Consider the following 56,110-nt stretch of genomic DNA (forward strand, 5'->3'; position numbering starts at 1 on the left):
ATAAGGTACTGCGTGACAGTGTAGCCAGCGAGGCGGGTATCTCAGCCAAAGATGTGCTAGTAGCAATTGATGGTGTGAAGGCAACCAAAAAACAGCTACAAAGTGTGGCTGAATCTAATCTTGAGTCGGTAACCTGTCATGTGTTCCGCCGTGATGAGCTAATGACTTTTGAGGTGGCAAATACAACCCAATCTGGTGTTACTGCCAATCCTAGCTTAGAAAAAGTGAGTTTGAGTTTAAATGAGTCAGGTTATGAGGCTTGGCTTAAGCCCAAGTTTCGTTAATTAGTTTTGTTTATTCTAAACGATGCGTGTACTAAGGTTTGGCAAGTTTGTCTTACTTACAGTAACCTTGTCAAACCTACATCTCGCTAGACATTAAACTTTAAAGTATATTAATCCAAGTTGGGCTAAATCGCTCAACAATATAATTAATATGAGTATAGAAAAATTTTTATCCAAAATATACAGGGAGTGGTTTCGCTTTTTTAATTGGTTCATCTATAGTTTCTGAAAACTTACTTACCTTATCAGAATACCCTTCCTCAAAGTTTAGTTTATATATGTTTGGCATTTTTATAAATTCTAGCCAGTCATTCTTCATCCACGTTTCAACAATTTCTCTACCTAAGATATAAATCAAATTAGCTAATTGCTGATGAGGACTATTATAGAAATAAATAACCACTCTTATTGAAGTATCTTTACCTTGATTAAATGAGAAAATCTCTTCAATGTAATCTCTATCCGATGAATCTAATGAATGACCCCAGATATAAATTTCAATTGGGTGCCAAAAACTCCTATCCTTTGTGCCATTTACTTTTCGAGATTCAATTTCTGTTATTATTGATTTTGGTTTTAAAAATAGATAGTCAGTATTATTTACTAGTTTTTGGTAATACTTAACGAACCCATAAGCTTTTTCATCTTCTAATAACGAATGTTGTAAATCCGATATGCCTAATACAATTTTATTTTGCTCTTTTTCCCCTGCTTTTCCATGTAAATAATGAATGTTTTTCTGATTATATAAACGTCCGACTGTATTTGAATAGTTAAAGCTGTATATTGCTTCTAAATCAGTTTGTAAGATTTTAGGAGCTTCGAAAGTTTTTTTAGGTTTAAATCTTTCAATGAACTCAATGTAAGTTGAGAAAATTTCAATAAAATCTTTAAGCTGTTTTTCTAAATACTTAAGTATTTTTGAAGGACTAACAGATATTGGGTGCTGGTAATGGCTCTTAATAAATTCTGGTTTGACTATTAAAGCATTAACACCTGAAGATTTATAGTGTTCAACTATGGAGAAATTATTAAGTATACTTTGCAGTAATGGATAAGTGCGAAAGTGATTATCTTGAAATAACTCATCACTTATATAAGAGTGTGATAAATCAGTTCTATTTGACGATGTAAAAAAGAGTTTAGGATTAACTTCTAATTCATCTATCAAAAAACATAGTGACTTTAGCACAGTAGCCATTTCATTTTCAAAATCAATCCAAGTCTCAATACCACTATTAGAGTAATATTTGAAGTATTGGAACCATCCATTAGAACTAAGCTTATTTTTTAAATAATTAACCTCGTTTACATCTAGAACAAATTCATTAGTCTTATAAAGCTTTTCTGTACAGTGTAAGAAATAGTTTTCAATTAGTTGGTCAATTTCTTTTTTCTTGAGTCCCTTTTCAATATCACTATCTTCTATTTCCTTAGTTCTCTGTTCTAAAAGTTGCTTTTCTTCCTCTATTAAACTTTCAAACAGCTGATTAAATGACAGCTCTATATTCTCCTCGCTATCTTCTATGACTCTCATAGCATGAATAAAATGCTCATACTTGGTGGGTAAAAAATGGGCTAAATCAAAACCATTACCTAATATCAGTATTTTACGTGTGCTCATATAACTCACTTTTTTATATTTGATAGTCTTATTTATTAATATACTTGAGTAGTTAATGGCTCACAACTCTTAAAACTAATCAAACTCACTAAAACGACTATTTATAGCCCAACTTATAGCCCAACTTATAGCCCAACTTATAGCCCAACTTATAGCCCAACTTATAGCCCAACGATATTTTGTCCCTTTAGCCACTTGTAGGGAAGTTTCAACCCCGTACCTATCATATATAAAACCTAATGCCATATTTATACTCGCACTAAAGCCTTACATACAATATTCGTTATCATCCGACTAATATATTCTTACCAGATGAAAGCATCCTTAAAATCCAATTAGTTTGTAGTTATAACTTTTGGTGATAGACTTGACTTTCTCCGGTATCAAAAACTAAATCTTTGCTTTATTTGTACAATTTAACTTAAAATACATACTTTATTATAAAGTTTTACTATTATTTTTTTAGCTATCATACTCGGTCTTAGATAGTTTAATTTCATGTTCTGCATTGAACACAATATACCTAGTTGTTAGAAGTACACTATGTCAAATCATCAGCCCTTGCAGGGCGCATTCTGGATGGTTGCAGCCGGCCTTATGTTTGCAATCATCAATACCACTTTACAGTATCTCGGAATCAACTATGGCATAGGTTCTGGGGCTGCAGTGCTGTTTCAATATGGTATTGCTTTGCTATTATTTTTGCCATTAATGGGCACCGGTTCTATTCGTTCAGCGATGAAGTCCGATTTTCGCTTATTGCATGTGATACGGGTAGGGTTCTCAGTAATAGGTATCCAGCTTTGGACCTGGGCCCTGGCTTATCCGGTCCCCATTTGGCAGGGCATTGCGCTGCTGATGGTCTCTCCGCTATTTGCTACTGTGGGGTCCGGCCTTCTGCTACGTGAATCAGTTAGCCCAGTACGTTGGTTGGCTACTTTAGTAGGGTTCTTAGGGGCTATGTTGGTATTACAACCTTGGTCTGATGAATTTATGTGGGCCAGTTTAATCCCTGTGGCTGCAGCCTTCTTTTGGGCCAGTGCCTCGTTGATGACCAAGTTCACCGTCAGTCGAGATGAGCCAAGCACCATTGTCTTCTACTTACTGGTGCTGATGTTGCCATTCAATATGCTGTTTGGGTTACCGAAGCTGACATTAACTAATGATTGGCAAATGTGGGGCTTGCTGATAATGATTGGGGCGCTAACGGCGTTTGCGCAGTGGGCTATTGCCAAAGCTTATTCAGTAGCTGATGCATCTTTTGTTCAGCCGTTTGATCATATCAAATTACCGCTAAATGTGTTGGCAGGGTTTATTGTATTTGGTACTGTACCACCAGGCATGCTATGGGTAGGCTCAGCGCTAATTATAGCGTCCGTAATATTTGTCACTCACTATGAGCGTCGTCAAAACCCAGTTAAGGTGCTTTGGGAAGAGGCGCATAGCAAGTCTGAGTAAATATGGCTAGCGACTAACTAGTGAAGAGCTGTTATAGAAGCTCGGGATAAGCTTGGCAAGTGGATATAAGATTCGCTAGGTGAAAAATTACAAATTATAGGATAGCTATTTCATCTAGCCGCTACTTTATAAACTAGCTGTCTAATCACAGCCACTATCTGATGTCCAGCGATACTCAGTATGCTTAACTACCTGAGCAGCTGTTTCCTTGCCGTGTCTATCCGAAATAAAGGCTAATGCCATGTCCATACCGGCGCTGACTCCAGCTGAGGTGTAATACTTACCATCAACTACCCAGCGTGCTTTTTTGATCCAATTAACCTTGTCGGATTGTGAAGTCGCCCACTCCCAAGCGATTTTATTTGAAGTCGCTTGTCTGCCGTCTAATAAGCCCGCTTTTGCTAATAGAGCACTACCTGTGCAAACCGATAGGACCCAATCAGCTTCATTAGCCAAGTTTCTTAGAGTTTCTAAAAACTGACTATCCTCAACTAATTGACGAGTACCGAACCCGCCCACTACTAGTAAAATATCAGTTGGATTAGGCAAGTCTGCTATAGCTGTCGTCGCTAATGGCACACCATGAACACTATTAATGAGTCCGCCGTCGATAGAGCAAAACTGAAACGAGTAGTTATCCTTCAGGCTGCCAAGCATTTCGACAGGTCCAAATAGATCTAACGTCTCGAAGTCATTAAATACTAGAGCGGTGATATGTTGCATAGAGTCCTTCCTTTTTAATAAAAATATTAAATCCCTAACTGCTGTAAACGCTTAGCATTTAGGTGTACTCGAACAAATTCACCCACACCCAAATCCCCTAGCTCAAACCCAGCCACTGACCAACGAATTAAACGTAGGCAAGGTAGACCAACATGGGCGGTCATGCGTCTTACCTGCCGGTTTTTGCCCTCATAGATAGTCATCATGAGCCATGAGTCCGGTACGCTTTTTCGCTCGCGAATAGGGGGATCACGCTGCCAAAGAGGCATGGGTAGCTCATCTTCGCTCACATGTTGAACTTCGGCGGGCAGGGTTTTGCCATCTTTGAGCACCACACCTTGGCGCAGTTGCTCTAATTGTTCAGTTGTGGGGACACCTTCAACCTGTACCAAATAAGTTTTGCCTTGTTTACGACCAGCATTAGCTTTGGGCGGATGAGTAATGGCTTTGTTAACTCGGCCATCTGATGTTAAAAGTAATAATCCCTCACTGGTGGCATCGAGACGCCCAGCGACCCGCAGTGATTTGTCGCTAAAAAACTGTGATAACGGGGCAAATTTATTATTGGCATCATCGCTAAATTGACTTTGCACCCCATAAGGTTTGTTAAATAGAATAACTGAAGGCATAAGAGGACTAATATTTAAAGAGTTGAGTGTTAGAAGCTAATGGTACCATTCTACCATGAGCCAAAGCTTATAAAATAAAAGACACCCTAAGGCTGATAGCCTTAGGGTGTTTAGTATTTAGATGTTACTAAAAGATTAAGCAGAAGCTAGCTCCTTATAAAGAGGCTAATTATAAAGAGGCTAGGACTTCATTGAAGGTTTTGCTGGGTCGCATCACTTGCTTAACGATATCATCATTGGCGAAATAGTAGCCTTGTAAATCAACAGGTTTACCTTGAACCGCATTTAGCTCATTAACGATGGTCTCTTCATTTTCAGTTAGCGCTTTGGCAAAAGGAGTAAACCTTTGTTTAAGATCTTGGTCTTTATCCTGACTGGCCAACGCCTGCGCCCAGTATAGGGCCAAGTAAAAATGGCTACCTCGGTTGTCAAGCTCACCCACATTGCGTGAAGGCGATTTATTATTAAGCAGTAGTTTCTCAGTAGCATCGCTCAAAGTATCAGCCAAGATTTGTGCCTTTGGGTTGCGATCATCGCCATGCTTTGCTTCGTGCTCTAAAGAGACCGCCAATGCCAAAAACTCACCGAGTGAGTCCCAGCGCAGATGGTTTTCATCTAATAACTGCTGTACAAGCTTTGGTGCAGAGCCGCCGGCACCGGTTTCAAACAATCCGCCACCATTCATAAGCGGAACGATAGACAGCATTTTGGCACTGGTGCCCAGCTCAAGAATGGGGAATAGGTCAGTGAGATAGTCGCGTAGAACGTTGCCTGTTACCGACAGTGTATCCTTACCGGCAATTAGGCGCTTCAGGGTAAAGCGAGTGGCTTCACGAATAGACATTATGTGGATCTCTAAGCCTTCCGTATCGTGAACTTTTAGATAATGCTTAACTTTTTCAATTAAGGCAGCATGGTGAGCTCGGTCTTTGTCTAACCAAAAAACAGCCGGCATACCACTTTCTCGGGCCCGGGTTACCGCCAATTTTACCCAGTCTTGGATGGGAGCATCTTTGACGCGGTTCATACGCCAGATGTCATTTTTCCTGACAGCGTGCTCGGTAAGTACCTTACCGTCTTCATCGATTACTTGAATCTTACCTTTTCCAGGCATTTGGAAGGTGGTGTCATGCGAGCCATACTCTTCGGCTTTTTGTGCCATAAGGCCAATATTGGGTACTGTACCCATAGTGGTGGGGTCAAAAGCACCATGCTCTTTACAGAAGCGGATGGTTTCGTCATAAAGGGCAGCATAACTGCTGTCTGGAATGACTGCATTGACGTCGTGGAGCTTACCATCAGGACCCCACATTTGTCCTCCATTACGGATCATTGCTGGCATGGAGGCATCAACAATCACATCGCTTGGCACATGCAAGTTGGTAATGCCTTTGTCTGAGTCTACCATAGCCAGAGGAGGGTTGGTCTGATATACCTTTTGAATATCCGCCTCGATTTCTTTACGCTGCTTTTCTGGTAGCTCTTGAATTTTCGATAGCAGTTGCGCAAAGCCGTTGTTGACGTTTACCCCAATCTTGTCAAAGGTTTCTCCGTGTTTGGCAAATAAGTCTTTAAAATAAACACGCACTGCTTCCCCAAAAATAATCGGGTCAGACACCTTCATCATCGTCGCTTTTAGATGAATCGAGAATAGTAGATCGTTATCTTTGGCGTCTTGCACCTGCTCTTGTAAGAAGTTGCTTAGCACATCAAAGCATAATATAGAGGTATCCATCAGCTCACCTTGAAGCAGAGGTGCTGCGGATTTGAGTTCAGTTTTTGTGCCATTTTCATCGGTGTATACCACGCGATATTGGGTGGGTTTGTCAATAATGACCGACTTCTCATCATCAACGAAGTCGCAATGGGCCATAGTAGAGACGTGGGTCTTAGAGTCAGGGCTCCAAGGTTTCATAGAATGTGGGTTGGCACGGGCGTAAGCTTTGACCGCTTTTGGGGCACGTCGATCTGAGTTGCCCTCACGTAGCACTGGGTTCACCGCACTGCCTTTGACCTTATCGAAGCGCGTCCGAATCTCTTTTTCCGCATCGGTCTGTGGGTTATCTGGGAAGTCTGGTACCGCATAGCCTTTATCTTGCAGCTCTTTGATGGCAGCTTTTAACTGATGGATAGAGGCGCTGATATTGGGTAATTTAATGATGTTGGCTTCAGGTTTTAACACCAGCTCACCCAGTTCAGCAAGCGCATCAGCTACTTGCTGTTCTGGGCTTAAGTAGTCTGGAAAAACAGCTAGGATACGAGCTGCTAGTGAGATATCACTGACTTCAACTTCAATCCCAGCGGTGTTAGTAAAGGCCTCTACGATAGGCAAAAAAGACTGGGTAGCTAGGGCAGGGGATTCATCTGTTTTGGTGTATATAATTTTTGACATAGTTATCTTAAGTCCTTTTTATTGTTTTTTAGAATTAACTGGGGTTATTATTAGGGATAAATGAATTATTAGGGATAAATGAATTTGTATTTGTGGTAACCCGCAATATTGTTGCCAAGCTTAAGTTTAATCATACTAAAGAAGCGTCTTAACAGTCAGTTTACAAATCGTATCTTGTTCTGAAAGTTTGTGAGTGTATTACTGAATTTAAGCCAAAAAAATACCCCAAGAGAGTACTCTTAGGGTATTTATTTATGGCTACATTTAAATCAAGCAGTCAAGTTTTAGCTTAACTGGCCCCTCATTAGATTGAGGCAATGACTTCGTTGAAGGTCTTACTTGGACGCATGACGCTCTTAGCAACCTCTTCATCAGCGTAGTAGTAGCCTTTGATATCTACTGGCTTGCCTTGAACTTCATTCATCTCTTTAACGATGGTCTCTTCTTTGCTTGCTAGAGTCTCAGCCACTGGTGCAAATTGTGCTTTTAGCTCAGCGTCTTCGTCTTGAGCGGCCAATTCTTGTGCCCAGTACATAGCTAGGTAGAAGTGGCTACCACGGTTGTCAAGCTCACCGGTAGAGCGTGATGGAGACTTGTCATTAAGTAGCAACGTCTCAATTGCTCTATCAAGAGTGTCTGCCAATACTTTTGCTTTGGCATTGTCTTGAGTAGAAGCTAAGTGCTCTAAAGATACTGTCAACGCTAAGAATTCACCCAGTGAGTCCCAACGTAAGTGGTTTTCTTCTAACAGCTGCTGCACATGCTTAGGCGCTGAACCACCGGCACCTGTTTCAAATAAACCGCCACCTTTCATTAACGGAACTACTGAAAGCATCTTCGCACTGGTACCTAATTCTAAGATTGGGAATAAATCTGTTAGGTAGTCACGTAGGATATTACCTGTAGCTGAAATAGTATCTAGACCACGAGCCACACGCTCTAGGGTATAGCGCATTGCACGAACCTGAGACATGATTTCGATGCGTAGGCCTTCTGTATCATGGTCTTTTAAGTAGGTTTTAACTTTTTTGATAAGCTCGTTTTCATGCGGACGGTATGGGTCTAGCCAGAATACTACCGGTGTATCTGATTCACGGGCACGGCGAACGGCAAGTTTAACCCAGTCTTGGATAGGCTCATCTTTCACCTGACACATACGCCAGATATCACCTTTTTCAACTGCTTGTTCCATTAGAACTTCGCCAGTATCCACATCTACAATGCGAGCAATACCTGAGTCGCTTGATTCAAAGGTCTTGTCGTGAGAGCCGTATTCTTCTGCTTTTTGAGCCATTAAACCTACGTTTGGTACGGTACCCATAGTGGTTGGATCAAAGTTACCATGCCACTTACAGAAGTTGATCATTTCTTGATAGATACGAGCAAAAGTAGACTCTGGCATTACTGCTTTACAATCGTATAGTTTGCCATCAGCACCCCACATCTTACCGCCGTTACGGATCATAGCTGGCATAGAAGCATCTACAATAACGTCACTTGGTGAGTGGAAGTTGGTGATCCCTTTTGAAGAGTCAACCATAGCTAGACGAGGACGGTCCTCTTGACAAGCATGTAGGTCTTGTTCAATCTCTTCACGTTTTGAGGCAGGTAAGGTTTTGATTTTGTCGTACAGATCAGCCATACCGTTATTTACGTTGATACCAAGCTCGTCAAACAGCTTGCCATGTTTCTCAAACGCGTCTTTGTAATAAATACGAACAGCGTGACCGAATACGATAGGGTGAGATACCTTCATCATCGTCGCTTTTACGTGCAATGAGAATAAGATACCGGCATCACGGCAGTCTTCCATTTCACGCTCATAGAACTCAAGCAATGCTTTTTTGCTCATGAACATAAGGTCGATGACTTCTTTGTCTTGTAAAGGAATCTCAGGCTTTAATACTTTGGTTGAGCCGTCTTCTAACAAAAGCTCCATACGCACGGTACGGGCTTTATCTAGTGTCATTGACTGCTCGCCACTGTAGAAGTCGCCGCCATGCATGTGAGACACGTGAGTGCTTGACCACTGTTTCCATTCGCCCATTGAGTGTGGGTGTTTGCGCGCATAGTTTTTGACTGCTTTTGGTGCGCGGCGGTCTGAGTTACCCTCACGTAATACCGGGTTAACCGCACTACCTAAAGCTTTACCGTAGCGCTTACGAAGCTTGTGCTCTTCTTCAGTTTGTGGGTCTTCTGGGAAATCAGGAAGGGCGTAGCCTTTGCTTTGTAATTCTTTGATAGCTGCTTTTAGCTGCTGTACAGAAGCACTGATGTTAGGTAGCTTAATGATGTTAGTATTAGGATCTTGAGTCAAACGACCTAGCTCGGCTAAGTTGTCTGGAACACGTTGCTCTTCTGTTAAGTAGTCAGGAAATTCTGCCAAAATACGAGCAGCAACAGAGATGTCACTGGTCTCGACCTCAATGTCTGCTGTCTTAGTAAAAGCTTCAACAATAGGCAAAAATGATAGGGTTGCTAGTGCTGGGGCTTCGTCGGTTTTTGTATAAATGATTTTTGACATTATAGTAATCGGTCCCTTTAGTTCGTAGATAATAAAAAAACTTAAACTTGGATAAAACTAATCTATATATGCAATAAAGAACTGGAAAAAGCTTATAAACTTTTGTATAAGTATATAAGCTTATAAACACTGAGATGGCCCAAGAGTAGTAAAATTTTGATATTAGGCCTGACTCATGAACCTAGTTAATACAACTAAGTTAATCTATCTCTGTGAATGTTTAATGAACAATCGTGGCGATATTATAGCGAATCCACTATAAAATCGAAACAATGTCAATCTCGTATAATGAACTAAGTATACAATTTTTATGCATACGCTATGTATACGAATTATATTAAGCTAGTAAACTTGTATTTTACCAGTCCTCAGCCTCGATATCATCTATTACCTAGAATAGTTATTTTTTAAAAAACAAAATAAGCAATAAAAGCCATCTATATTAATGTAGATGGCTTTTTTTATCCCTATTATATCGAGCACTGTCTGCATTTTACCGAACACCCTGATAGGTGCAGGGTCAGTTATGGGGATGAAAACTATTTTTTCAAATAATAAACTGCAAAAAAAAGGACGGGGTTAAAATAGGGTCAGCAAAACGCTGATAATTTGCTACCCTAGGGCAATAATAATCAATTAGATAAAGAGCGATGATTTATTCCTACAGTATTACCCAAGACTTACAGTGGCAAAATGAGGCTAATTGGCAGGTACCTGACACCCCATTTATGTCTTTTGCTTATTGGCAAGCGCTTATTGACAGTGAAGCGATTGGTCAGGCTTCTGGTTGGATACCTTTATATCTACAGATCTATAAGCAGTCTGCACAATCCGAGGTAGATGGTGAGCACTCTTTAATCTTAGTCGCAGTCATGCCGTTATTTATCAAAGGTCATCACCAAGGTGAGTATGTGTTTGATCATGCTTGGGCTGAAGCCTATGCTCGCTATGGTGAGGACTATTATCCTAGGCTAGTGACCAGTGTGCCTTATACTCCAGTTATGGGCCAGCGTTTGTGGTTGGTAGAAGGCGCAACTATAAATCCTGCTATTTGGCAGACTGCCATTGCAGCTGTGGACGATGTGGCGCAGCAAGTGGGCGCGTCAAGTTGGCATGGGTTGTTTATTGCAACGGAGCAGCTCACAGCCGCGAAGCAATTACCTAACCCCTTATCTGATCATCGATTGCTTGAGCGTCAAGGTTGTCAATTTTTATGGCAAAATCAAAAGCTGACCGATATAGATCAACAAGGCAACCCCAAAGCGTTTGTTGGCTTCGATGATTTTTTAAGTACTCTCACAGCCAAAAAGCGAAAAAATATCCGAGCTGAGCGCAAAAAGATAGCCAAGCAAAACTTAAGCTGCCGTATAAAGACCGGTCAGGATATCACGGCTGAAGATTGGCAGGTATTTTACCAATGCTACGCCATGACTTATGCAGTGCGGGGTCGTCGCCCTTATTTAGCCCCAGAGTTTTTTGAGCAAATTGCCCAGAGTATGTCTGAGCATATTATGTTGGCTCAAGCTGTTGATGAGCGCGAACAGGTGGTGGCAAGTAGCTTGTTCTTTTATGATGATCCAGCCCAAGCCAATGCGACATTATATGGGCGTTACTGGGGGGCTCTTGATGACTATGATAGTTTGCATTTTGAGCTGTGTTATTATCAAGGCATCGAATTTGCTATCGATAAGGGGCTGCATTATTTTGACCCAGGCACTCAAGGCGAGCACAAACTAATTCGCGGCTTTATACCGCAAAAGACTCACTCGTTACACCGAGTTTATGATCCTCGTTTTGAGCCAGCAATTGCTAACTTCTGTCAGCAAGACCGGGATTATATGCAGCAATATCGTCAGCAGGCCCATGACGCCTTACCGTTTAATATTGAAAATATGCCTCGCTTTCAGGGCTAGGCCTAAGAATCAGAATCAGTTAAAGGATACAGCATGTCTATATCAGCAGAGGCGCTATCTTGGCTGACCTCAGATGGCTCACTAACTGCTTTATTGGAAGCTAAAGCAGGACAGCCGTTAAAAGTAGAGCCTACCTTTGAGGGATATCGGGCTTTAACTTTGGCACAAAAAAAACAAATAGGCTATCAAGGCGCCCAGTTAAATAGACCGGTCATGGCGTGGGTGCGAGAGTCTTTATTGTATGGAAATAGCAAAGAACCTTGGGTGGCAGCGCAAAGCATTTTTCCTTTGACTAGTTTAAAGGGGGAAGCTAAGCGGCTACAGTACTTGCAGGGCACACCCATTGGCTATGTGTTATTTAAGCGTCAAACTACCTTGCCTCATCAGCGAACCATTGACTGGACAGAGCAGGGCTGGCGGCGCAATACCCTTTATAATTGGTACAACAGAGAGTTATTAATTAGTGAAACTTTTTTGCCAGCTTTTAGTGAATAAATAACTCTTAACTCTGATTTTTGGTATTAAGCATTATTGAAGTTGCTTGTTATTAAAATTGCTTAAAGTTACTGGTCCAATAAGGTGAAAATCCATAGAAAAAAAGCTTGCACTGAAGTAAATATATAGTATAAATTATGTTAAGTAATACGACAGTAACCCTACCCATTACCTTCGCTATTAAGTGCTACTTTGGACCTCCTATGACCATATTTAACAATAATAACCTATCAAAATCGAGCAAAAATATAGCCTCAAAGGCGTTAACTTCTATAGCATTTGTGAGTCTGTTGACAGGCTTGCCGCTAAGTGCCAATGCTGGATTTTTGGACAGTATCCGCAGTGTCCAGAGCACTATTGGCTCTATTGGGCAAACAGCCAATACTATTCGGGGTAGCAAACAAGCGGTAGAGGACTTGACTGAAGAGGTTGGACTTAAAGGTCAATCATCTGAGCAGTCTAATGTCATGGGAGGTAAGCTGGCTGCTGGCGCCGTACTACAAGGCAAACTTAATAGTACTACCCTCTATTCTCAGCCTAATAAATCATCAGCATCAGTCGCTACTTTAACTAGACAAGACATTATGATTTATATGGGTTCTGAAAAGAATGATTTTTATTATGTACAAAGTGATAAAGGCGAAGGATGGGTATCTAAGCCGCTAGTCGCCTTCCAATATTAGTCTTTCTTTTAACAGAAATTAACCCGTCTAAATTATGTTATAAAATCATTAAAAAGAGTCAGCTTAGCATGACTCTTTTTTGTCATATAGAGGGTCGTTTTCATGGTACACTTAGGCATTACAGCGAGGCCTGTGTATTCAAATACGGCTCAAACCTCTACTGTTATCTCTGTAACCCTTTAATACCTTATTAACTCTAACTGGAATAAATAGGACCATAATATGTTTAAAGACATATCCATTAAAGACTATGACCCTGATTTATATCAAGCCATGGTGTCAGAAACCAAGCGTCAAGAGAGTCATATCGAGCTAATCGCTTCTGAGAACTATTGCTCGCCAGCGGTAATGGAAGCGCAAGGTTCTGACCTAACTAATAAATACGCTGAAGGTTATCCTGGCAAACGTTACTACGGCGGTTGTGAGTACGTTGATATCGTTGAGCAGTTAGCGATTGATCGTGCCAAAGAACTATTTGGCGCTGAATACGCAAACGTACAGCCACACGCAGGTAGTCAGGCAAACTCAGCAGTATTCTTAGCTCTACTTGAAGCTGGCGATACTGTACTAGGCATGAGCTTAGACGCTGGTGGTCACTTGACTCACGGTGCACACGTAAACTTCTCAGGCATCAACTACAATGCGGTTCAGTACGGTCTAGTAGAAGAAACTGGTCTAATCGACTATGACGAAGTTGAGCGTTTGGCTAAAGAGCACAAACCAAAAATGATCATTGCTGGTTTCTCAGCTTACTCACAAGTAGTAGATTGGCAGCGTTTCCGTGACATCGCAGATAGCGTTGGCGCATATTTCTTTGTAGATATGGCACACGTTGCAGGTCTAGTAGCTGCTGGTGTTTACCCAAGCCCTGTACCTTATGCAGATGTGGTAACCACTACGACTCACAAAACCTTACGCGGTCCACGTTCTGGTCTAATCCTATCTCGTGATGACAAGCTGGCTAAGAAACTAAACTCAGCGGTATTCCCAGGTAACCAAGGTGGCCCATTGATGCATGCTATCGCTGCCAAAGCGGTATGTTTCAAAGAAGCGCTACAAGATGACTTCAAAACTTACCAGAAGCAAGTAGTGAAAAACGCTCAAGCAATGGCCAAAGTTATCCAAGAGCGTGGCTATGAAATCATCTCTGGCGGTACTGAAAACCACCTAATGCTAATCAGCCTTGTTAAGCAGGAAATGACGGGTAAAGAAGCAGATAAATGGTTAGGCGATGCCGGTATCACAGTGAACAAAAACGCGGTACCAAATGACCCTAAATCTCCATTCGTAACTTCTGGTATCCGTATCGGTACTCCAGCGATTACTACTCGTGGTTTCAACGAAGCACAAGCTTCTGATTTAGCGGGCTGGATTTGTGATGTGTTAGACAGCCGTGGTGACGAAAAAGTACTAGCAGACACTCGCGCTAAAGTAGAGAAAATCTGTGCTGAACTTCCTGTTTATGAGCGTAACCAGTAATTAGCTTTATTGACGCTTGTTTTTAGGGGTTGATAAAAAACCGCTTAGCTTTTGGCTAGGCGGTTTTTTTATGCATGTTAGATAATTTTTTATTTTAAGTTTGATAGCAGGAGAACCAAACCTAATCCTGCCAAAATCAAACCAATCACACGATTAATAGCCACTTGTTTACTCAGCATTTTTGTTCTTAAGTAAGATTGAGAGAATACAACTGCTACTAAAGCAAACCAGGTAAAGTGAGCAAGTGACATAAAAGCACCATAACCAACTAAAACTCCTTGCGGAGTTGTCACGCTTACGATTTGAGTATAGGTGCTGATAACAAACAAAGTGGTTTTAGGATTTAAGGCATTGGTGAAAAAACCATTTCTAAAAGCATTCCAGCCGTGAATAATCGTTGTGGTTTGGTTCTCTTTTACGGGTATCTGAATGAACGTTTTATAGCCAAGATAGATAAGATAAAACGCCCCTATATATTTTATTATGTCTAGAAAGTTTGGCGCCACGGTCATAATAAGGTTTATGGCAATTAATGTATAAGCAACATGTATTAAGACACCCAGTGCGATACCTATTGAAGTGAGAACGCCAATCGAGCGGCCATATAAATAACTATTTTTTGTCACAATTGCAAAATCTGCTCCTGGACTAATGACGGCAAGAATAGTAATAGCAATAACGGCATAGAATTCTGTCATGGTTTGCTCAAGTAGATGAATGTAGTGGCATGTTGACACATCCTTCGGTACACTAAAATTGACTTATTTCACTCATCTTCCATGAGATTTTGGCATGATAGAAAGATTGTCTTTAAATTCGCTAAAGTATTTCTATTATGTGGCAACGTATGGTAGCGTGACTATGGCTGCTCAAAAGCTGTTTGTGACCCAAAGCGCAGTCAGTAAACAACTCAAAAATTTAGAAAATGATCTGGGTATAGACCTATTTGATAGAGTTAATAAGACTTTAGTGCTCACGTCTAAGGGAGAGCACTTATTCTCATGTTGTCAGCAAGTATTTCCTCAGTTAGATCGTTGCTTATTGTCTTTGAGTAAATCGCAAACTCTAAGACAGCAATTGGTACTGTCTTGTGAGCCGACAATCGCGATGAAATGGCTGATACCACGTTTAGTAAACTTTAATCAGTTGGAGACAGGGTTTGAAATAGTATTGCTCACCGGTGGAGGCCCTGTTGATTTTCAGAGTAGCGCTGTTGATCTTGCATTAAGGCGTAATGACTTTGATTGGGGTAAAGGGATTTATCAAGAAAAAATAGCCGATGAGCATGTGGTGGCTGTTCGTAACGCCAATCTTAAGCAGCATCGTACCCTATTGTTGTCGTCATCAAGGCCTCAACTATGGAACCAATTAACACACTCGAAGTTACTAAACGATGAATTATTGACCTATAGTCAGCTAGTTCTTGATCACTTTTACTTATGTATTGAAGCTTGTCTAACCGGGCTAGGTACTGCTGTTGTATCAAGTTATATGGTCGAGCAAGAGCTTGCCAATCAATCATTACAGCTAGTTCAGCCTCCGGTAGCAGACAGTTCTTCCTATCATCTATTATCAGCTACTCCTTTTTATGAGGATAGTCGAAAAGTGCAGTTTAAAATGTGGCTGCAACAACAAATGTTAGACAGCGAAGCTACCTTTTCGGCTATATAACTTCAACTTTTAGCAGTTTCTCAAGGAAACCGCTCATGTCGCTTAAAATACATGCCTTATACCACGTCGATTTTGAAAAACTAGGTTATATAGAGCAGTGGGCTGGCAGTGTCATTTTGAAGTCACACCCAAAAGCATGATAGATATGGTGGCAGAGGGACAGGAGTACATAAGAGACTCACTAACTCAACATCCTGATTCAGTGCAGACTGCTAAACAAATACTGGCACTGGGTGAGCAGTATATTGAAGACAATAATGCTTGGATAAGCTTAATGTTAGATAATATGGCCAATCTCGATAGTTAAGTTACAATGAGTGGTTTACGGCCTGCTTAGTCTTTCTTTAAAACAGATAAATCTTCTAAGATGCCCGTAAATCTATCGTATAGCCAAGGTTCAGTATCACTAATCGCCTGATCGTAAATCTTGGGTCCTATCAGCTCCACCATAAAATCTAACAGAAACTTAGCGGGCAGGTTGCCGATATCCATATCCAGTTCATCACTCATGTAAGCCCGCAGTTCATCGAGCAAGACTTCTTCCTGTTCTTTGTCCAGTTGCAATAGCTTTTTAGGTTTCATGATTTACTCAGTTTATATCTAGAATTATTGATTTAATCCATTTCAGGTTCTCTACTTTGCTTTCATTAAACGCCCAATAAGCTATAGTACTATTTTATAAGCCAAAAGTTATAAGCCATAAGTTATAACCCATAAGTTATAACCCATAAGTAGCGTAATGAATAGCAATCGAAACTATTAGAATAAAATTATCAAAGTAAAGGGATCAGAATAAAAGCATTAAAGTAAAGCGATCGGAATCAAAGCGTCAAAATAAAGGCATTGAAAATAAAGGACGAAATATGACTCTACGCATCCACGCCTTATTGCACAATCATATCAATATTCTAGGGTCTATTGAGTATTGGATAAAGCGCAACGGTCATGAGCTAACCCTTACTCAGTTTGCAGAGGACTTGGTGGCGGACAATGCTCTGCCAGGCCAAGATAGCTTTGACTGGTTGATTATTATGGGCGGGCCTATGGGGGTTTACGATGTTGACAAATTTCCTTGGCTAAAGGTAGAAAAGGAGTTTATCACTGAGGCCATCAAAGCGGGTAAGACGGTCATTGGCATGTGTCTGGGTGCCCAGCTACTTGCTGAAGGTTTGGGTGCCAATGTGGGTAAAATCGATATCAAAGAAATAGGTTGGACACAGCTGACACTGACTGAACTAGGTGTCCATCATCCGCTATTGAATGGAGTGCCTCATCAATTTACCACCTTTCATTGGCATGGCGATGGTTTTGATTTACCAGACGGTGCTACGTCTCTAGCTACCTCTGAACATTGGCCAAACCAAGGTTTTATTTATCAAACCGACAACCATAAACAGCTAGGCTCTTGGCTCATAGGTTGGCAATGTCATTTTGAGGTGACGCCTGTTAGCTTACAGACTATGATCAATGAGGGTAAAGGTATCTCTGAACAGGATATGAGGCAGTATCCGAAAACCGTGCAATCTCCAGCTTATATTTTAGAAAACACTGCCCAATTTGCTACTGACAATAATGCCTACTTTGATACGATATTGGATAACCTAGCTTCAAGCTATAAGAAGGTGAAAAATGAAAGTTAGTCAAGATTTTAGCGGTGCCTTGAGTACTTTTGCTTATTTTATAGCAAGTGGTACTCATTATATGCTTCAAGACATTGAATATATTGACTTATTTGGAACTGAGCCCAGTGCTATCGAAATGGTCTTTGCCATATTTGCCAATGTATTAGAAATGGATGAAGAGGGTAAAGTTTTGAACTTTACTTATGCACAAAAAAGAGCAACGGACTATCTTAAATCTTACTGTTCAGAGTATATTGTTGATCCCCCTTTCGAGGAATGGGAAACCACGCTATATGGCCCACCAAAGCGAGATAGGTAAATCTGTTTAACCTATATTAGGGTCATCTAGCAATCCCGAATCTATAAGATAAAAAGATAATATTAATTCAAAATAGTGTTTTTAAAAGTTAAAGGACCCTTATGACTACTCAAGCTCTACCCAAACGAAGCGATGTCCCGGCGCATTTAACCTGGGACATGACCGCGCTATACGCTACGCCAGATGACTTCTACGCAGATTTAGAGCAAGCCGCTCAGCTTGCCAACGAGCTTATTAGCGAGCCGATGCTCAATCTAACCGATGGTGCTAGTATCGTGCGTTTGCTACAGACTTATGAAGCTTACTTAACTATTTTATCCAAAGCTGATACTTATGCTGGCGCGCAAAGTGCGGTAGATATGAGCGATAGCGAGCTACAAGTCAGAGCTAGAGATTTTGAGTCAAAAGTCGCCAAACTAAATAGCCAAACTGCGATAGTTGAGCAGACCCTAAAGCAGGCCGATGAGGCTCTGATTAAGCAAGCGATGACTGAAAACGATAAATACCGTCCGTTTTTATCAGACTTATTGGCGCAAAAGCCCTATACCTTGAGTCTAGAGTTAGAGACGGCACTTATCTCGTTATCACCTGTACTGGATTTGCCGTATCAAAACTATGAACAGTGCAAATTGGCAGATATGACTTTCCCAGACTTTGAGGTCAATGGGCAGACTTATCCTTTGAGTTTTTCGACTTTTGAAAATGAATATGAAACGGCGGTCGATACCGAGTTTCGTCGTCAAGCATTCAAAGCATTTTCAGCACGCTTACGTCAGTCACAGCACACTATTGCCAGCAATTATTTGGCACAAGTAAAAAAAGAGAAAATCATCGCCGATATGCGAGGTTATGACTCAGTATTTGATTATCTTTTACAGGATCAGAAAGTATCGCGCGAGATGTATGATGAGCATATTGACACCATTATGACTCATTTAGCACCACCGATGCGCCGTTATGCCAAGCTATTACAACAGGTTAATGGCATTGAAAAGATGGGCTTTGCTGATTTAAAAGCACCACTCGATGCCAACTTTGTGACCCAAGTGAGTATTGAGCAAGCCAAACAGTATTGTTTAGACGCTTTGTCTTTATTAGGCACAGATTATACCGATATGGTGCAGCGCTCTTTTGAGGAGCGTTGGTATGACTTCGCCCAAAATAAAGGTAAAAGCACTGGCGGATTTTGTGCGTCACCCTATGGCGAACACTCCTATGTGTTGATGTCTTGGACACAGAATCTAGGCGATGTATTTACCTTGATTCATGAGATTGGTCACGCCGGACATTTTTATAACGCCGGGCAATATCAGAACTACTTAAGCTATGAGCCTTCACTATATTTTATTGAAGCGCCTTCAACGTGTAATGAGCTGTTACTCGGTTATCATCTGCTACAGCAAAACACAGAGGATAAAGCCTTTCAGCGTTATGTGGTTTCCTCCTTATTATCCAATACCTACTATCACAATTTCGTTACCCATTATCTTGAAGCCCACTTCCAACGTGAAGTTTATCGTGCGGTAGATGCTGGGAAGAACCTGAGTACCGATGATTTGCATGACATGATGCAAGCGACGTTGCAACAGTTCTGGGGTGAGGCGGTGGAGATTGATGAGGATGCGGCCTTAACTTGGATGCGCCAGCCCCATTATTACTTAGGGCTATACTCTTATACTTATAGCGCTGGCTTGAGCATCGCCACTCAGTTGTTCAAAAAGCTGCGTCAAGGTGAAGAAGTTATCGATGATTGGTTGGCGGTATTGCGGGCAGGTGGCAGCAAAACTCCAGCACAATTAGCTGAAATGGTAGGGGTGGATATCATGGATAAAGCAACCCTGATAGACACGATTGGTTTTATTGACGAGCTGATTAATCAGGCTGTGAGCTTAACTGAGCAGTTGTAATCCTCTGTTTTGGTTGCAGTAAGATTTAATCTAAGAGTTACTAATTTCAAGTCAAAGCACTAGATTATTAGCCCAGTATTGCCAAAGTTATGGCATTAAAAAACCCCCTCGCTATTAAATAGCGAGGGGGTTTTCGGTTATAAGTCTGATATTTTTATTAAAGCAATGGTCTAAATCAATACTAGGATTGGTTAGAGATCACTGACCACTCTTCAACAATCTCAGTACCTGCTTGTACAAATAAGCTATGCAGTGGGCAGTACTGACGAACCTGCTGTTGCATTTCAGCCAATTGAGAGGGCGAGATATCAGCGTCTAAAATGATAGACAGGCGAATCTCCTTAAAAGGGTTGCCGGTTTCTGCCACAAACATAACGCCGCGCATATCAAGGTCAAAGTCTGCATTAATATCAACTCCATTAACGGTGATACCTTGGCGCTTGGCAATTAGGCTAATCATGATAGAGACACACCCTGATAAAGCAGCAACAGCAGCCTCCACAGGCGTTGCACCTTGGTTAGTTCCACCAAACTCGCTAGGTTCATCTAAGATCATGGTCAGATCACGCATATCAAGGTCAACGCGCATCTTGCCTTCGGAATGACTCTTAACATTAAACTGAGTTAATTTTGTGCTCATCTTTATCATCCTTTGATATATCAAGTTGGCTTATGCAATTGATTTGCAAAGTTATTTTATACAAACCTATTATATCAGACAATATTTAACGGCTTGCTACATAAATGGCAGCTTAGTGAAAATCTGCAACACTGTGGCGTTAACAATATCAACGAAGAAAGCACCGACCATAGGCACGATTAAGAATGCTTTTGGCGAGGGCTGATAACGGTCAGTGACTGCTTGCATATTGGCAATAGCAGTCGGGGTGGCACCCATACCAAAGCCACAGTGACCAGCAGCCAGTACTGCAGCATCATAGTCTTTACCCATAATTCTAAAGGTTATGAAATAAGCATAAGCAATCATGACCACGGTTTGTACCGCTAGAATTACTAAGACAGGACCCGCTAAGTCAGCTAATTGCCATAGTTTTAGTGACAGTAGTGCCATTGCTAAGAACAAGCTTAATGAGGCGTTACCAATCACGTCGATGGCACGGTCAAACATATTAAAGTCAAATACGATGGTTAATACGTTACGGATAATGACACCGCCTGCCAATGCCCATACGAAAGTAGGTAGCTCAAACCAAGTGTCGTTACCAACAATGGTCATAATATCAGCAAAGGCTAAGGCTGCTGCAAATAAAGCCAATGACTCAATGGTAGAGGACGCTGTTATCAAGCGGATATTATCTGGTTTTTCAAAGATTTCTTTATTGCGATATGCTTCTTCTTCTTTGTGCTTGGTGCTATATAGTGATTGCTTGCCTGCAAGTCTCTCAACCTCAGTAGGATTAGGGTTGTGAGCAGAAGGCTTTACGCCAAGCTTATTGATTAAGCGGCGTGCAACAGGACCCCCGATAATACCACCAGCAACCAAGCCGTAAGTGGCAACAGCAATCCCTAAGGTTGTTGCACCAACGACACCGTATTGCTCTTCTAAAGTCAGTCCCCAAGCACCTGCAGTGCCATGACCACCAGTAAGAGCGATTGACCCTGTGACTAGTCCTAATAAAGGATCAAGTCCTAAGGTACTGGCAATAGCGACACCTGCGATGTCTTGTACGATAATAAAGCAAGATACAACTAGGGTAAAGACGATTAACGGGGTACCACCTGCTTTTAGGCGTCCAAAGTCGGCACTAAGTCCGATAGAGGCGAAGAACATCAGCATACAGGCAGTCTGTAGCTCTTGTTGGAAGTTAAAGCTGTAGCCCAAAGATAAGTTGATGATATAAATAACGAGGGCTGCCACTAAACCACCAGCGACAGGTTCTGGGATATTAAAGTCTTCTAAAAACTTAACTCTTTTGACCAAGAAGCGGCCAAGTAGTAAAACAAGTGTGGCTAAAATCAAGGTGTAATAGCCATTTAAGGTGATTTCCATAAACTACTCCTTTTACAACGATACGGTTATCTATAAGTCAGCCATCTTTAAAGTGAAGGTATATAGTCGGTGAGCTTATAAATCGTCTTGGCATCTGCCATAGCCTACAGCTGTGATACTTTTACTAGGTTGTTTTGTATCGATTTTTAAAGGTCGTTGACTATAGAAAAGCGAGTACTACACTGGCTTCATTTATAGAGGTTTGACTATAATTTGAAATAAAAAAGCCCATGCTAATAGGTGATTAGCTGAGTTTGAAGTCCCTATTATTGAGTTTTAATAACTGAGTAGCGCTGTCGTTAATTAAAAGTCGTCATTAATTAGAAAATAGTGTATCAGCGCAAAGAAAGCTGAAATTAATAACTTAGATTAAGTTGTTGTTAGCGAGGTGTTGCATACTAATGCTAACTTTTTGATTTTATGTAATAAGTAGATAATCAACAGAGATTGAAAACGCTCTAGAATCATGTTTATCTGGACTCAAAACCGGCTATTCTACAATATAAAGTGACAATTCAGTAGGGGTATTAAGGTAACTATAAGATTTTTAACTAAATAATGGCTTTCTTATGGCTGTGCAATAAAAAAACGCCAGCATAGTGCTGACGTTTAATTATGTTGTAGGACTTTATGTTAGGTGAAATGATTCATACCTTATCTCAAACCTAGCCTTAGTCTGGCCTTAATTTAAAAAGCCTGTGATAAATAACGGTTTAGCCTCGGACTTCTCCATGACCATAGACAATCCATTTCTGAGAGGTCAGTCCATTTAGACCTACTGGACCACGGGCATGAATTTTGTCCGTTGAAATACCGATTTCAGCGCCTAGGCCATATTCAAAACCATCTGCAAAGCGGCTAGAGGCATTGATCATGACGCTTGATGAGTCAACTTCACGGATAAAGCGCTGTGATTTGCTGTAATTGTCAGTGATAATCACATCAGTGTGATGGCTACCGTGGGTGTTGATGTGCGAGATTGCCTCATCAATTCCCTCGACAATTTTAATCGCTAAGATGGGTGCCAAATATTCTGTGTCCCAATCTTCCTCATTGGCATCGCTTAGATGACCTGACAGCTTAGCATTGTCTTGTAAGATGGCTTTTGATTCAGCATCTAAGCGTAATTGCATAGCGTTGTCCGCTTCGATAATGGCTTCGGCAATCTTGGGTAGCAAGGTGTCAGCAATAGCCTTATCTACCAATAAAGTCTCCATCGTATTACAAGTGCCATAGCGATGGGTCTTGGCATTCACGCTGACGGTAACAGCAATTTCAGGGTCTGCATCACGGTCAATGAAAGTATGACAATTGCCATCTAAGTGCTTAATGACCGGCACTCGAGCATCATTACTGATACGCTCAATTAAGCCTTTACCGCCACGAGGCACAATCACATCGACAAATTCAGTCATAGTGATTAGCTCACCGACAGCAGCACGGTCAATAGTTTGTAGCACTTGTACACCATGCTCAGGGAGGCCGGCTTGTTTTAGACCTGCCAAGATACACTTAGCAATGGCTTGGTTTGATTCAAAAGCTTCAGAGCCACCACGCAATATAATGGCGTTTCCTGATTTTAGGGCTAATGAAGCCGCCTCTAAAGTGACGTTTGGACGAGATTCATAAATCATACCCACCACACCTAAAGGCACCCGCATTTTACCTAGCTGTATCCCTGAAGGGCGGTAAGTCATATCGGTCACTTCACCAATAGGGTCGGGCAAAGCAGCCACATCTTTTAAACCTTGCAACATACCTTCAAAGCGCTCATCCGTTAGCTCTAAGCGGTCTAATAGGGCTGCATCTAAGTCATTATCATGACCTTTTTGCATGTCAATTTTATTAGCGGCCAAGATATCAGATTTTGCTTTTTTTAATTGCTCATAGATAGTCAAAAGTGCATTGTTTTTATCGCCAGTATTGGCAGCAGCCAGTAATCTTGAAGCTTGTCTGGCTTGTTGACCCACTTGCTGCATATAATTTTTGACGTCCGTGATGTCTTGTGCCATTTATCATTCTCCTAGCTGGTAAATATTAAAAATAAGATTTATTTACTTATAACATAAAGCAGATATAGCCAATAGTAAAGCCAGATATGAGCTTTATAATTATGAGCTTTATAATAAAGGGGTAGGGGATAACAATTTAAGAAATAGCTTATATTTTTTAGCCAACAATTTTGAAACTAAGAAATTTAAACTTAAGGAGCCTAATACGAGCAAGTAAACATTGATAAGCCTTTGTAAAAGCTAGAGTCGATATATGAAATTACTATTAATGCTAATAAAACAACTATTTAGCTAAATAAACTCATAATTAATTACCCCGGGTTACGACTCAGATTACTTATTCTACATAAATGCTTATAAATCACTACGAAACTTGGCTGAAATAAAAAAAGGAAAGAGTAATATAGGCAATAACAAGCTTTAAACCGAGCTTAGTTTATAAAAGCTAAGATTCGCTTATAAAATTAAGCTAGCCTTTTATAAACAAGAGTTGTTAAAAATTTACTCTAAAAAAACTAAATGCAGGTAATTATATGAAAAATCTAAAAAAATCAATTTTGGCGCCAGTTTTTGCAGTAGGTTTATTAAGTATGGGTGTTACTGCTTGTGACAACGCAGCTAATGCTCCTGAAGTCGAAGAACCGGCAGAATCAAATTCAATTGAGACCCAAGATAATGCTGGTACTATGGCCACTGATAGCAATATGGGTACAGTATCAGAAGAGCATGACATGAATAATATGGAAGATCATGGCATGGGAGAAAACGCTATGAAGGAAGATAATGTACCAAAACCTGAAGGTGATTTGACCCAGCTTGACCCTAATGCTCCTGAGACTAAAAAAGGTGAGGTGGACACCGGCATGCTAGACCAAGATCAAGTTATCGATGGTACAGAAACACAAGAGCATGTTTCTACTAATTAATTGAGTACTAACTAATTGATTATAGGCTTCTAAATAAGCCTAGCCCTTTAATTAAGTAACTTTTAATCAAGTAAATAGCAGCCCTCTTTATTGCATTGTTAAAATAATATGCGATAGAGAGGGTTTTTATTTTAACAATCATTTATTGCTGTCTGAGCACAATTGGTTGAGCATTGTATTTGGTAAAAGCTAAAAAATTAGCAAATTAGTAAAAGTTATCCTGACTATTAACTTAAAAATACGATAAGTCATAATGTTAATAGGTAAAAAATTTGCTTATCAACTGGGTTTTAAGAGACAATACACCCTTAAAATTTATCGCTTAGGGTAGCCTGCTTATTTTTTTGTTATACCCTTTATTCTATTGATTACTACTTATTTCGGACACTAGCCACTGTTATGCCACACTCTACTTCAGATCGACCTATTGCCCTTGATTTGCAAAACATTCATAAAAGCTACGGCTCGCTTGAGGTATTAAAAGGGGTCTCACTCACAGCCTACGATGGCGATGTGATTTCTATTTTGGGCTCATCAGGCTCAGGGAAGTCCACTTTATTGCGCTGTATTAATCTTCTAGAGAAGCCCAATCAAGGCACTATTACCCTCGGCGGTGAGTCATTGGATTTGGTCCCTGGTAAATCAGGTGAGTTGGAAGCTGCTAACAGAAGACAGCTAGAAAGATTCCGTGCTCGTGTTGGCTTTGTTTTTCAAAACTTTAACTTATGGCCGCATAAGACTATTTTACAAAATATCATTGAAGGACCGACTCAGGTTCTAAAAATAGGTAAAGATCAAGCCATAAGAGAAGCTGAACAACTGTTAAAAAAAGTGGGTCTGCTCGATAAAAAAGATGCTTATCCTGACAACCTATCAGGGGGTCAGCGTCAACGTGTGGCAATTGCTCGGGCTTTGGCGATGAACCCACAAGTATTGTTGTTTGATGAGCCGACTTCTGCCCTAGACCCAGAGCTGGTAAATGAAGTATTAGCGGTTATGCGTGATTTAGCCGCAGAAGGCCGCACCATGCTTATCGTTACTCATGAGATGCGCTTTGCTCGCGATGTATCCTCGCAAGTAGTATTCCTGCATCAGGGCCGCATTGAAGAGGCGGGCACCCCAGAACAAATCTTTGATAACCCAACTTCGCCTCGGGTGCGTGAATTTATGGCCTCGCACCATGCCGATGCCAATAAAATTGATTAGTTATTTATTACTGGATGAATGATTAATAAATCTTTTAATAAATGATGGGTTGATAAGAGTGAGTGTCAATGGGTACTCACTCTTTTTTGTGGCACTGTATAAAAATGAAGCAATAAAATGATTTGTTTTTAGTCAAACCCTCATGTATTATTTTTGTATATGTAAATTACACAAACCTTATCGTATGTCCCTCATTATCACTATATCTAGTTGGAGGCTTTAATTGGATTTATAAGACCATTAATTCGGTTGGTAATATCCATAAAATTTTTAGCCCACTTAGTTTTGTATAAGCCACTTTTTGGCTTTGGAGAAAGAAAAAATGTCATTATTTGATATGCAGTTATCGCGCAAAGTTTTACCGGTACTGGTTATGGCTGGTATGGTTGGGCTAGCAGGTTGTTCAAAGTCTGACACTAAGGCAGAAGTAGAAGGTGCGACTTCTGCAGAAGGCAAAGACATTCGCATTGCTACTGAAGGGGCTTACCCTCCATTTAACTACACCAATAATGACGGCACTTTGGGCGGCTTCGATGTCGATGTTATCAATGCCGTTTGTGATGAAATTAAAGCCAACTGTGAGATTGTCTCTCAAGATTGGGACGGTATTATCCCAGGCCTATTGGCCAATAAATACGATGCCATCATCGCCGGTATGTCTATCACGCCAGAGCGTGCAGCAACCGTTGACTTTAGTGCTCCTTACTTCTCAAACACTATGGTTTGGTTGGCCAAAAAAGACGGTACCTTTAGCCCTGATGACATTACCAATAAAGATTTAGGTAGCCAACGCTCAACCACTTTGGGCGAATACCTACTGGCCAACTTTGATAATAAAGACGGCAACAAAGTTAACTTATATGATACTTATGAAAATGCTTATCTTGATCTGAAATCAGGTCGTGTGGACGCTGTTTTGGCTGAAAAAGTATCCGCAGCAGACTGGTTACCAGAGAACCCTGAATATGCAGTAATTGGTGACGAGATTGATAATGATGACAATTTAGGGATTGCGTTCCGCAAAAACGACCCCCTAAAAGCTGAGTTCGATAAAGGTATTGAGGCGATTCGTGCTAATGGTAAGTTGGCAGAAATTGAAGCTGCTAACTTTGGTAAATAAACCTAAGCCGTCGTAGTCTTATTAATGAAATTTTTGTTATCAAATATTAATCAAAACTAGGATCACATCATGACAACTGCAATAAAATCAAAAAGTAAATGGGCTGTATTATCTGTGGCTTTATCGGGCTTAATGCTTGCCGCTTGTAATAACAGCAGTGAAGCTCCTGCGGCTAGCGACTCAACCGAAGCTAGCAATGCTGATAGCACAGAGCAAACCATCAGAATCGCAACTGAATCAAGCTATAAGCCATTAAGCTATACCGATGCTGATGGTAAATTGATTGGTTTTGAAATTGATTTAATCAATGCGCTTTGTGATGAAATGAAAGCTAAGTGTGAGGTCAGCTCTCAAGAGTGGGACGGCTTAATTCCAGGTCTACAGGCTAAGAAGTTTGATGCCATTATTGCCGGTATGTCAATCACGCCTGAGCGTCTACAAAAGGTAGACTTCACTGAGCCGTACTTAAGTAACGGTCTTATCTTAGTGGCGAAAAAGGGCGATGATGTCAGTGTCGCCGATGACTTTAGTGATGTGTCTGTGGGAGCTCAGCGCGCTACCATTGCGGCGCAGTATATCGAAGAGACTCATCCGAAAGCCAAACTTAACTTATATGACACTCAAGAGAACGCTTATCTAGATCTAACTTCAGGTCGTATTCGTGCTTTATTCTCAGATAAAGTTACCGCCGCTTACTGGTTAACGAGCGACGAAGGCCAAGCCTTTGAACAAAAAGGCGAAGAGTTTAATACCGACGACACCATGGGTATCGCGGTGCGTAAAGGTGATGAATTGGCCGCTAAATTCAATACGGCGCTACAAGCTTTAAAAGACAGCGGCAAGTATGATGAAATTTCAGCCCCTTACTTTGGCACCAGCAACACCGCTGCTGCTCAAGCTGCGGCTACTAAGTAGACTGCTCTTAAGTAGGGTTTGTCCCAAAACATTAAGATAACAAAAGAACATTACAGCTTAAAGGCTGATGTTCGTCTTGTTGGCTAAAGTCGTAAGTCTTCTATTTGCTATTTGGTTCTGAGAGGGCAGTTAAGGCGATAAGACTTCAGACCAGATATTTTTAGAATTTATAAGGACATAAGAATGCTTAAAAGCCTAGTAGCACATAGCAACACATCCTCTAGCCGTATCAAAAAAGGGGCTGTCACTCTTATTGCCGCATTGTCTGTTTCTGCCTTAGTAACTGGCTGTAATAATACTGATAGCACCGGTGAGCCTGCTGCTGAAGGGGCTGATGCAGAGCAAAAAGTACTGCGCGTGGCAACTGAGGGAGCCTATGCTCCTTTTAACTATACCGATGCTGAAGGTAATTTGGCTGGTTTTGATGTGGATATCACCAATGCTCTTTGTGACCAGATGCAACGAAAATGTGAGATCACTGCTCAAGACTGGGAAGGCATTATTCCAGGTCTAAAAGCCAAAAAATACGATGCCATTATTGCTGCGATGTCAGTGACTCCTGAGCGTGCTGAGCAAGTAGATTTTACCGACCCTTATTTCACCAACTCTTTGGTATTTATTGCTAATAAAGACAGTAGTTTTGATCCCAGTAATGCCGAGGCTATCAATAGTAGTGAAATTGCAGCACAGCGTTCAACCATTTCATCACAGTGGTTAGAAAGCAGCTATCCAAAAACCAGCATTAAAATGTACGATACATTAAATAATGCCTTTTTGGATTTAGAATCTAATCGTGTTGATGCCATGATTTCTGACAAATTACCGGCTCTAGAGTGGTTAACTAAGAACGGCTCAACCTTTGAGATTAAAGGTTCAGAGATTGAGATTGATGATAACTTTGCTATTGCAGTACGTAAGCAAGATACGTTAAAGCAAGACATCAATAGCGCATTGGCAGCGATAAAAGCCAATGGGACTTATGACCGTATTAAAGACAAGCATTTCCCGATGCCTTAGTATATTTACCATCGCTTTAAAAGGCCTCACTGCAGAGTGAGGCTTTTTTTATAGAAAAAATGTTGAGGGCTAAGGTATTACGCTTTTAATGACACCGGTTGTCGATAGAGCCGTGCTAACAGGTCAAGAGCCATACTTAGAGGTCATCATCTACTTAACTAATTGACGTATAATATGTTAGAATTCGCCGTTTGCATATAATCATAAAATACGATTTAATCTCAGTGCTGTTCAATGCACTTGATGACAGCCCCAGCTTTTAGGACTGTTACTGAGTATTCCGTTTTACTATCCCGTATCATATATAGTCGTAGTCGTTTATTCTTCTCTCATTATTTAGGTTGCTTCTCACGTGTTTGATTTGCAAGGTTTTGGACATCTCTTACTTAGTGGCTCGTTGATTACTATCAAACTTGCCTTAGCAAGTCTTGCAATAGGTTTGGTCTTGGGGCTGTTAGGGGCTACTGCCAAACTTTCTAAGATTTGGATATTTCGCAAACTGGCGACGGTTTATACTGCGACTATGCGTGGTATACCTGAGCTGCTGTTGGTATTATTTTTATATTACGGCGGCTCCATGCTCATTATGGCGGTGCTGCAGAAGTTCGGCTATAACGAGTATGTTGAAGTCAGTCCATTTTTAGCAGGGGTGTTGGCGCTGTCTATTGCCTTTGGTGCTTATGCTACCGAAGTATTTAGGATGGCCATCCAAGAGATACCAAAAGGTCAGTGGGAAGCGGCTGAAGCGATGGGTATGAAGCCGATGCAGGTTTATTTCCGCATTATTGTACCTCAAGTTTGGCGCTTGGCTTTACCTGGCTTGGGTAACTTATTTTTGGTGCTATTAAAAGATACGGCATTGGTCTCAGTGGTGGGGTTAAAAGACATCATGTATCATGCTGCGCGCGGGGCTCAGGCGACCCAGCAAGCTTTTACTTTCTATATGGCCGCAGCTTTTATTTACTTGGGACTTACCATTGTGGTGACTGCCTTTATGATGTGGCTTGAATGGCGGGCAAATCCTGCTCAGCGCTATGCAAGAAAACTTGCGAAACAACACGTCTCGCAATCAATTAATGCAGCCAAAGGGTAGGGGGCAGACATGGACTGGAATTGGCAAGTAATTTTTACATACCTACCTGACTTATTAAGTGGTGTCGCATTAACCGTTAAGCTGGTGGTTATCTCTGGTGTTCTGGGCTTTATTTTTGGTTTGGGCCTAGCTCTATTGCGTTTATCTTCCAATAAGCTGGTGCAAGTACTGCCCTTTTTATATATCTTCTTTTTCCGGGGAACGCCGTTACTGGTACAGATATTCCTTATCTATTATGGTTTATCACAGTTTGAATTTATCAAAGAGTCCTTCTTGTGGGAGCCGGTACTAAAACAGCCGTTTTGGTGTGCCATTATCGCTTTTACTCTAAATACTAGTGCTTATATAGCAGAAATTATTCGGGGTGCTATCCAATCTATCCCACCAGGTGAGCTGGAAGCAGCAGATGCCATTGGTATGTCACGTTGGCAAAAGTTAACGCGTATTACTCTGCCTCGTGCCTTTGGTATCATGATTCCTGCTTACAGTAATGAAGTTATCTTTATGCTAAAAGGTAGCTCGCTGGCCATGACCATCGCCTTGATGGACATTACCGGTATTGCTAAGACCATCAGTGCTCGTACCTACACTATTTTTGAGTTGTACTTTGCGGCTGGCGTTATTTACCTAGTATTGTCTTGGGTAATATTGCTCACCTTCCGCTTGATAGAGAAGCGGGTGAACCGTCATGCCAGTTATGTCCCGCCTGATGTAGCGACCAATACCATTCCTTAACCAATGTCTTTCTCAAAAATAAGCAGCCAGCTATTATTATATGCTGGCTGTTTTTTTATCTAAACTTAGATGATAATGTGGTCATTAATAATGCTGATTGATAAAGCCCATATAAATTAAATTGTGAGAATTAATATGACAACCTCTATCGAGAGCCACGATAACGCTAAGCAATTAGGCAAGGTCGTGTGCGTCGGGCGTAACTATGCTGCTCATGCTGCTGAATTAGGTAATGAAATCCCGACACGGCCCATATTGTTTATTAAGCCGGCGTCTAGTGTGATTGGTATCGATTCGCTTATTGCCAGTCAAATTAGAGATGTGCCAAGAGGCACTGCGTATGATGTACATTATGAAGCTGAGCTCTGCGTGCGTATTGGGGCGCCTCTAAAGGCCGCCTCAGTCGAATCTATCAAAGCGACGCCAAAAGCAATCGATGCGGTCACCTTAGGGCTAGATTTAACTTTACGTGAGTTGCAAAGTGAACTCAAAGACAAAGGTCATCCTTGGGAGCGTGCCAAATGCTTCGATGGGTCCTGTGTGCTCGCACAGTGGGTTGACCCTGAAGCTTTTGCTGACTTTAGTGCCGTTAATTATCAGTTATATATTAATGAGAAATTGACGCAAGAGGGCAATACTGAGCTGATGCTGTTTCCTCTATATGAGCTGTTAAGTGAAATCAGTTATGCATTTAGCTTACAGCCTGGCGATGTAATCATGACTGGTACCCCAAGCGGTGTGGGGGTGTTAAAGGCAGGTGATAAATTGAGCTTAAAATTAGGTGAGCATCAGTGGCAGGCAGAAGTGGCGTAATGGCTTGAGTTATTGTTCTCATCTTGCCTATAAAAATTGTCATTAATTTTAATGGCGGGTTTTTATAAGTAAACAAAGGGATGTTTAGAGCTGAACCGGTAATAATAGGTCTACAAAAACCTCAAGCGTGTAACACTTGAGGTTTTTACTTTATTTATAAGACAGGCTAATATGAGATCTCTTTCATAAATTATTTTATCAAAATATGACTAAGCCAAAGCCTGTTGAAAGTTATAACTTATCTGAAGCGTGTGAGCTAGTTACCTCTTCTCATCCGGTGTTTTTAAATGAGCTGCATGAAAAAATGGACACACTTGACACTCTTGATGAAGAAGAAATTGTCAAGATGGCAGCTACCGACGTAGGTAACCCTCTGAAAAGTACTCCGCTTACAATAGGGGACGTATTTGAAGGGTTAACTCAGCTGGCTACCTCTGGGGTACTGGAAGTCACTGAAATTATAGAGTCTCTGCATTCGGAGCTGTTGCTCAGGCCCTTGGGGCGCTTTAATGAAGACTCTTTGACACGCTGGCAAAATGGATTTAATCGTAAACTTTATAATGGTATGCGTCATTTGGTGCAGCAGGTGGGTACCGGTGTAACACAGACCAATACTAAGTTGGTGCGTAAAGCATTGCGGCGCTATCATGATCGAAGATTGTCAAATACCCTGAAGCAAGGCGTTAATATCATCAATGGTATGATAGGCGATCATTTAATTGCCCAGCAAAATTCGCTTGCGGTGCCCATGCTTATTTATGATAGATATGGTCAACCTTTGGGCAATAAGCTGTCGGGTAGAGTTGTCTTACTGTGTCATGGTCTATGCCTAAGTTATTTAAGCTGGCACCCTTGTGAAGACGATAGCCTTGGTGAGAATATAGCTTCGGCTCAGCCGCAGACGACGGTTCTGTATTTAGATTACAACACCGGGAAGCGTATCTCACAAAACGGTCGCCGCTTGTCGCATCTCATGAAGCAGCTCCTCGAAGAAAACCCAGATATCACCCAAATTGACTTGGTAGGCTATAGTATGGGCGGGCTAGTAGCCCGTAGTGCTTTGTTTTATGCCGAACAAGAGGGGCTTGATTGGTTAGATCAGGTCGGTAATCTAATCACTCTGGGCACCCCGCATCAAGGGGCACTGCTTGAGCGTACCAGTCATTATCTATTAGGTCTTGCAGGTAAGGTACCTTTTGCGGCTTCATTCTCAAAGATGGGTAATATTCGCAGTGCTGGAATTATTGATTTGCGTCATGGCAGCATTCGCGATGAGGACTGGAAATATCTAAAAGAGCGGGATGTATTGCCAGAAGAGTTTCGTCATCCTACCAAGTTGCCTCGCCATGTCAGGACCTATTTTATTGCAGGATCTATGGTGGAAGGGGTCTATGATTCTAAAGCCACTAATCTAGTAGGAGATGGCTTAGTAACCATTGAATCTGCATTAGGTGAAGCTGGAGAGCTGCATACGTTATATGTGCCGGAAGGGCGTAAAGCCATCTTTTATGGGGTGAATCACCTAAATCTGCTGTATGACCGCCGGATACATTATCAAGTTATAGAGTGGCTAAATGATAATGGCAGTAGTGACTCAGCGCTAAAGTCACGTATAGAGTCATTTGCCAAAGATGATATTGAAGTTGTCGTATAAAAGCATTGACCCAAAAAAACCTCCTAAGCCTGGGTTTAGGAGGTTTTTTTATAGCAATTAAGCGCTTAATAAACTATACCATTATAGCTTAGCGCATAACCAAATAATTAAAGGTTAATTAGCCAAAAATCTCATTAATGTCGGCTTTATTGAATTTATAGATAGAGCCACAGAATCCACAATCCATTTCAAAGTTGCCACCTTGCTCTTCAATGATTTCTAGGGCTTCTGCTTCGCCAAGTTGAACAATAGCGGCTTCACACTTAGCACGAGAACAGGTACAGCCAAACTCCAAGGCGACAGGGTCTGGGGCCACCACGCTCTCCTCGTTATACAAACGATAGATAATTTCGTTGGCATCAAGTGTGGTCAACTCTTCAAATTTAACCGTACGAGTGAGTAAAGTTAACCGTGTCCATAGATCGTCATCAATACCTGCTGTCTCGTCTTGCTCTACTTGATATTGCTCTTCTGCGGTACGAGGTAGCATCTGGACTAGGATACCGCCGGCTTGTAGACCATCACAGGCTAAGTTAATCAGGGTTGGGATTTGTGCGGATTGTAGTTGATAGTGCGCTAAGCACTCGGCCAGATTATCGTGGCTTCTTTCAACAATACCTTGATAGGCTTCGCCTTTGGCAGGCTGAATATTAATGAACATAACCCCTTTACCCACAGCGCCTAATTCAGCAAAAGCTTCATCAGCACTGGTTTTATCCGCCCATGCTTGTTGCTGTTCTTCGGTATCGTTTTTCCAACTGGCTAAAGCACGAATGATGCCTGATTGGTCACATTCTGCCATGGCCCAATTCAGTAGGCTGCTTTCATCGGAGGACTGTAGCTGAATAGATAAAGTCCCGTCAATCTTAAGCGTACCAATCAGTAGACTGGCTGCTGTTAACATCTCACCCAGTAGGCGCTTGATTGATTCTGGGTACTCTTTTTGGGCAGTGATGGTGGCATAGCTTTGTTGTAAGCGGACCACATCACCACGGACAGGTGAGTCTGCGATAAAAAAGCGTTGACGTAAATCAGTAAGTTCAGTCATTTAGTGTCTCAATCAGTTATATAGTGCGGTTATCAATGAAATAGTCTTGAGTTAGTTAGAAAAGTTATATGGGGTGTAATGTCCAGTTTATCAATATAAAAATGAGTAGGAAAGCTAAGTTTTTAGGAGTAACTTAACTAAATTAAGCTAAAGTTGACCTGATGAGTTAGTAGATAAGTAACACTTGAGAGGCGGCTTAGGTTGACAGCGACTAGGATTAGCCTTTATACTGGAGCAGTAAACAGCTGTGTCCTGATAGTCAGTGATTGTAAGACTAAGCTATTGTTTTAAAAATAAATAACCGAGTTAATAAATTTTATTGCCTACTGTTAGAAGAGTTAGGCTTATAGGATATCAGAGCACAGCTGCGGTGACCGGAGATAATGTCATCGATGTTATAGTAATCCAAAAGGACTTTGGGCGGGTTAGTACCTAATCACTGTTGCCGCTCGTGCAGCAAAGCTGAGTGCTAACCTTATTGTTATATAGTGAATAGCTATGTAATTTTAATAACAACGTTAATGGTAATAACGTTATAGCAACAACGAAAGGATTCGTTATGATTGGTTCTGTCAACGCTTCAAGCAACACCCCCAACGTTGCTCCTGTTTCCAAAAAAACTCCCTCCATTGATTTAAGCTCCTTAAAAGGCGTCAGTATGGGCGCCAAATCTGCCAATGCGCCTTTAACAATGAGTCAGGATCGGGGGCCAGAAACCCCGCTCATTGAGGCCACTATCGGTGATTTTTTTGATGCGATGGTTGAGCAATATCCCGATAGAGAAGCTTTAGTGGTTTGTCATCAAAATATTCGCTGGACTTACCGTCAGCTGCAACAAAAGGTCAATCAGTTGGCCAGTGCAATGATTGAGATGGGTCTGGAGATTGGCGACCGTGTGGGTATTTGGTCGCATAATAATGCTGAGTGGCTATTGATGCAATTAGCGACTGCTAAAGTTGGCGTTATCTTAGTCAATATCAACCCCGCTTACCGCAGCTTTGAATTGCAATATGCGCTCAATAAACTGGGGTGCTCAGTGTTGGTGCTAATGCGCCATTTTAAGAGCAGTGATTATGCCAGTATCATCCGTGAGCTGTGTCCTGAGATTTATCATAAGCCCTACTATCAGTTGGATTTGGTAGAGATACCCACCGTAGAGCGCATCATCTGGATTGATGAGCCAGATACCGATGAAGAATTTGGCTTTATGCAGAAGTTCTCACAGTGGATGACAGAGGGGGATGCCAACGATCCTCGCGTCGCTGAGCGTCAAGCGCAACTAAAGAACACTGATCCTATCAACGTACAATTCACCAGTGGCACCACAGGTACCCCAAAAGGGGCAACCCTTACCCATCGTAATATCTTAAATAACGGTTATTTTATCGGCGAGGCAATGGACCTAAGCTGTGAGGACCGTTTGTGTATTCCTGTGCCACTGTATCACTGCTTTGGCATGGTGCTAGGCAACTTGGCCATTTTGACTCATGGCGGCTGTATTATTTATCCCAATGATGGATTTGAGCCACTGAGCGTGTTGCAAGCGGTACAAGACGAGAAGTGCACTGCACTGCATGGGGTACCGACTATGTTTATTGCAGAGCTTGAGCATCCAGACTTTGATAAATATGACTTATCGACCTTACGTACCGGCATTATGGCCGGCTCGAGCTGTCCCATTGAGGTGATGCGCCGTGTCATTGATGAGATGCACATGAGCGAGGTAACCATTGCTTATGGTATGACGGAAACCAGTCCTGTGTCTTGTCAAACCAATAAAAACACGCCTCTAGAAAAACAAGTGTCTACCGTTGGCTTGGTGCAACCAAACTTAGAAGTAAAAATTGTTGATACTGAGACCGGAGAAGTAGTACCTATTGGCGAAACCGGTGAGCTACTGACCAAAGGCTATTCAGTGATGAAAGGCTATTGGGGCAGCCGCTTTAAAACTCGCGAGTCGATTCAAGACGGCTGGATGCATACTGGCGACTTAGCCACCATGGATGAGGACGGCTACATTAAAGTGGTCGGACGCAGTAAAGATATGGTCATCCGCGGTGGTGAAAATATTTATCCGGTAGAGATTGAGAACTATTTATACCGTCATCCAAAAATTAGCGATGTGCAAGTCGTTGGGGTGCCAGATAAGAAGTATGGTGAGGTATTGGCAGCATGGATTATTGCGAAGAAAGGCGTGGAGCTAACAGAGGAGGAGGTGAAGCAGTTCTGTAAAGAAAACATTGCCCACTATAAAATTCCGCAGTACTTCCGCTTCGTCGAGGAATACCCAATGACCATCACCGGAAAAATTCAGAAGTATAAAATTACTGAGATGATGATCGAAGAGTTGGGGCTATAAACCCTAAAAGTTGGGTGGCTCTCAATAATAGTAGCCATTAATTATGTAGCCATTAATTATAAATAGCCGCCACTGACGACCAATAGTTAAGGTAAGCAGTGGCGAGTAATATCAAAGAAAAGGGATGTCATGAGTGCCATTATTACCAGTAAGCTGAGTCCGAATTCAAAAGAATTTGCCGACAATACAGCAGCCATGCAGGCAGTAGTCGATGATTTACACGCTCATCTAAAGAAGATTGCACAAGGAGGTCCAGAACATTCTCGAGCTAAGCATTTAGCACGAGGTAAGCTGTTGCCACGCGAGCGTGTGGAGCGTTTATTGGATCCAGGCACCGCCTTTCTCGAAGTGGCACCGATGGCGGCCTTCGATATGTATGATGCGGATATTCCTGCTGCCGGGGTGATTGCAGGTATCGGTCGTATCAATGGCATTGAGTGTATGATTGTCTGTAATGATGCGACGGTCAAAGGCGGCACTTATTATCCCATGACCGTCAAAAAACACCTCCGTGCCCAAGAAATTGCCCAAGAGAACAACTTGCCTTGTGTGTATCTGGTCGATTCAGGTGGCGCCAACCTGCCCAACCAAGATGAAGTGTTCCCTGATAAAGAGCATTTTGGCCGAATTTTCTTTAATCAAGCCAATATGAGCGCTGCCGGCATTCCACAGATTGCCGTGGTTATGGGCAGCTGTACCGCAGGGGGTGCGTACGTGCCGGCCATGAGTGATGAATCTATTATCGTCAAAGACCAGGGCACTATCTTCTTGGGTGGACCGCCATTGGTAAAAGCCGCTACTGGTGAAGTAGTGAGCGCAGAAGATTTAGGCGGCGGCGATGTACACACCCGTCTGTCCGGTGTGGTGGATTATCTGGCCCAAAACGACCTGCATGCCTTATCGCTGGCACGTGATATTGTCGGTAACTTAAACCGTCCTCCGAAGCAAATCCCAAATCAAATAGAGCCCAGAGCGCCAAAATACGATGCCAAAGAGCTGTATGGGGTGATTCCAACTGATACCCGTAAACCATTTGATATCCGTGAAATCATTGCGCGTATTGTGGATGCTAGCGAGTTTGATGAATTTAAAGCCCGTTTTGCCACCACCTTGGTGTGCGGCTTCGCTTATATTGAAGGCATGAAAGTGGGCATTATTGCCAATAATGGTATCTTGTTTAGTGAGTCAGCACAAAAGGGCACCCACTTTATTGAGCTGTGTTGTAAGCGCAATATCCCCTTGGTGTTTTTGCAAAATATCACCGGCTTTATGGTCGGTCGTAAATACGAGAACGAAGGCATCGCCCGTCATGGTGCGAAGATGGTGATGGCCGTTGCCAATGCCAAGGTGCCGAAGTTTACGGTCATTGTCGGCGGGTCATTCGGTGCTGGTAACTACGGCATGTGTGGCCGAGCCTATAGTCCAAGATTCTTGTGGATGTGGCCGAATGCACGTATTTCAGTGATGGGTGGTGAGCAAGCAGCGTCAGTATTGGCCACCGTGAAACGGGACAATATTGAACGCAAAGGCGAGGCCTGGAGCGTGGAGGAGGAAGAAGCCTTTAAAGCCCCTTACAAAGAGATGTATGAAAAACAAGGTCATCCGTACTATGCCAGCGCACGTCTTTGGGATGACGGGGTAATCGATCCAGCAGATACTCGTAAAGTACTAGCACTTGGTTTAAGTGCGGCCTATAACGCCCCTATTGAAGAAACTAAGTTTGGGGTATTTAGAATGTAAGCCTTGGTTAGAGCATATATACAGCCAACCCTTTCAAGGATAACAAAGCGAGAGACTTATGACCGTCAGTCAAACCCTACCAGATACTTTACAGCTTTTAGCTGAGTTAACCACGTTAAAAGTCAGCGTAGATGATTATGTTGCTACCGTAACCCTGACCCGTCCTGATAAACGTAATGCTTTTAACGATGAGGTTATCGCTGAGCTAAACCAAGCTTTTACTCAGCTTGGTAGTAGTGAGAAGGTGCGAGTAATTGTATTAGCGGCAGAGGGTAAAGCGTTTTGTGCTGGCGCTGATCTGAATTGGATGCGGGCTATGGCTGACTACAGCCGTGAGGAGAACTTAGCGGATGCCGATAAATTGGCCCAAATGCTGAGTACCCTTTATCGCTGTCCTAAGCCTACCATCGCCGCCATTCAAGGAGATGTCTATGCCGGTGGTATTGGGCTGATTTCTGCTTGTGATATCGCCATAGCGGTGGATTCGGCTAACTTTTGTCTCAGTGAGGTGCGCTTAGGTCTAGCCCCGGCCACTATTAGCCCTTATGTTATCAGAGCCATGGGTGCACGAGCGGCGCACCGCTATTTGTTAACAGCGGAAGTGTTCGATGCCGTAGAGGCACAGCGTATAGGACTTATTCATGAAAGCGTGGCCGCGGCGGAGCTTGATGCCAAAGTAGCGTCTGTGGCCAAAAAGCTGCGTAACAATAGCCCAAATGCAGTCAAAGAGTGTAAGCAGCTGGTGCAATATGTAGCCGAAGAGACCATTGATGAGGCGCTTATTACGCAGACAGTTAAAGGGATTGCAGATATCCGTGCCTCTGATGAAGGCAAAGAGGGAGTTCAATCCTTCTTACAAAAACGTAAACCAAATTGGTTAAATTAGTATCCAGTTTTATAGAACTCTACCCCTTTACTGAGTGTCTGCTTCAGGATAATAAAGGAATAAACACACATAGGGCCAATTAAAAAAAGAGCCAACTTCTAAAGGAATAGCTATGTTTTCTAAAATTTTAATCGCCAACCGTGGGGAGATTGCCTGCCGAGTGGCCGCAACGGCCAAACGTATGGGCGTGCGTACGGTAGCGGTCTACTCAGATGCTGACCGCTATGCTAAGCACGTTAGTGCTTGTGATGAAGCCGTTTACTTGGGCGGCTCAGCCCCAAAAGACAGTTATCTTAAAGGCGACTTGCTGATTAAAATTGCCCAAGAGACTGGGGCAGAAGCGATCCACCCAGGTTATGGCTTTTTAAGCGAAAATGCCTCTTTTGCCAAAGCTTGTGAAGAAGCCGGCATTGTGTTTATTGGTCCCTCAGCCTCAGCCATTACCGCGATGGGTCTGAAATCAGAATCAAAGCAATTAATGGAAACTGCTGGCGTGCCTTTGATTCCAGGCTATCACGGTGATAATCAAGATCCTGAGTTTTTGCACAAAGAGGCCGATAAAATTGGTTACCCTTTACTGATCAAAGCCAGCTCAGGCGGTGGCGGTAAAGGCATGCGTTTGGTAGAGCGTAGTGAAGACTTTATTAGCTTATTAGATTCCTGCCGCCGTGAAGCCATTACTAGCTTTGGCAATGATGCTGTGCTTATCGAAAAATATGCCTTAAACCCACGCCATATTGAAATCCAAGTATTTGGTGATAGCCATGGCAATTATGTGCATTTATTTGAGCGTGATTGTTCAGTACAACGTCGCCACCAAAAAGTGTTGGAAGAAGCGCCAGCACCAGGGGTGGATGAGGCGATGCGCCAAGCCATGGGAACCGCGGCTATCAATGCAGCGCGTGCGGTCAACTATGTGGGGGCCGGCACCGTTGAGTTTATCGTAGAGCAGCGCCCCTCAAGTGATGGCAAAGTAGAGATGGGTTTTTATTTCATGGAGATGAATACCCGCTTGCAGGTGGAGCACCCAGTGACAGAAGCCATTACCGGTATGGATTTGGTAGAGTGGCAATTATTGGTGGCAGCGGGCGGTGAAATCCCAGTGAAACAGCAGGACCTGACCATTAACGGTCATGCCATTGAAGCCCGTATTTGTGCTGAAAACCCTGACAATGAGTTCTTACCTGCGACCGGCACCTTATTCACTTACCGTAAGCCGGAACATACTAAATTCAACGTGGGGGCTATCCGTGTTGATGATGGGGTAGAAGAGGGTGATGTCATTAGCCCATTTTATGACTCTATGATTGCCAAGCTGATTGTACACGCCCCAACACGTGAGCAAGCATTAGCGAAGTTAGACCAAGCGTTGGCGCAAACCAGAATTGTCGGCTTACCCAATAACGTGGCTTTTTTGCGTCATGTCTTAGCGACCGAGTCATTTAGTCAAGCTAAATTAGATACGGCGCTTATTGAACGTGAAAAAGAAGTGTTATTTAACCAGCAGCCGTTATCGCTACCACTAATGGTGGCATCAGCTGTAGTGAATAAGCTCAACTCAGAGCAGCAGGCTACCTCGGATAACAATCACACTCAAAGCAACGATCCTTTTAGTAAACTTGGGGGCTGGCGAGGCTTTAGTGACTATCAGCGTCAGTTTGAGCTGTTATTAAGTCAAGGTGAGCAAGAGCAAAGTTATCTGGCCACTATTAGTAATGTTAAAGCGGGTGGCGCCCAAAGCTCAGACAGCAAAGGCAGTCAGGTTTTTGACTTAACCCTGAAATTGGTTAATAAAGACGAGCAACCCCAAGCCCAAGCCCAAGCCCAAGCTTCTGATTCAGTGCTGTATAACGGCAATATTGAATACAGCACAGGCGATGCTGACAGCTATGTACTGTGGCTAGATGGCCAGCGTAAAAAGCTACAAAGCTGGGTAGAAAATGAAAAGGTACATATTTTTAGTGATGAGGGCAGTGGCAGCATTACCTTGATTGACCCGATGGCACATGTCGAAGGAGATACGCAAGCGGCGGGTAGCTTAAAGTCACCAATGCCAGGTCAAGTGGTTGCTTTCAAGGTGGCAGCAGGAGATGTAGTGAAACGTGGTCAAGCGTTGGCGGTGATTGAGGCAATGAAAATTGAACACACCATTAATGCCCCTACTGATGGCATAGTAGCAGAGCTGTTATTTGCGCCAGGTGATTTGGTGGCCGATGGCGATGAGCTGTTAACACTAGAGACTGAGCCTGCATAGTGTGTAACTGCTGTTTATTCGCTTTGAATCCAAGGCGCTTTAAATCCAAGTCACTTTAAACCCAATTGAAAACGAGTTACGCCCATGAATTATCCAGACAAGGTTCAGATTATTGAGGTTAGCCCAAGAGATGGGCTACAGAACGAAAAGCAAACTGTGCCGACCAAGATTAAGTTTGAGCTTATCGAAGGTTTAATTAATGCGGGGGTTAATAAGCTTGAAGCCACCAGTTTTGTGTCGCCAAAGTGGGTGCCACAGATGGGAGACAACAGCGAGCTGATGCAATTGATTAATCACTCTCGCAGGCCTGAAGTTTGTTATTCCGTATTAACTCCAAACCTGCGTGGTTTCGAAAATGCGTTGGCCTTCAAACCTGATGAAGTGGTTATTTTCGGGTCTGCCAGTGAAACCTTTAGCCAAAAGAACATCAACTGCAGTATTGATGAAAGTATTGAGCGCTTTGCCCCTGTTGCTGAGGCTGCTAAAGCCGCTGGCATAAAAGTCAGAGGGGTGATTTCTTGTACTGTGGGTTGTCCTTACGAGGGAGAGATTGCCCCTAGCCAAGTGGCGTATGTCACTAAGCGATTGGTAGAAATTGGCGCTGAGCATATTGGTATTGCCGATACCATTGGCGTTGGCACGCCGGTCAAAGTACAAAACGCTTTAAAAGCGGCAATGCAACACATTGATGTGAAAGACATTTCCGGTCATTTTCATGATACCTATGGTCAGGCATTGGCCAATATTTTAACCTCGTTAAGTTTAGGAGTGGCACAGTATGATACCTCTGTTGCAGGCTTAGGCGGCTGTCCTTATGCCAAGGGAGCAACTGGCAACGTTGCAACAGAGGATGTGGTGTATATGCTACAGGGTATGGGGATTGAAACAGGAATAGATTTGGATAAGCTGATCTATGTCGGTCAGCAAATCAGTGATTTTTTGGGCCGAGCCAACGGTTCGAGAACGGCGAAAGCCTTATTGGCTAAGCAGCAGTAGCTTTTAGTCAGAAGCGTTACCTATTAGCCGCTATTTATTTGTAGCTAAAGATGCGGTTTATTTCATAGCAATTAATTAATGATTAACATAAAAGGGATATTTATGAGTTTACTAGGGTTAGACTTTCAGTTAGGAGAAGACATTCAAGCGCTTCGTGATACGGTTCGAGCTTTTGCTGAAAAAGAGATTATTCCAAGGGCAGCAGAGATTGACAGTAGCGATGAGTTCCCAATGGACTTATGGCAAAAAATGGGCGACCTAGGCCTACACGGTATAACTGTACCTGAAGAGTATGGCGGTGTGGACATGGGTTATGTGGCGCATATGATTGCGATGGAAGAGATTAGTCGTGCTTCAGCTTCAGTAGCGCTAAGCTATGGCGCCCATTCAAATTTATGCGTTAACCAAATTAAGCGTAATGGTAGTGAGGCGCAAAAGCAGAAGTTTTTGCCGAAGCTTATCAGCGGTGAATTTGTGGGTGCTTTGGCCATGAGTGAGCCAGGGGCAGGGTCTGATGTGACCAGTATGAAGCTGCGGGCTGAAGCAAAAGACGGTGGTTATGTGCTAAACGGGAGCAAGATGTGGATTACCAATGGCCCAGATGCTGATGTAATGGTGGTCTATGCCAAAACCGATCCAGAGCTCGGCGCGAAAGGCATCACAGCCTTCTTAATAGAAAAGGGTATGGAAGGCTTTGGTACCGCGCAAAAGCTTGATAAGCTGGGTATGCGCGGTAGTCACACCGGTGAGATGACCTTTAAGAATGTTTTTGTGCCTGAAGAAAATATCATGGGCGGCTTAAATAATGGGGTCAAGGTGTTGATGAGTGGCCTAGATTATGAGCGTGCAGTACTAGCCGCCGGCCCAGTCGGTATCATGCAAGCTGTGATGGACAATGTTATTCCTTACATTCATGACCGTAAGCAGTTTGGTCAGCCTATCGGTGAGTTCCAATTGATTCAAGGCAAAGTGGCCGACATGTATACCATCTTACAAGCAGCCCGAAGCTTCTTATACACTGTGGGCAAAAACTTAGATCTGCTCGATGAACGGGGTGCAGGTCATAGCCGTGAAGTGCGTAAAGATTGTGCCAGTGTCATCTTGTGGTGCGCCGAAAAAGCGACTTGGATGGCAGGAGAAGGTATTCAGATTTTTGGCGGTAATGGCTATACCAATGAATACCCACTGGGCCGATTCTGGCGAGATGCCAAGCTATATGAGATTGGAGCAGGCACCAGTGAAATTCGCCGTATGCTAATTGGTCGCGAATTGTTTAACGAAACCAAATAATATCTATTGGCCTATCTTACTGATGTCCCAAAAGATAAACTTACGTCCCATCGTCATGATTGGGGCGTTTTTTTATTGAATTAAGAGTAAGATAGGTTATAAATAAAAGTTAAAAAGTAATAATTGAAAAGGATGCATGATGAATATCACCCAATATGAGTGCCAAGCTTGCGGCTGGGTATACCCTGCAGAAGCAGATGTTAAGTCACAAAGTGCCGTTCAATTCTCTAAACTTGCTGATGATTTTAGTTGCCCCTTATGTGGGGTCGGTAAGTCAGAGTTTCGTGCGGTTGACGAAGTCACAGAGCAGTGTAACTGTGACACTTATCAAAGTGAGCATCGACAAATTGTAATTATAGGGGCAGGTCTAGCGGGTTGGTCGGTAGTTGATGCAATAAGAGCATTAGATAAAGAGGTGGCCATTACCTTAATTGCTGCTGATAATGCGGATCGCTACCATAAGCCCATGTTATCAGCAGCTTTTAGTCAGAAAAAAACCGCCACAGACTTGATACGCTTTACTGGTGAGGAGGCTGCTACTAAGGCTGGGATTGAGTTATTGGCAAACAGTACGGTAGTTGCTATTGATAGCGAAAATCGCAAGGTGCTACTAGATAATGCTCAGCTAAGCTATGACAAATTAGTCATGGCTATTGGGGCCACTCCTGCCATTCCGCCTACTATAGATGCCCAACATGTATGGCACATTAACCATATTGAGGGCTTTAATAGTATTGAGCAAGCATTATCAAACTCGCATGAGGCGAAGCATATTGCAGTCATTGGTGCTGGCATGGTGGGCACTGAAATTGCTGAAGACCTAACTAAAGCAGGGCATAAAGTTAGCTTATTAGATATGCATCACACCCCTTTGGCGTTAATGTTGCCTGAAATTGCCGGCAATAAAATCCAACAGGCTTTAATTACTCAAGGTATTAACTTTATGGGCAATAGCCGAGTCGAAGAGGTGAATACTTTAGCAACAGGCGGCTATCAGCTAACCGTGACTGACTGTGGTAAGGGGAGCGAGCAAAAACTTGAAGTAGATCATATAGTAGTGAGCACCGGGCTTAAGGTAGAAGAAGCCTTACCTCAAAGTGCCAAGCTAGATTTTGACAGACTCTCTGGCATCTCAGTACAAGAGACAACACTACAAACTAGTGATCCCAATATTTATGCCATTGGGGACTGTATGTCAATTTCTGGGGTACCTTGTCGCTATGTGGCACCTCTTAGAGCTCAGGCCTCAACCATTGCTGAGCATCTTCTAGCCCACTTAGAACAACACCCTGCACAGGCGGATAAGGCTTATGAACATCAAGCTTATGTACATAAACCGCCCATGATTCGATTAAAAAACAAGTCTATCTCTGTTAGTGCCACAGGGACCCCAACTGCAGATGAGCAATACGCTAAATGGCAAATGGTTAGTGATACGAAAACGGAAGTGGGTCATGAGCTGGTATTGCAGCAAGTAACCGAGGAGGGGGAAGTTGTGGCCACAGCCACTATTAAGAGTACCAAATAGATCAAGTAAGAGTGCCAAATAGATCAAGTCGTTAGCCTAGCTAGGTGAGCTTTGGCTTTAACTGAAAGTAAAAAACCCAGCCTTATGGCTGGGTTTTTGCTATTCGGTTTGCTAGTTTTTGGTTGTTAGCTTATTTGCTATTGCTAACTACTTGCTTTGGAACCAGCTGTCTGCTTGGTTGCGAGCTGCAGCCACATCAGAGCTTGATAAGTTTAGTGCTAACTGACCAATTTTACCACGAGCTTTAGTGCGAACTTCATCGTTCAACATGCCATCACGAGCAGCAAGGTCATACCATTTGTAAGCATCTACTAGCTTGCGCTGCTTCTCATCAATCAAAGCAAGAGTATAGCTAGCACGGTTATCACCACGTTTTGCAGCACGCTCTAACCAATAGCGGGCTTGTTGTTCGTTAACAGCCACGCCTTCACCGCGGGCATACATGATGCCTAGGTTTAACTGAGCTGGAGTTACGTTTTGGTTAGCGGCACGGGTGTACCATTCGATTGCTTTTAATGAGTTTTTAGCAACGCCTTCCCCTTTTTGGTAGCGTTTTGCTAAGTAAAATTGGGCATGATCATTGCCTTGATTGGCACGATTTGTCAATTCATTGATGTTCATCATCTCAAAACGAGACACATCTAACGGAACGTTTGAGACTAGATCTGCTTGAGCCAAGCTTGCTGTTGAAAACAGTACAGTGAATAGGGTTGCTTTTAAAAGTTTCATAGAGTTATCCAGAAATTGACTGTATTTAAACAAAAAATTTAGACAAACATTGAGCTAAAATTTATTTATAAATACTTAGGATCTAAACATAACCCAATTTATTGTCTTCGCTTTGCACTAAATTGGTAACATTTAAGATGATATTGACACTAATAATTTGATTAGAAGGTTATGTCGATAACATATATTCGACAAGATTTACATAGCTTAACACCCAAAAAGACGAAACTCAAACGCTGTTAACGCTAAAATAGCCTTAAACAATAATTTAACAGTCAAATTACCTCAGACATTTGTAACTAAGTAATACCAGAAAGGTTTAAGTAACAATTTAATTTGTTATCAGTCATTTTAACTTTGAAGCATCACCGTATATAGTTTATCCAAAATACAGTTTATATAAGGGAGCTTAGCACTTATTTGGATTTCGTAACTCTATAAATGGCCACATCCGCCAGTAAGTTAGGCGCTTTACGAATGATTGATGCCATTAGGGTAGAGGGCCTTTTTGACTGGGAGTCGGTAACAGCAAAGCGATTGATGATTTTAATATCATTATCAGAGCACAATTTTTCAAAGTCTTTGAAGGTACATAAATGAATGTTAGGCGTGTTGTACCACTCATAAGGAAGCGCTTCAGAGACGGGCATTAACCCTTTTAATCCTAAATGGAGACGGTTTTGCCAATGAGCAAAGTTAGGGAAGGTAATGATAGCTTCTCGTCCCACACGCAGCATGTCTAATAATAAAGTATCGGGTGATTTAACGGCTTGTAGCGCCCGAGCCATAACCACCGTATCAAAACTGTTATCTGCAAAGCGGGCTAAGCCATCATTGAGATCTTGTTCGATGATATTTAAGCCTTTAGCAATCCCTTCGTTAATTTTTTCTTCATCTAGTTCAAGCCCATATCCGGTGACCCCCAGCGATTGTTGCATCTGCTCAAGCAACGAGCCGTCACCACACCCTAAATCTAGAACACGAGAGTGAGGGGCAATCCATTGTTTGGCAAGTTCATGATCTAATCTCATGTTAGGATCTCCTGGCTTGGGTGTCAGTTTCAGTGTTTACCTCAGCTTGTTGAGGCAGGGCTTTAGGGTTAGTGCTTAAAAAGGGAGCGTTTAAGAAGCCTTTAATGGCATCCATATAACGCGGAATATCGAATAAGAAGGAGTCATGACCATGTGGAGCGTCAACATTGACATAGCTAACAGGTTTATCATTTGCCATTAAAGCATCGACTATCTCTTGTGAACGGGCCGGAGCAAAGCGCCAGTCCGTGGTAAAAGACACGATAAGAAACTGGCAACGGGTATGTTTAAGCGTCTGCTTTAACGCCTCTAAGTCAGATAATGATTCATCATCGACGTAATATCGGGTTGGATCAAAGTAGTCCAAAGCTTTGGTCATTAGCAGATAGGTATTGGCGTCGAAGTTTTTGCTAAAGCGTTCCCCTTGATAACGCAAATAACTCTCTACTTGGAACTCGACATCGTAACCGTACATAAATTTACCAGACTTTAAGTCACGACCAAATTTAGACTTCATGGCGTCTTCAGTCAGATAGGTAATATGCCCCACCATACGGGCCAGGATGAGGCCACGACGAGGATAAGTACCGGCTTCGAGATAACGGCCTTGATTAAAGTCAGGGTCAGACAATATAGACTGACGGGCGACCTCATTAAAAGCGATATTTTGAGCAGACAGTTTCGGGGTGCTAGCAATGATGACACAGCGCTTTAAGCGATCAGGATAATCAACTGACCACTGCAAGGCCTGCATACCGCCCATTGAGCCGCCGACCACCGCGTGCCATACCTCTATACCCAAGCGATCAGAGAGCATGGCTTGGGTTTTTACCCAGTCTTTTATGGTAATTAATGGAAAGTCTGGGCCATAAGGCTTACCTGGCGTGCCCTCAAGGCTAGACTCTGGAATGGGCGTGGTTGGACCTGTAGAGCCATGACAGCTGCCAATGTTATTCAGGCAGACCACAAAATAACGGGTGGTATCAATGGCTTTACCAGGACCAATCATATTGTCCCACCAGCCAGGCTTCTTATCCTCTGCACTGTGCCAGCCGGCAGCATGATGACTGCCTGAGAGGGCATGACAAATCAGAATGGCATTGGATTTATCCGCATTCAACTCACCGTAAGTTTCATAAACCAAATCAAACTCAGGTAAGGTACGGTTGCACTCTAAAGTTAGGGGGGTATCAAAATGCATCGTCTGCGGGGTTACGATGCCCACAGAGTTGGCAAATTTTGGATCTGTCGCGGTCGATTGGATACTCAAAATTACCTCAATAATGATATTTGCTATGTCAATTAGGATGGGGACTTAGAAGTGTTTAGTCATAGCTATTGTAGGCGTAAGGGCCTATAAGTACAACTTGCATCTGTGGTGGTCGGGTCCATGACTGTTACAATAAGATTTGGTCATCATGGTTTTGCACTACTTTAGTAAATTGACCATTAATAATGGTACACTGAAGCTTTATGGCCAATCAATATCTGTTGTCAATCAGCGACTTAAATAAGAGTTATCAATCTTAAAGTCGCAGATTTGATTAATTTTATATTTATTTAGTCAACAGTAGACAACGAAAGCCTAGGCCAGATCCATTACGCTTTTATAAAATCATTAAACTTGGTTTAGCAAGGACACTCAGCGCATTATGAAACCCAATAAGCCACCCCGTATTGCAGTCTTGCTCGTCAATCTCGGCACCCCTGATGAGCCTACAGCCCCCGCAGTACGACGCTATCTTAAACAGTTTTTATCTGACCCTAGGGTAATTGAAATACCGCAGTTTTTGTGGGCGATTATCCTTAATCTATTTGTACTACCCACTCGTCCAAAGCGTGTGGCAGAGGCCTATTCTAGTGTTTGGGAAGGCGATTCTCCAATCCGCAAAATCCTAGGTCAACAAGTAGCGAAGTTGCAGTCCCGTTTGGGCGGTAGTATGGCCCCTTTTGAGGTATCGGTTCATGCCGCAATGACCTATGGCAACCCTGGTATACCCGATGTGATGGATCAGCTGCGCAGTGAAGGGGTAGATCATTTTGTTATCTTACCGCTATTTCCTCAGTATTCTGCCACTTCAGGGGGTGCGGTGTACGACGCGTTAACCAAGTGGTCACTTAAGCAGCGCAACCTGCCCAATTACACCATTGTCAAAGACTACTTTGCGCACCCCTTATATATTAAGGCATTGGCCGATTCGATACGCCGTTTCCAAGCGGTACACGGCAAGCCTGAAAAGCTAATGTTTAGTTTCCACGGTATCCCGCAACCTTATGCTGATAAAGGCGATCCTTATCCTAAGCGCTGTAAATGTACTGCCGCTCAAGTAGCACAGGAGTTAGGGCTGAGTGATGATGAGTGGATTATCAGTTTCCAGTCACGCTTTGGTAAACAAGAATGGGTTAAGCCTTATACTGATGTGACTTTAGAAGAGTGGGGCAAAGCAGGAGTACGATCGGTGCAAGTGGTTAGTCCTGCCTTCTCAGCTGACTGCCTAGAGACGTTAGAGGAGTTGGCAATGGAGAACCGAGATAACTTTATCAATGCTGGTGGTCAAGAATACCACTACATTCCTGCTTTAAATGATGATGAAGCTCATATTGATTTGATCGAGGCTTTGGTAAAACCTCTGGTTGCAGGATGGGCGGCTACCCTTGAAGGTTGGGCGTAAGCTAATTCAAGTAATTTATAACAAAGACCAATATTCGATAATAATATGGTTTTTTTTATAATTAAAATATATTTATACTCAATAGATTTAAAATGTTTTAATACTTACTTAAATAGCCACAAATCATATTTCATCAAAGTTCGTTGGCTGAGGCTTGATAACTTAAGCTTCTAATACTTAAGCTTCTAATAGAACTTCGATTTTTAAAAAATTTGATTTCTAAAAAATAAGTATAAGGAATATTTTAAATGAGTCCAAATACGCCACCACCCATTCCAACAGATAATTATGGTTACTCGCTACCTAACTTATTACCCGAGCCTCGGTCTTGCTCGGCCGGCTCAGGGGTCAAATGGCTAACTGAAGCAGCGACTCTTTTTAAACAGCGATGGCTGCTCTGGGTAGGTATAGGTCTTTTTTATCTAGCCTTGATTATGGTTACTCAACTTTCAGAGTACACCAGCTTTATCATCTCCTTGTTATCTATTATCTTTATGGCAGGCTTCATTCAAGGAGCCGCTACACAAGCAACAGGAGGTGAGCTTAAGTTTGGCCACTTATTTGCAGGATTTAAAACTCACTTTTTTCCGCTAATTATTCTGATTTTACTTTATTGTTTGGCTTTATTTATTTTAGTTATAATAGCGGTGTTATTTGTGGCTGGGCTGAGTAGTACTGGCACAGCGTTTGCAGATTTAGGTCAATATGGAGAGAGTCAGGTACTGGAGATAATAGGCTTAAGTTTATTAATGATTTTAATGATCATTCCAGCGATTATGTCCATATTCTTTGCGCCCGCACTGGTTGTATTACATGATGTTAAACCCCTTAAAGCCATGGAAATGAGTTTTAAAGGATGCCTGAAAAATATTGCGCCAATTATCGTTTATTTAATTGTAGGCACTATAGTATTTCTGGTTGGATCAGTCATCACTTTAGCAGTTGGAGTGGTTGCTCTAATACCAATTTTTATGATTACTTATTACACAAGTTATCGTGATGTATGGACAGACCAGCCTGTCTCTTAATTCTAAATACTGACTGCAAATTAAGAAACTGCAAATTAAGAAAATGGACAGCTATAATAAAAAACACCGCAACGGTAACCAGTGCGGTGTTTTTTATTAACAACTAATCAGTTACTCATCTTCATGGCTCTGAGAAACAGCATCTTCATCAGCAATATCAGTAATATCAGGATAGTCAGTACTGTCTAAGCTATCTTCCACTAAGATTTCATCAATACGTGCTTCATCGATATTCTGACGATGTGCTGGAGTTAATCCTTGTTGCAAGTCTTCAGCTTCGTCTACTGAATCTAGATCTATCGCCGTATCTATTGGGTCTTTCATAAGTCATTCCTTGGTGATTAAAAATCTTTATGGTAATTTAAAAACCTTATCGTAATCTAAAAGTCGCTGATTAAAGGTTTTGCTCGCGAGGTAACTCAGCTTCCTGTGGTGCATCTGCCATATCACGATCTAGAGAGTAGAAGTTAGCGTTGTTGTCTTTACTTTCTGAAGCTAGAGCAAATTTATCACGAAGCTCATCAATTAACGCTTCTTCTTCGATTTGCTCTTTAACGAACCATTGCAAGAAATTAAAGGTTGGCCAATCTCTCTCGTCAAAAGCCTTATCCACTAGCTGATAAATTTTCTTAGAGTTATCAAGCTCATGTTGCCACACATCTTCAATGCAAGATTCTAAATCTACTGGATTATCACGGGGAGCAGGGATAGCACTTATTTTTGCTTCGCCGCCTCTGGTCTGAATGTATTCCAAGAACTTAAACATATGTTGGCGCTCTTCTTCTGAATGCTTATAAAAGAATTCAGCAATACCAGCATAATTGTTTGAGTCTGCCCACACTCCCAGTGCTAAATAAGCCTGAGCTTGAGCAGCTTCATTATTCATTTGATCGTTTAAGGCTTGCTCCATACTATCTGAAATGCGTTTATCACTCATTATTATTGTCCTCAATCAATTATTGTTGCTTGTTTTTATTTAAAATAGAAATCGCCATCTAAAATAAAAAGCTATCAGGAATTTGTTATATGACTCTATGAAAAATAACAATTCAAGAGATCATAACTTTTAATTTCATTTCATTATAAAAGCAATTCTTGAGTTAATAAGTAAGGCTGAGTTATGAGTTGTTCTTATTCTGTGATGGAGGTAAAAAGTTGTAACGCAGATCCAAAGGGTTGGTTTGTTTAATAAACCTAGTATTAAAGTCATCAAGCTTAAAGCGCCATAAATACATAAAGGTAATAGTATAAATAATGAGTTCACAAAGCTCTTCCACTATGTTGCCGCTGATTGCACTAAATCCTATTTCATTTTCAGCTACATATTGAAGTATAACTAGCAAAAAGATGACTATATACAGCGCTGTTGGAACCTGTTTTAGAACTGCTGAAACATAGTGCCAAGCGTAGGTTAATAAACCAAGAGCAGTTACAGCAATGAGGAATAATACAGCATCTTCCCACCACTCATAACTTGCACCAAGTAATAAAAATCCCTCAGGCACTAATATATCTGACAAAAAACTCAGTTCTCGGCGAATAGCAGATAAGAAGACCAACACAGAACCAATCCAAAAAGATCGGGCTATATTGAAGCGGCTTTTGATAGCATAAAAGGTACAAAAAATAAGAGATATTGCAAGTAAAAAGGCCTGTATTAGCTCAATGAGGCTGTCTTCGGTAATAATGGCTACCTCCATATTTTCTTTGATACAGATATTTTGTGTAAGTATATGATATAAATAACAATAATACAAAAAACAACTTATTTATTATTAAGTATAAATAAAAATATATTTGTATTTTGTTGTTTTATACTTAATAATAGGAACGCATTATAGTTCATACTAGCGCCAAAATAAAACTTTGAGCTCTTACTGGAAAGAAACAAATCATGACTGCTGATTAAAGTTGAATTTGTTATGTTTATGGTCTACATAAATTCATTATTATGAAAACAATTGAAATCCATAAAAATAAATCCAGAAGGATTAAGGAGCCATCGCCATGAATACGAGCGAATTATTCAATTTAACCGACAAAACAGCGATTGTTACCGGTGGAGCAAATGGTATCGGTAAGGCCACTGCGATTATGTTAGCCAAGCATGGTGCCAATATCGTTATTGCTGACTTAAAATTGGAAGATGCCCAAGCTGCTGCCAAAGAGATTGAGGCGTTAGGTGTAAAGGCACTGGCCATTGAATGTAATGTGCTAAAAGATGAGCATTTGGTTAGATTAACCGAAGAAACGGTGAAACAATTCGGTGCCATCCATATTCTAATTAATAACGCTGGTGGTGGCGGTGGTGGTCGTGAGAACCCGTTTAAGATAGACGTTGATGATATCAAGCGTGACTTTGAGTTAAACGTATTTAGCGGCTGGCGTTTGTGTCAGTTGGTAGTACCGTACATGAAAAAAGCAGGTTACGGCTCTATTGTCTTTACCACTTCAATGTCGAGTATTAATAAGAGCCCAAATATGAGCGGTTATGGCGGCTCTAAAGCAGCAGTTAATCACATGGTTGCCAACTTGGCACATGATTTTGGTCCTGAAGTACGTATTAACGCTGTGGGACCAGGGGCTACTAAGACAGCAGCGTTAGAAAGCGTATTAACGCCAGAGATTGAAGAAACGATGTTACAGCACACCCCGATTAAACGTTTAGGTAGCGCTGATGATATTGCAGGAGCCATGTTATACTTTGCCGCTCCAATTTCTGAATGGGTCAGTGGCCAGACTTTATTTGTCAATGGTGGCGGTGTTCAAACCTTAGAGTAATCCGCTAATGATTTTTAAAGGGCAAGATCAACATATGCAGTTAGTGCCAAATAAGCCATTGATTTGTAAAACTGGGTTGAATTAAAGGGTTCTATAAAAAGTTATGTTAAAAAAAATTATCCCCGCTATTGTGAGTTTAGGCCTAATTGCTGGTTGCAGTTCGAATGTCGAAAATACTGTGAATGTCGAACCTAACGCAGCTAAAGTCACTAAGGCTCATCTGTATTATAACGGTGATATTATTCCTATGAATACCATTAAACCCAGTATGGTTGAGGCGGTAGTTGAGCAAGGGGGTAAGATTGTTTATGTTGGTAATTTGGCAAAAGCCAAAGATCAGTTTGCTGATATTGAACATGTGGACCTCAAAGGCAAAACCTTACTGCCAGGATTCATAGATCCGCATAGTCATTTTGGCATGGTATCTAATACCATGGGTCAAGTGGATCTAAACTCACCTCCTGTCGGCAGTATTTCTAACATAGAGCAAATGTTAGCGGCCCTAGTGGCTTATAAAAACGACAATAATATTGCTGACGGAGAGTGGATATATGGCTGGGGCTATGATGAAAGCCAACTGACCGATAAGCGCCATCCTACTAAAATTGATCTTGATAAGGTCCTTCCCAATAATCCAGTATATATTCAGCATACCAGTGGCCACATGGGAGTTGCTAACTCCCTTGCGCTGGCAAAAATGCAGGTTTCTGCAGAGACCGAAAACCCAGAAGGCGGTATGATTGGTCGATTGCCAAACTCAAGTGAACCAAATGGCTTGGTGCAAGAAACGGCGATGTATCCTTTCGTCGGTTATATGCTTCAAGTGCTCAACAGCAAGCAAGCTGAGTTCTTTGACCAAACCCAGGATTTCTATGCTGAAAAAGGGATAACTACCGCGCAAGATGGGATGACTGATAGAGAAGCGATTCGCTTCTTCCAGTCTCAAGCCGATCAAGGTAAGTTAAAAATTGACTTAGTGTCGCTGGCAGGTTTTAGTGAGCTAGAGAGTAACTTAAAGGACCCAGAGCTTAAATTTAAAGACTATAAAAACGGCTTTAAAGTTCAAGGTACTAAGATTATTGCTGATGGCTCCCCGCAAGGTAAAACTGCTTACTTTAGCGAACCGTATTTAACCAACGTAGAAGGCTGTGCCAGTGACTGTAAGGGCTTGCCAAGCCTGTCACAAGAGGCGTTAAATGACTTGTTTAAAACAGCATACGCTGCAGACAATCAGCTCTTTATTCATGCCAATGGTGATGCCAGCATTGATATGATTATCAAAGCACATGAATATGCGGCAAAAGCTTTGCAGCAGCCACTCGATAAAGACCGTAGAACTATCGTGGTACATTCTCAATTTGTACGCCCTGACCAGCTTCAAACCTTTGAAAAATACAATATTGAGCCTTCTTTCTTTACCAATCATGCCTACTTCTGGGGTGATGTCCACGTTGAAAATTTAGGTAACAAACGTGCTGAGTTTCTAAGCCCGCTAGTCAGTGCAGACAAACTAGGGCTTAAATACACCAACCATTCAGATGCTACAGTAACGCCAATTGACCCTATCTTTACCCTATGGACCGCAGTAAATAGAGTGTCTAGAAGTGGAAAAGTTATTGGTTCTGGACAAAAAGCCAGTCCTTATCAAGCTTTAAAATCAATCACCAGTCATGCTGCTTATCAGTTATTTGAAGAGGACCGCAAGGGTACGCTAGAAGTAGGCAAAGTCGCTGACTTTGTGGTGCTGGATAACAATCCACTGACTGTGAAGCCTATGCAAATTAGAGATATCAAGGTGGTAACTACCATTAAAAATGGTAAACCTATTTACCAAGCAAAAAGTGTCAATGATGGCCAAATGCAATAGTGAATAGACAAGTTGTCATAATGGTTTCTTTATTTAACATTTTTATTTAACAAAGGCGACTAACGCCTTTAAGCAAAAGCCCAATCGAAATGATTGGGCTTTTTTTATGAGCGATTGTTTTTTTATGAGCGATTGTTTTTATGAGCTATTAGCAGTCAACAAAAGCTACCATAATAAAACAATAAAATTTGCGCTTATTGATTAAATATTCTAATCTAGTTATTAAGTTCGGTATTTCAGGAAGAGATACGGTTATCTATGTCGTTAAGGCATGATGACTTAAAACATAAGGATAGTGCAATGACTCATAATTTAAATGTGAACCGCCCCGACTATATCGGAGAGTGGATTGCTTGAGTCAGGCAGCTTTGTCTGACTCATTAAGGCTATCATAGTATCGTCTCTCAAACTCAAAAGGCGACACATAACCAATCGTACTATGAATGCGAGTTTTATTAAACCAATCGACCCATTCAAGGGTTGCTAATTCAACATCATACGCATCCCGCCACTGCGGTTTTAAATATTCAATCACCTCTGTTTTATAAAGTCCGTTAACCGTTTCAGCTAACGCATTATCGTATGAATCACCGGTTGTACCAACAGATGCAATAACGCCAGAATCAGCCATCTTATCCGTATAGCGAATGGATAAGTACTGAACGCCGCGATCACT

49 protein-coding genes (1 of these 49 running past the window's edge) are annotated in these 56,110 nt (G+C 42.0%); 31 read left to right on the plus strand and 18 right to left on the minus strand.

All coding sequences use genetic code 11. From position 1 onward, the window contains the following. A protein-coding gene (locus G561_RS14030; RefSeq protein ID WP_037031756.1) for a M61 family metallopeptidase crosses the window boundary here: on the plus strand, positions 1-284 show its end. It extends 1,696 nt beyond the left edge of the window; 284 of the gene's 1,980 nt are visible here — the last part of the coding sequence; its start codon lies beyond the left edge, outside the window; it ends in the stop codon at positions 282-284. Between the two features lie 169 nt (positions 285-453). On the opposite strand, the gene G561_RS0105425 is transcribed toward G561_RS14030, so the two are convergent. Next, positions 454-1,908 (minus strand): AbiH family protein, encoded by a 1,455-nt coding sequence (locus tag G561_RS0105425; protein WP_028858642.1) that lies wholly within the window; start codon positions 1,906-1,908, stop codon positions 454-456. A 543-nt stretch (positions 1,909-2,451) separates the two neighbouring features. Between G561_RS0105425 and G561_RS0105435 the strand changes: the two genes are divergently transcribed. Then, on the plus strand, positions 2,452-3,366 hold the full coding sequence (locus tag G561_RS0105435) for a DMT family transporter (RefSeq protein ID WP_028858643.1): 915 nt from the start codon (positions 2,452-2,454) through the stop codon (positions 3,364-3,366). 141 nt (positions 3,367-3,507) lie between these two features. Here G561_RS0105435 and G561_RS0105440 read toward each other — a convergent pair whose 3' ends face one another. The 4 genes from G561_RS0105440 to G561_RS0105455 all read right to left on the minus strand — a co-directional run bounded on the left by G561_RS0105440 (position 3,508) and on the right by G561_RS0105455 (position 9,634). Continuing rightward, positions 3,508-4,089: a DJ-1/PfpI family protein gene (locus G561_RS0105440; protein WP_028858644.1), complete on the minus strand. Its 582-nt coding sequence runs from the start codon at positions 4,087-4,089 to the stop codon at positions 3,508-3,510. A 26-nt stretch (positions 4,090-4,115) separates the two neighbouring features. Continuing rightward, entirely contained in the window at positions 4,116-4,718 is a 603-nt protein-coding gene (locus tag G561_RS0105445) for a pseudouridine synthase (RefSeq protein ID WP_028858645.1), read from the minus strand. 169 nt (positions 4,719-4,887) lie between these two features. Beyond that, positions 4,888-7,110 carry an NADP-dependent isocitrate dehydrogenase gene (locus tag G561_RS0105450; protein WP_028858646.1) on the minus strand — a complete coding sequence of 741 codons (2,223 nt, stop codon included), beginning with the start codon at positions 7,108-7,110 and terminating at the stop codon, positions 4,888-4,890. A 304-nt stretch (positions 7,111-7,414) separates the two neighbouring features. After that, entirely contained in the window at positions 7,415-9,634 is a 2,220-nt protein-coding gene (locus tag G561_RS0105455; RefSeq protein WP_028858647.1) for an NADP-dependent isocitrate dehydrogenase, read from the minus strand. 650 nt (positions 9,635-10,284) lie between these two features. Here G561_RS0105455 and G561_RS0105460 point away from each other — a divergent pair. From G561_RS0105460 to glyA, 4 genes are all read left to right on the plus strand, one after another. After that, on the plus strand, positions 10,285-11,547 hold the full coding sequence (locus G561_RS0105460) for a GNAT family N-acetyltransferase (RefSeq protein WP_028858648.1): 1,263 nt from the start codon (positions 10,285-10,287) through the stop codon (positions 11,545-11,547). A 33-nt stretch (positions 11,548-11,580) separates the two neighbouring features. Then, positions 11,581-12,042, plus strand: a complete 462-nt coding sequence (locus G561_RS0105465) for a chorismate--pyruvate lyase family protein (protein ID WP_028858649.1) — start codon at positions 11,581-11,583, stop codon at positions 12,040-12,042. Positions 12,043-12,245: 203 nt separating this feature from the next. Continuing rightward, complete coding sequence (locus G561_RS0105470; protein WP_028858650.1) at positions 12,246-12,725, plus strand: SH3 domain-containing protein; 480 nt, start codon at positions 12,246-12,248, stop codon at positions 12,723-12,725. A 222-nt stretch (positions 12,726-12,947) separates the two neighbouring features. Continuing rightward, positions 12,948-14,204: a serine hydroxymethyltransferase gene (gene glyA / locus G561_RS0105475; protein WP_028858651.1), complete on the plus strand. Its 1,257-nt coding sequence runs from the start codon at positions 12,948-12,950 to the stop codon at positions 14,202-14,204. Positions 14,205-14,293: 89 nt separating this feature from the next. Here the strand turns inward: glyA and G561_RS0105480 are convergent, their stop codons facing one another. Then, positions 14,294-14,902 carry a LysE family translocator gene (locus G561_RS0105480; RefSeq protein WP_028858652.1) on the minus strand — a complete coding sequence of 203 codons (609 nt, stop codon included), beginning with the start codon at positions 14,900-14,902 and terminating at the stop codon, positions 14,294-14,296. Between the two features lie 94 nt (positions 14,903-14,996). Here G561_RS0105480 and G561_RS0105485 point away from each other — a divergent pair, with 94 nt between their 5' ends. Then, the gene (locus G561_RS0105485; protein ID WP_028858653.1) at positions 14,997-15,875 is read left to right on the plus strand and encodes a LysR family transcriptional regulator; all 879 of its coding nucleotides are present in this window, start codon (positions 14,997-14,999) and stop codon (positions 15,873-15,875) included. A 136-nt stretch (positions 15,876-16,011) separates the two neighbouring features. Further along, positions 16,012-16,182: a hypothetical protein gene (locus G561_RS15325; protein ID WP_174519756.1), complete on the plus strand. Its 171-nt coding sequence runs from the start codon at positions 16,012-16,014 to the stop codon at positions 16,180-16,182. A 26-nt stretch (positions 16,183-16,208) separates the two neighbouring features. Here G561_RS15325 and G561_RS0105500 read toward each other — a convergent pair whose 3' ends face one another. Further along, positions 16,209-16,457, minus strand: a complete 249-nt coding sequence (locus tag G561_RS0105500) for a DUF2164 domain-containing protein (RefSeq protein WP_028858654.1) — start codon at positions 16,455-16,457, stop codon at positions 16,209-16,211. A gap of 281 nt (positions 16,458-16,738) precedes the next feature. Here G561_RS0105500 and G561_RS0105505 point away from each other — a divergent pair, with 281 nt between their 5' ends. The 3 genes from G561_RS0105505 to pepF all read left to right on the plus strand — a co-directional run bounded on the left by G561_RS0105505 (position 16,739) and on the right by pepF (position 19,723). Continuing rightward, positions 16,739-17,515: a type 1 glutamine amidotransferase gene (locus tag G561_RS0105505; RefSeq protein ID WP_028858655.1), complete on the plus strand. Its 777-nt coding sequence runs from the start codon at positions 16,739-16,741 to the stop codon at positions 17,513-17,515. After that, entirely contained in the window at positions 17,505-17,816 is a 312-nt protein-coding gene (locus G561_RS0105510) for a DUF7677 family protein (protein ID WP_007395774.1), read from the plus strand. The genes G561_RS0105505 and G561_RS0105510 overlap by 11 nt, the downstream gene beginning before the upstream one ends. Positions 17,817-17,917: 101 nt before the next feature. Further along, the gene (pepF, locus tag G561_RS0105515) at positions 17,918-19,723 is read left to right on the plus strand and encodes an oligoendopeptidase F (RefSeq protein ID WP_028858656.1); all 1,806 of its coding nucleotides are present in this window, start codon (positions 17,918-17,920) and stop codon (positions 19,721-19,723) included. Positions 19,724-19,904: 181 nt separating this feature from the next. On the opposite strand, the gene G561_RS14035 is transcribed toward pepF, so the two are convergent. From G561_RS14035 to G561_RS0105530, 3 genes are all read right to left on the minus strand, one after another. Further along, positions 19,905-20,363: an OsmC family protein gene (locus tag G561_RS14035; protein ID WP_051584388.1), complete on the minus strand. Its 459-nt coding sequence runs from the start codon at positions 20,361-20,363 to the stop codon at positions 19,905-19,907. A gap of 96 nt (positions 20,364-20,459) precedes the next feature. Then, a complete protein-coding gene (gene gltS / locus G561_RS0105525; protein ID WP_028858657.1) occupies positions 20,460-21,734 on the minus strand; it encodes a sodium/glutamate symporter in 1,275 nt (424 codons plus the stop codon). A 713-nt stretch (positions 21,735-22,447) separates the two neighbouring features. Then, the gene (locus G561_RS0105530; protein WP_028858658.1) at positions 22,448-23,746 is read right to left on the minus strand and encodes a glutamate-5-semialdehyde dehydrogenase; all 1,299 of its coding nucleotides are present in this window, start codon (positions 23,744-23,746) and stop codon (positions 22,448-22,450) included. A gap of 533 nt (positions 23,747-24,279) precedes the next feature. Here G561_RS0105530 and G561_RS0105535 point away from each other — a divergent pair. The 9 genes from G561_RS0105535 to G561_RS0105575 all read left to right on the plus strand — a co-directional run bounded on the left by G561_RS0105535 (position 24,280) and on the right by G561_RS0105575 (position 33,225). After that, a complete protein-coding gene (locus G561_RS0105535; protein WP_028858659.1) occupies positions 24,280-24,672 on the plus strand; it encodes a hypothetical protein in 393 nt (130 codons plus the stop codon). A 399-nt stretch (positions 24,673-25,071) separates the two neighbouring features. Next, entirely contained in the window at positions 25,072-25,878 is an 807-nt protein-coding gene (locus tag G561_RS0105540) for an ABC transporter ATP-binding protein (protein WP_028858660.1), read from the plus strand. A 322-nt stretch (positions 25,879-26,200) separates the two neighbouring features. Continuing rightward, a complete protein-coding gene (locus tag G561_RS0105545; RefSeq protein WP_115342940.1) occupies positions 26,201-26,998 on the plus strand; it encodes a transporter substrate-binding domain-containing protein in 798 nt (265 codons plus the stop codon). Between the two features lie 69 nt (positions 26,999-27,067). Next, positions 27,068-27,913 (plus strand): ABC transporter substrate-binding protein, encoded by an 846-nt coding sequence (locus tag G561_RS0105550; protein ID WP_028858662.1) that lies wholly within the window; start codon positions 27,068-27,070, stop codon positions 27,911-27,913. 183 nt (positions 27,914-28,096) lie between these two features. Continuing rightward, positions 28,097-28,930 (plus strand): ABC transporter substrate-binding protein, encoded by an 834-nt coding sequence (locus G561_RS0105555; protein WP_028858663.1) that lies wholly within the window; start codon positions 28,097-28,099, stop codon positions 28,928-28,930. A gap of 352 nt (positions 28,931-29,282) precedes the next feature. Continuing rightward, on the plus strand, positions 29,283-30,023 hold the full coding sequence (locus G561_RS0105560; protein WP_028858664.1) for an ABC transporter permease: 741 nt from the start codon (positions 29,283-29,285) through the stop codon (positions 30,021-30,023). 9 nt (positions 30,024-30,032) lie between these two features. Continuing rightward, positions 30,033-30,758, plus strand: a complete 726-nt coding sequence (locus tag G561_RS0105565) for an ABC transporter permease (RefSeq protein ID WP_028858665.1) — start codon at positions 30,033-30,035, stop codon at positions 30,756-30,758. Positions 30,759-30,893: 135 nt separating this feature from the next. Continuing rightward, positions 30,894-31,571, plus strand: coding sequence for a fumarylacetoacetate hydrolase family protein (locus tag G561_RS0105570; protein ID WP_037031767.1), 678 nt, complete (start codon positions 30,894-30,896; stop codon positions 31,569-31,571). Positions 31,572-31,776: 205 nt separating this feature from the next. Then, a complete protein-coding gene (locus G561_RS0105575) occupies positions 31,777-33,225 on the plus strand; it encodes a PGAP1-like alpha/beta domain-containing protein (RefSeq protein ID WP_028858667.1) in 1,449 nt (482 codons plus the stop codon). A gap of 118 nt (positions 33,226-33,343) precedes the next feature. On the opposite strand, the gene hslO is transcribed toward G561_RS0105575, so the two are convergent. Further along, complete coding sequence (gene hslO, locus G561_RS0105580; RefSeq protein WP_028858668.1) at positions 33,344-34,273, minus strand: Hsp33 family molecular chaperone HslO; 930 nt, start codon at positions 34,271-34,273, stop codon at positions 33,344-33,346. A 658-nt stretch (positions 34,274-34,931) separates the two neighbouring features. Between hslO and G561_RS0105585 the strand changes: the two genes are divergently transcribed. The 7 genes from G561_RS0105585 (at position 34,932) to G561_RS0105615 (ending at position 45,326) form a co-directional block, all read left to right on the plus strand. Next, the gene (locus G561_RS0105585; protein WP_051584393.1) at positions 34,932-36,632 is read left to right on the plus strand and encodes an AMP-binding protein; all 1,701 of its coding nucleotides are present in this window, start codon (positions 34,932-34,934) and stop codon (positions 36,630-36,632) included. A gap of 129 nt (positions 36,633-36,761) precedes the next feature. Then, the gene (locus tag G561_RS0105590; protein ID WP_028858670.1) at positions 36,762-38,372 is read left to right on the plus strand and encodes a carboxyl transferase domain-containing protein; all 1,611 of its coding nucleotides are present in this window, start codon (positions 36,762-36,764) and stop codon (positions 38,370-38,372) included. A 58-nt stretch (positions 38,373-38,430) separates the two neighbouring features. After that, positions 38,431-39,258: an enoyl-CoA hydratase/isomerase family protein gene (locus G561_RS0105595; protein ID WP_028858671.1), complete on the plus strand. Its 828-nt coding sequence runs from the start codon at positions 38,431-38,433 to the stop codon at positions 39,256-39,258. Positions 39,259-39,370: 112 nt separating this feature from the next. Continuing rightward, a complete protein-coding gene (locus G561_RS0105600) occupies positions 39,371-41,512 on the plus strand; it encodes an acetyl/propionyl/methylcrotonyl-CoA carboxylase subunit alpha (RefSeq protein ID WP_028858672.1) in 2,142 nt (713 codons plus the stop codon). Between the two features lie 84 nt (positions 41,513-41,596). Next, positions 41,597-42,508, plus strand: a complete 912-nt coding sequence (locus G561_RS0105605; protein ID WP_028858673.1) for a hydroxymethylglutaryl-CoA lyase — start codon at positions 41,597-41,599, stop codon at positions 42,506-42,508. Positions 42,509-42,610: 102 nt separating this feature from the next. After that, the gene (locus G561_RS0105610; RefSeq protein WP_028858674.1) at positions 42,611-43,798 is read left to right on the plus strand and encodes an isovaleryl-CoA dehydrogenase; all 1,188 of its coding nucleotides are present in this window, start codon (positions 42,611-42,613) and stop codon (positions 43,796-43,798) included. A gap of 136 nt (positions 43,799-43,934) precedes the next feature. Further along, positions 43,935-45,326 carry an FAD-dependent oxidoreductase gene (locus tag G561_RS0105615; protein ID WP_320158240.1) on the plus strand — a complete coding sequence of 464 codons (1,392 nt, stop codon included), beginning with the start codon at positions 43,935-43,937 and terminating at the stop codon, positions 45,324-45,326. Positions 45,327-45,473: 147 nt separating this feature from the next. Here the strand turns inward: G561_RS0105615 and G561_RS0105620 are convergent, their stop codons facing one another. The 3 genes from G561_RS0105620 to metX all read right to left on the minus strand — a co-directional run bounded on the left by G561_RS0105620 (position 45,474) and on the right by metX (position 48,350). After that, complete coding sequence (locus G561_RS0105620) at positions 45,474-46,055, minus strand: tetratricopeptide repeat protein (protein WP_037031771.1); 582 nt, start codon at positions 46,053-46,055, stop codon at positions 45,474-45,476. Positions 46,056-46,471: 416 nt separating this feature from the next. Further along, positions 46,472-47,086, minus strand: a complete 615-nt coding sequence (gene metW / locus G561_RS0105625) for a methionine biosynthesis protein MetW (protein ID WP_028858677.1) — start codon at positions 47,084-47,086, stop codon at positions 46,472-46,474. 1 nt (position 47,087) lies between these two features. Further along, the gene (metX, locus tag G561_RS0105630; RefSeq protein WP_255210300.1) at positions 47,088-48,350 is read right to left on the minus strand and encodes a homoserine O-succinyltransferase MetX; all 1,263 of its coding nucleotides are present in this window, start codon (positions 48,348-48,350) and stop codon (positions 47,088-47,090) included. 388 nt (positions 48,351-48,738) lie between these two features. On the opposite strand from metX, the gene hemH reads away from it, so the two are divergent. Further along, positions 48,739-49,758, plus strand: a complete 1,020-nt coding sequence (gene hemH / locus G561_RS0105635) for a ferrochelatase (RefSeq protein ID WP_028858679.1) — start codon at positions 48,739-48,741, stop codon at positions 49,756-49,758. Positions 49,759-50,006: 248 nt separating this feature from the next. Further along, positions 50,007-50,786 carry a BPSS1780 family membrane protein gene (locus tag G561_RS14040; RefSeq protein WP_051584389.1) on the plus strand — a complete coding sequence of 260 codons (780 nt, stop codon included), beginning with the start codon at positions 50,007-50,009 and terminating at the stop codon, positions 50,784-50,786. 111 nt (positions 50,787-50,897) lie between these two features. Here G561_RS14040 and G561_RS0105645 read toward each other — a convergent pair whose 3' ends face one another. The 3 genes from G561_RS0105645 to G561_RS14045 form a co-directional block, all read right to left on the minus strand. After that, complete coding sequence (locus G561_RS0105645) at positions 50,898-51,110, minus strand: hypothetical protein (RefSeq protein WP_028858680.1); 213 nt, start codon at positions 51,108-51,110, stop codon at positions 50,898-50,900. Positions 51,111-51,180: 70 nt separating this feature from the next. Continuing rightward, the gene (locus tag G561_RS0105650) at positions 51,181-51,723 is read right to left on the minus strand and encodes a ferritin (RefSeq protein WP_028858681.1); all 543 of its coding nucleotides are present in this window, start codon (positions 51,721-51,723) and stop codon (positions 51,181-51,183) included. 181 nt (positions 51,724-51,904) lie between these two features. Then, positions 51,905-52,486, minus strand: coding sequence for a hypothetical protein (locus G561_RS14045; protein WP_051584390.1), 582 nt, complete (start codon positions 52,484-52,486; stop codon positions 51,905-51,907). A gap of 307 nt (positions 52,487-52,793) precedes the next feature. Between G561_RS14045 and G561_RS0105660 the strand changes: the two genes are divergently transcribed. Together G561_RS0105660 and G561_RS0105665 are read left to right on the plus strand one after the other, a co-directional pair. After that, on the plus strand, positions 52,794-53,567 hold the full coding sequence (locus G561_RS0105660; protein WP_028858682.1) for a glucose 1-dehydrogenase: 774 nt from the start codon (positions 52,794-52,796) through the stop codon (positions 53,565-53,567). 103 nt (positions 53,568-53,670) lie between these two features. Next, a complete protein-coding gene (locus G561_RS0105665; RefSeq protein WP_028858683.1) occupies positions 53,671-55,434 on the plus strand; it encodes an amidohydrolase in 1,764 nt (587 codons plus the stop codon). A gap of 358 nt (positions 55,435-55,792) precedes the next feature. Here G561_RS0105665 and G561_RS0105670 read toward each other — a convergent pair. After that, a partial coding sequence (locus tag G561_RS0105670; protein ID WP_028858684.1) for an integrase core domain-containing protein occupies positions 55,793-56,110 on the minus strand: 318 nt, incomplete at its 5' end.

Source organism: Psychrobacter phenylpyruvicus DSM 7000 = NBRC 102152 (genome assembly GCF_000685805.1).
Classification (GTDB): Bacteria; Pseudomonadota; Gammaproteobacteria; order Pseudomonadales; family Moraxellaceae; genus Psychrobacter; species Psychrobacter phenylpyruvicus.

Bases quoted from the DNA above. Each gene is read 5' to 3' on its own strand.
- G561_RS0105425 (WP_028858642.1), bottom strand. From the start codon at position 1,908: ATGAGCACACGTAAAATACTGATATTAGGTAATGGTTTTGATTTAGCC.
- G561_RS0105435 (WP_028858643.1), top strand. From the start codon at position 2,452: ATGTCAAATCATCAGCCCTTGCAGGGCGCATTCTGGATGGTTGCAGCC.
- G561_RS0105440 (WP_028858644.1), bottom strand. From the start codon at position 4,089: ATGCAACATATCACCGCTCTAGTATTTAATGACTTCGAGACGTTAGAT.
- G561_RS0105445 (WP_028858645.1), bottom strand. From the start codon at position 4,718: ATGCCTTCAGTTATTCTATTTAACAAACCTTATGGGGTGCAAAGTCAA.
- G561_RS0105450 (WP_028858646.1), bottom strand. From the start codon at position 7,110: ATGTCAAAAATTATATACACCAAAACAGATGAATCCCCTGCCCTAGCT.
- G561_RS0105455 (WP_028858647.1), bottom strand. From the start codon at position 9,634: ATGTCAAAAATCATTTATACAAAAACCGACGAAGCCCCAGCACTAGCA.
- G561_RS0105460 (WP_028858648.1), top strand. From the start codon at position 10,285: ATGATTTATTCCTACAGTATTACCCAAGACTTACAGTGGCAAAATGAG.
- G561_RS0105465 (WP_028858649.1), top strand. From the start codon at position 11,581: ATGTCTATATCAGCAGAGGCGCTATCTTGGCTGACCTCAGATGGCTCA.
- G561_RS0105470 (WP_028858650.1), top strand. From the start codon at position 12,246: ATGACCATATTTAACAATAATAACCTATCAAAATCGAGCAAAAATATA.
- glyA (WP_028858651.1), top strand. From the start codon at position 12,948: ATGTTTAAAGACATATCCATTAAAGACTATGACCCTGATTTATATCAA.
- G561_RS0105480 (WP_028858652.1), bottom strand. From the start codon at position 14,902: ATGACAGAATTCTATGCCGTTATTGCTATTACTATTCTTGCCGTCATT.
- G561_RS0105485 (WP_028858653.1), top strand. From the start codon at position 14,997: ATGATAGAAAGATTGTCTTTAAATTCGCTAAAGTATTTCTATTATGTG.
- G561_RS15325 (WP_174519756.1), top strand. From the start codon at position 16,012: ATGATAGATATGGTGGCAGAGGGACAGGAGTACATAAGAGACTCACTA.
- G561_RS0105500 (WP_028858654.1), bottom strand. From the start codon at position 16,457: ATGAAACCTAAAAAGCTATTGCAACTGGACAAAGAACAGGAAGAAGTC.
- G561_RS0105505 (WP_028858655.1), top strand. From the start codon at position 16,739: ATGACTCTACGCATCCACGCCTTATTGCACAATCATATCAATATTCTA.
- G561_RS0105510 (WP_007395774.1), top strand. From the start codon at position 17,505: ATGAAAGTTAGTCAAGATTTTAGCGGTGCCTTGAGTACTTTTGCTTAT.
- pepF (WP_028858656.1), top strand. From the start codon at position 17,918: ATGACTACTCAAGCTCTACCCAAACGAAGCGATGTCCCGGCGCATTTA.
- G561_RS14035 (WP_051584388.1), bottom strand. From the start codon at position 20,363: ATGAGCACAAAATTAACTCAGTTTAATGTTAAGAGTCATTCCGAAGGC.
- gltS (WP_028858657.1), bottom strand. From the start codon at position 21,734: ATGGAAATCACCTTAAATGGCTATTACACCTTGATTTTAGCCACACTT.
- G561_RS0105530 (WP_028858658.1), bottom strand. From the start codon at position 23,746: ATGGCACAAGACATCACGGACGTCAAAAATTATATGCAGCAAGTGGGT.
- G561_RS0105535 (WP_028858659.1), top strand. From the start codon at position 24,280: ATGAAAAATCTAAAAAAATCAATTTTGGCGCCAGTTTTTGCAGTAGGT.
- G561_RS0105540 (WP_028858660.1), top strand. From the start codon at position 25,072: ATGCCACACTCTACTTCAGATCGACCTATTGCCCTTGATTTGCAAAAC.
- G561_RS0105545 (WP_115342940.1), top strand. From the start codon at position 26,201: ATGTCATTATTTGATATGCAGTTATCGCGCAAAGTTTTACCGGTACTG.
- G561_RS0105550 (WP_028858662.1), top strand. From the start codon at position 27,068: ATGACAACTGCAATAAAATCAAAAAGTAAATGGGCTGTATTATCTGTG.
- G561_RS0105555 (WP_028858663.1), top strand. From the start codon at position 28,097: ATGCTTAAAAGCCTAGTAGCACATAGCAACACATCCTCTAGCCGTATC.
- G561_RS0105565 (WP_028858665.1), top strand. From the start codon at position 30,033: ATGGACTGGAATTGGCAAGTAATTTTTACATACCTACCTGACTTATTA.
- G561_RS0105570 (WP_037031767.1), top strand. From the start codon at position 30,894: ATGACAACCTCTATCGAGAGCCACGATAACGCTAAGCAATTAGGCAAG.
- G561_RS0105575 (WP_028858667.1), top strand. From the start codon at position 31,777: ATGACTAAGCCAAAGCCTGTTGAAAGTTATAACTTATCTGAAGCGTGT.
- hslO (WP_028858668.1), bottom strand. From the start codon at position 34,273: ATGACTGAACTTACTGATTTACGTCAACGCTTTTTTATCGCAGACTCA.
- G561_RS0105585 (WP_051584393.1), top strand. From the start codon at position 34,932: ATGGGCGCCAAATCTGCCAATGCGCCTTTAACAATGAGTCAGGATCGG.
- G561_RS0105590 (WP_028858670.1), top strand. From the start codon at position 36,762: ATGAGTGCCATTATTACCAGTAAGCTGAGTCCGAATTCAAAAGAATTT.
- G561_RS0105595 (WP_028858671.1), top strand. From the start codon at position 38,431: ATGACCGTCAGTCAAACCCTACCAGATACTTTACAGCTTTTAGCTGAG.
- G561_RS0105600 (WP_028858672.1), top strand. From the start codon at position 39,371: ATGTTTTCTAAAATTTTAATCGCCAACCGTGGGGAGATTGCCTGCCGA.
- G561_RS0105605 (WP_028858673.1), top strand. From the start codon at position 41,597: ATGAATTATCCAGACAAGGTTCAGATTATTGAGGTTAGCCCAAGAGAT.
- G561_RS0105610 (WP_028858674.1), top strand. From the start codon at position 42,611: ATGAGTTTACTAGGGTTAGACTTTCAGTTAGGAGAAGACATTCAAGCG.
- G561_RS0105615 (WP_320158240.1), top strand. From the start codon at position 43,935: ATGATGAATATCACCCAATATGAGTGCCAAGCTTGCGGCTGGGTATAC.
- G561_RS0105620 (WP_037031771.1), bottom strand. From the start codon at position 46,055: ATGAAACTTTTAAAAGCAACCCTATTCACTGTACTGTTTTCAACAGCA.
- metW (WP_028858677.1), bottom strand. From the start codon at position 47,086: ATGAGATTAGATCATGAACTTGCCAAACAATGGATTGCCCCTCACTCT.
- hemH (WP_028858679.1), top strand. From the start codon at position 48,739: ATGAAACCCAATAAGCCACCCCGTATTGCAGTCTTGCTCGTCAATCTC.
- G561_RS14040 (WP_051584389.1), top strand. From the start codon at position 50,007: ATGAGTCCAAATACGCCACCACCCATTCCAACAGATAATTATGGTTAC.
- G561_RS0105645 (WP_028858680.1), bottom strand. From the start codon at position 51,110: ATGAAAGACCCAATAGATACGGCGATAGATCTAGATTCAGTAGACGAA.
- G561_RS0105650 (WP_028858681.1), bottom strand. From the start codon at position 51,723: ATGAGTGATAAACGCATTTCAGATAGTATGGAGCAAGCCTTAAACGAT.
- G561_RS14045 (WP_051584390.1), bottom strand. From the start codon at position 52,486: ATGGAGGTAGCCATTATTACCGAAGACAGCCTCATTGAGCTAATACAG.
- G561_RS0105660 (WP_028858682.1), top strand. From the start codon at position 52,794: ATGAATACGAGCGAATTATTCAATTTAACCGACAAAACAGCGATTGTT.
- G561_RS0105665 (WP_028858683.1), top strand. From the start codon at position 53,671: ATGTTAAAAAAAATTATCCCCGCTATTGTGAGTTTAGGCCTAATTGCT.